This is a genomic window from Pseudomonas sp. EL_65y_Pfl2_R96 (assembly GCF_963970905.1).
GTDB lineage: Bacteria > Pseudomonadota > Gammaproteobacteria > Pseudomonadales > Pseudomonadaceae > Aquipseudomonas.
In genome coordinates, this window is sequence record NZ_CAXAQH010000008.1 from 55,647 (window position 1) to 113,038 (window position 57,392).

Consider the following 57,392-nt stretch of genomic DNA (forward strand, 5'->3'; position numbering starts at 1 on the left):
GTTCGCCGGCATCCGCAGCACCGCGATGGCCCGCTTGGGCAGCGACAATCTCGAAGGACTGCGCATCGCCATTCAAGGCCTGGGCAATGTCGGTTATGCCTTGGCCGAACAGTTGCACGCGGCTGGGGCCGAGTTGTTGGTCAGCGACATCGATCATGGCAAGGTGCAACTGGCCATGGAGCAGTTGGGCGCTCATCCAATTGCCAACGATGCGCTGCTCAGCACACCGTGCGACATACTCGCGCCCTGCGGCCTGGGTGGTGTGCTTAACAGCAATAGTGTGTCGCAATTGCGCTGCGCGGCGGTCGCAGGTTCGGCCAACAACCAGTTGATCCATCTGGAAATCGCCGATCAGCTGGAACGCCGGGGCATTTTGTATGCGCCGGATTACGTGATCAATGCCGGCGGGCTGATCTACGTGTCGCTCAAGCACCGCGGGGAAGAGCTGACAACCATCACCGCGCACCTGTCGAAAATCAGTTCACGACTGACCGAAGTCTTCGCCCATGCCCAGGCAGAAAAACGTTCCCCGGCCCGGGTGGCGGATGAGTTGGCGGAGAAAGTGCTGTACCGGTGATGCTGTACGGGTGAAAAGTATGAATCGACAAGGGAGTGAGCGCCTATCCGGCCCACTTGCTCCCCAAGCCCTGCGCCACAAGCGTCGGGCCTGATCATTGCACGCCGACCCCGCGTGCCAGGAGCCCTGTGATGCTTCACAAGGTTGAGCTGCCTTATACCCGTTTTTTATCCCCTGATGGCCAGTTGCTTGGCGATCTTCCCGCCTGGGCCGACGATTTCAATCTGCTGACGCGCCTGTATCGGCAGATGGTCCTGACCCGCCTTTTCGATCAGAAAGCTGTCGCCCTGCAACGCACCGGACGCATCGGCACCTATGCGCCGACCCTGGGCCAGGAAGCCATTGGCGTGGCGGTCGGCAGCCTGATGCACGCCGAAGATGTGCTGATCCCGTATTACCGTGACACCGCCGTGCAGTTGATGCGTGGCGTGCGTATGGAAGAAATCCTGCTGTATTGGGGCGGCGACGAGCGTGGCAGCGACTTTGTCGACCCGGCGGTGGCTCAGGATTTCCCGATCTGCGTACCGATCGCTACTCAGGCTCTGCATGCCTGCGGCGTGGCCAGCGCGTTTAAAATCCGTGGTGAGCATCGGGTCGCCGTCACCACCTGCGGCGATGGCGGCACCAGCAAAGGTGACTTCCTGGAAGCCCTCAATGTCGCAGGCGCCTGGCAGTTGCCGGTGGTGTTTATAGTCAACAACAACCAATGGGCGATTTCGGTACCGCGGCGAATTCAGTGCGGTGCCCCCACTTTGGCGCAGAAAGCCATTGGCGCGGGCTTCCACGGCGAGCAGGTCGACGGCAACGACATACTCGCCGTTTATGACCGCGTGCAAGCGGCCCTCGAACGGGCGCGTCATGGTAAAGGCCCGATGTTGCTCGAATGCCTGAGCTATCGCCTCGGCGATCACACCACGGCCGACGATGCCACGCGCTACCGCTCGGCGGACGAGGTCAAGCAGGCCTGGCTCGAAGAACCGATCAAACGCCTGCAACGGTTCATGGCCGGGCAAGGTGTATGGGACGAAGGCCGCGAACAGGCGCTGATCGGCGAATGCCAGGCGCTGGTGCAACGTGCTGTGGATAATTTTGACGCGGCGGGTTTGCAGGCGCCGGAATCGGTGATCGATCATGTTTACGCGCAGTGGCCGCAGGCTCTGGCCGAACAGCGCGAAGAGTTCCTCGAACGAGTGGCGCGCCGGACGGGAGGTTCGGTCCATGAGTAACGGTAAGGTGACGCTGCTGGAAGCAGTGAATCTGGCGTTGCATCGGGCCATGCGCGAAGACGAGAACGTCATCGTCCTGGGTGAAGACGTCGGGGTGAACGGTGGGGTATTTCGCGCCACGCTGGGCCTGCGCGACAGTTTTGGTTTCAAGCGGGTGATCGACTCGCCGCTGGCCGAAACCATGCTCGGCGGGCTGGCGGTGGGCATGGCGGCCCAAGGCCTGAAACCAGTGGTGGAAATCCAGTTCATGGGGTTCATCTACGCCACCATGGAACACCTGGTGTCCCACGCCAGCCGCATGCGCAATCGTACGCGCGGGCGGATCTCCTGCCCGATGGTGCTGCGCTCGCCGATGGGCGCCGGGATTCGCGCGCCGGAGCACCACAGTGAAAGCACCGAAGCACTGTTCGCGCACATTCCGGGGCTGCGGGTGGTGATCCCGTCCTCGCCGGCCCGGGCCTATGGCTTGTTGCTTGCGGCCATCGATGACCCGGATCCGGTGATCTTTCTCGAACCGACCCGACTCTATCGAATGAACCCGCAACCGCTGTTGGATGATGGCAAGCGCCTGCCGCTGGACAGCTGTTTCACCCTGCGCGAAGGCAGCGACCTTACCTTGATCAGTTGGGGCGCCAGTGTGATGGAAACCCTGCAGGCCGCGACGGTGTTGGCTGAACAGGGCGTTTCGGCGGAAGTGATCGATGTCGCCAGTATCAAGCCGCTGGACCTCGACACAATGGAGGCCTCGGTGCGCAAGACCGGTCGCTGCGTGATTGTGCATGAGGCGCCGCGCTCCTGCGGGGTCGGCGCGGAAATCGCCGCCAGTCTCTACGAACGGGTGTTGCTGGAGTTGCAGGCACCGATCCTGCGAGTCACCGCGCCAGACATTCCACCGCCGCTGTATCGGCTGGAATCGCTGTACATGCCCAGCGTCGAAGACATTCTGCACGCCTGCAACACCGTGCTGCATCACCCCTGAAGAGACGCCAGAGGCCAAGGAGGTTGTGATGAAATATTTCAAACTGCCGGATCTGGGCGAAGGCTTGCAGGAGGCGGAAATTGTCCGCTGGCACGTCAAGGTCGGCGATACCGTCAAGGCTGACCAATTGCTGGTGTCGGTGGAAACCGCCAAGGCGCTGGTGGACATTCCCGCGCCCTACGACGGCGTGGTGGCGAAAACCTTCGGCGGCGAGGGCGACATTCTGCACGTTGGAGAGCCGCTGCTCGGTTACGAAGGTGAAGCGGATGCGGGCACCGTGGTGGGACGCCTTGAGGGCGGCGGTACGAATCAGGAGGATGCATTTTTTATCGGCGCCGCGCCTTCGACCCGCGAACACCTGGCCAGCCGTGCCACGCCGGCAGTGCGTCAACTGGCTCGGCAGCTTGGCGTTGAACTGAGCGCATTGGTCGGCTCCGGTCAGGACGGCCAGATCACCCGCAGCGATGTGGAAAATGCGGCCCAGACGGAACGTGAGCGCTTCGGCGGTGAGAAGCTGCGCGGTGTGCGACGCAGCATGGCGCTGAACATGGCCAGGTCCCATGCCGAAGTGGTGCCGGTGACGATTTTCGGCGATGCCGATCTGCATCGCTGGGGGCTGGCGCGAGAACCACTGATTCGTCTGGCCAAGGCCATGGCGGCGGCCTGTGCGGTGGAGCCGGTACTCAACAGCGCCTTCGATGGCAAAACCCTGTCGCTCAAACAACACCAACGGCTCGATCTGGGCATTGCTGTGGATACGCCGGACGGTTTGTTCGTGCCGGTGTTGCGCGATGTCGGCAATCGCACGTCAGCAGACTTGAAAGAAGGCGTGATGCGCCTGCGGGCCGATGTGCAGGCGCGCTCGATCCCGCCCAAGGAGATGATGGGCGCGACGCTGACCCTGTCGAATTTCGGCACCTTGTTCGGCCGCTATGCCAACCCGGTGGTGGTGCCGCCGCAAGTGGCGATCCTCGCCGCCGGGGCGATCCGCGATGAACCGGTGGCGGTCGAGGGCGCGGTGGTGGTGCATCCGATCCTGCCGCTGTCCCTGACCTTCGATCACCGTGTAGTGACTGGCGGCGAGGCTGCGCGGTTCTTCAAGGCTCTGGTGACGGCGCTGGAACAACCCGAGGCCTGACGTTTTGCGGGCATGAAAAAGGCCCTGAGCCATTGGACTCAGGGCCTATTCAATTCGGGCATTGCTTACTTTGGCGTCTTGGCGGCTTTGGCTGGCTTGGTCGGCTCAGCGGGCGGCACTTCAACAGGTGCAGCGACTTCAACGGGTGCAGCCTTTTCAACGACTTCAGCCGGCACATTCAGCAGTTCGGACAGCGCGTCCGGCTGGCTCTTGAATGCCTTGGCGAACACATCACGGTTCTTCGCCATGTAGATCCCGGCTTCTTCCACTTGCTGTTCGGTCAGGGACGGAACGGCTTTTTGCAACACTTCAGCCAGCAATTCGGCCAGTTCGAGCATTTTGTCATGACGGTCAGCTTCGGCTTTATCCATGAACAAGCGCTCCAGATCTCGGCTGCTGCGGTATACCACTTCGACGGCCATTCACCACCTCACATGCCTTCACATTTAGTTGTCTTTGCGACTACTGTATCTATATACAGCGAAAAGGATAAGCGAATCCCTGCGCTTTGGGTAGTGGCTTTTTAATGTAGACCGTAATCGGCGTTTGTCAGGTGAACCGTGGCGCAGCCATCGCGAGCAGGCTCGCTCCGACAAGAGATCTGCGGCGTTCACAAAACCATTGTGGGAGCGAGCCTGCTCGCGATGGGGTCCGTCCAGACACCACAGAAGTGTCCAGTAGCAGCCCATCGCCATCTCACCCCACAGCCTCTGGCCTTTTTTCTGCATGCAGAACAACCGTCACGTCCAACCCGCATCATCCGCTCGAACCGAGCTAAGGAAAAATCATCGTGAAAATCAACTGGGCCGAGAACCTGCGGCAGAACGTGCACCAACTGGCCGAGTCCCTGGGCAACCTGTTCGTCGAGACCTTCCACTACCTGGCGCTGTTCGCCATCGGTGCGGTGACCGCTTGGGCTGCGGTCATGGAATTCCTCGGGATGCTGGAGAAGGGGAACATCAAGATCGATGACATCTTGCTGCTGTTCATCTACCTGGAACTGGGGGCGATGGTCGGGATTTACTTCAAGACCAACCACATGCCGGTGCGTTTCCTGATCTATGTGGCGATCACCGCGCTGACGCGGCTGCTGATCTCCAACGTCTCGCACCACAATCCGCCGGACCTGGGGATCATCTACCTGTGCGGCGGGATTCTGCTGCTGGCGTTTTCGATTCTGGTGGTGCGTTACGCCTCGTCGCAGTTCCCTTCGGTGAAGATCGAACACCCGCAGCGCAAGATCGGTGCGGGTTCCGGTGAACATCCTGAAGTGGAGAAGGGCGAGCTTTAAAGCCCCATGGCGGGCCAGGGCCGGGATTTGACCAAGGGCGGCGGCGGGTTGCGATTGTCGCCGTCGGTCATGGCTTCGAGGATGGCCACGGCGCTGTGGCCTTGTTCGATGGCGATGCCGAATTGAATGCTTTGCACCAGGCGTTTGAGGCGCTTGGGATCGTTACGCTGTTCGGCGCTGATCATCCGTTTGGCCGCCACGCGGCCACTTTTGGAGAGGGTCAGCATGATGCTGCCGTCCAGACCCTGAATGCTCAGGTTGATTTGATACTCCGGAGCAAAGGCATCGGTAATGATCTGAAAAGGGTTGTCCATAATGCGTCACCGCCTGATTGAACGTGCAGTTGTTGACGGCTGTGATCGGGATTAGTTCGCGACACCAGACCACCGGCCTTCCATGTTCATGTACTTCCATCCGTGCAACGTAGGAGGCAAAGCAAGGGGCATGCCGGGAAAACGATGGGGTAGTGAACACGGCAAAAAGAAGGCGGGCACTCTGGCCCGCCTTCTTTTTGCCTGCCCGTTTCAGGGCATGAACGAATAGATGATCGCAGACAGTGCAATCAAACCGATCAACACCACGAACACGTTCGAGGCCTGGCCCGAGTACTGGCGCAAGGCCGGCACGCGGCGGATGGCGTACATCGGCATCAGGAACAACAGGCACGCGATGATCGGCCCGCCGAGGGTTTCGATCATGCCCAGGATGCTCGGATTGAAAGTCGCCACGGCCCAGCAGCTGAGGATCATGAACAGCGCAGTGATGCGGTTCAGCCAACGGGCGGACATGACTCGACCACGGCCACGCAGGCTTTTCACGATCAGGCCCTGAAAGCCTTCGCTGGCGCCGATGTAATGGCCGAGGAAGGATTTGGTGATTGCCACCAGCGCAATCAGCGGCGCGGCGTAAGCGATGATGGGTGTCTGGAAATGGTTGGCCAGGTACGACAGGATCGAAATGTTCTGTGCCTTCGCAGCGGCCAGATCCGCCGGGGACAACGCCAGCACGCAGCTGAAGCAGAAGAACATCACCGTGACGACCATCATGGCGTGCGCGATCGCCAGAATTCCGCTGCTTTTGCGTTCGGCTTGCTCGCCGTAACGCTGTTTCTGATCGACGGCGAAGGCGGAGATGATCGGCGAATGGTTGAACGAGAACACCATTACCGGGATCGCCAGCCACAGCGTCTGGAAGAACAACGGCATGGGCATGCCTTCACTGGCGGTGGCGAAGAACGCGCCGTTCCAGTTTGGAATCAGGCTGATACCGAGCAGCAACAACGCTGCGACGAACGGGTAAACCAGCACGCTCATGCATTTGACGATGACGCCCTGACCGCAACGGACGATGGCCATCAGGCCGAGAATCAGCCCCAGCGATAGAATCGCCCGAGGCGGCGGCGTCATCTGCAACTGGTGCTCCATCAGGCTGCTCAGGGTGTTGGTCAGCGCCACGCTGTACACCAGCAGAATCGGGAAGATCGCGAAGAAATACAGCAGCGTGATCAGCTTGCCGGCGCCGATGCCGAAGTGTTCTTCCACCACTTCGGTGATGTCCCCGGAACGACCGGATAACACGAAACGCGTCAGGCCGCGGTGGGCAAAGAATGTCATCGGAAATGCCAGCACAGCCAGAATCAGCAGTGGCCAGAAACCACCCACGCCGGCGTTGATCGGCAGGAACAGCGTGCCGGCGCCAATCGCCGTGCCATAGAGGCCAAGCATCCAGGTGGTGTCGTGTTTGCTCCAGCCTTTGTGGGTTATTTCGCTATTACGTGTCAGGTCTACAGCAGGATTATCGGCGGCAGGTGTATGTATTTCGGTCATCGGTATCGCCTCGTTATTATTTTTGCTCGGGCTCACGCGAAACGGTCAGAAAATGCGCCTCAGCATTCCACCCAGCTCACCGCCAGGCCGCCCCGTGAAGTTTCTTTGTATTTGTCGTGCATGTCGGCGCCGGTATCGCGCATGGTGCGGATCACCCGGTCCAGGGAAATGAAGTGTTTGCCATCACCGCGCAGGGCCATTTGCGTGGCGTTGATCGCCTTGACGGCGGCAATCGCGTTGCGCTCGATGCACGGCACTTGCACCAGGCCGCCGACTGGGTCGCAGGTCAGGCCGAGGTTGTGTTCCAGGCCGATTTCGGCGGCGTTTTCCAGTTGCTCCGGGGTGGCGCCGAGCACATCCGCCAGACCGGCGGCGGCCATGGCGCATGCCGAGCCGACCTCACCCTGGCAGCCGACTTCGGCGCCGGAGATCGAAGCGTTTTTCTTACAGAGAATGCCTACAGCGGCGGCGCCCAAAAAGAACGCGACGACATCATCGTCCGATGCGTCCGGGTTGAATTTCATGTAGTAGTGCAGCACGGCGGGAATGATCCCCGCCGCCCCGTTTGTAGGCGCGGTGACCATGCGCCCGCCCGCCGCGTTTTCTTCGTTCACGGCAAGGGCGAACAGGTTGACCCACTCCATGGCCGACAGGGTGGAGCTGATGACATTCGGTTTGCCGATTTCCAACAGGCTGCGGTGCAATTTCGCGGCGCGGCGCGGAACATTCAGCCCGCCCGGCAGGATGCCTTCGTGACGCAACCCTTGCTCGACGCACTCGCGCATCACCGACCAGATGTGCAGCAGCCCCTGGCGGATCTCGGCGTCGCTGCGCCAGACCCGTTCATTGGCCATCATCAGCTCGGAAACCCGCAGGCCGTGCTGCTTGCACAGCATGAGCAATTCGGCGGCACTGGAGAAATCGTACGGCAGCACCACGTCGCTGGCCGGTGCCATGCCTGACTCGGCTTCGGCCGCTTCGATGATGAAACCGCCGCCCACCGAGTAATACGTCTGCTCGAACAGCTCACCGGTTTCACCGAAGGCTGTCAGGGACATGGCGTTGGGGTGGTAGGGCAGGCTCTCGTCGAGCAGCAGGAGATCGCTCTTCCAGTTGAAGGGGATGATCGATTGACCTGCCAGACTCAGTTCGCCGGTCTCACGCAAGGTTTGGATTCGGCTGTCGATGGACGTGGGATCGATGCTGTCCGGCCATTCGCCCATCAGGCCCATGACACAGGCACGGTCGGTGGCATGGCCGACGCCGGTGGCCGAAAGCGAACCATAGAGTCGGATTTCTACCCGCCGTACGTCGTCCAGCAAAGCTTGATCGATCAGGGCTTGGGCGAAGGTCGCGGCGGCGCGCATCGGGCCGACGGTGTGGGAACTGGACGGACCGATGCCGACTTTGAAGAGATCGAAAACACTGATAGCCATGCTAAAGCCTATACAAGCAATGGAAGAGAAATCGCTGCCATTTTTGTAGGACAAGCGCAATGTCGGCGATACTGCCTACCTCGGTCCTACGTGACCAACGAAACTTCCTAAGAAAGCCTTTAGCAGGACTAAACGATGAGTCGCCAATTGCATGCCCAGACTTACGTCTGGCTGCACGTGTTTTCCTGTGCCGCGCGGCACTTGTCCTTCACCCGCTGCGCCGAAGAACTGCACATCACGCCGGGGGCGGTCAGTCAGCAAATTCGGCAGCTGGAAGAGCGGCTGGGTTTTCGCCTGTTTCATCGGCGCGCCCGTGGCGTGGAATTGAGCGCTGAAGGCCAGCGACTGGCCATCACTGTCAACGAGGCCTACGGCAGCATCGACGCAGAATTGCGACGATTGGATGCGGGAATGATCAGCGGGATTCTGCGGGTGCGCTCGATCCCGTCGTTCCTGAGCAAATGGCTGACTCCGCGCCTGCCACGTTTGCAGCAGCGTTTTCCGGATATCCAACTGCGTTTGGTGGCTGAGGACAGCAGCGTCTCGTTGCACGAAGGCGACTTCGATCTGGCGATCGATCTGAACGACGGCAGTTATCCCGGATTGTTATCCACAGCCTTGTTGGACGAACAAATCTTTCCGGTGTGTGCCCCGAGCCTGTTGCGCGGGCGCCCGCCGCTGCACGGCCCGGCAGACCTGATGCATTTTCCGCTACTGCACGACATCACGGCCTGGCGTGGCAGCTACGAGTACGCGGAATGGGAGTTTTACCTCAACGCCATCGGCTTCGAGGGCGCGGACGTGCGGCGCGGGCATACCTTCAATCGCAATCACCTGACCATCGAAGCGGCAATTGCCGGGATGGGCGTGGCGATTGCGCGGCGCACGCTGCTCAATGACGAACTGGAACGCGGGACGTTGATCGTGCCGTTTGGCTTGGCGGTGCCGAATCACAAGCGTTACGTGCTGCTCTATGCACCGGGCGCGCTGAGCCATCCGAGCGTACGCGCGGTGCATGACTGGCTGGTGGAGGAGGCGGGGATATTTCGTAGTCTGCATCCGCTGGCGGAGCGGCAGATGTGAGCAGCTAAGACATCAAGCAGGGGCGACCGAACTCCCGACATTAACAGCGCTTTTGCCCGTTGTCCGGCTTTTTTTACGTATGAATATTTATCTTTTTTTAGGGGTTGAATTATCCAGCGTACACACCGATTGTGTAACCAAGAGGTCACGGTGATGACGCCCAAGGGCTAACTGACCGGCCTCTCGCGAGCTAGCTGAAATAAGGGATGAACTATGCAAATCCAAGTCAATAGCGATAACCATATTCAAAGCAGTAAACGACTGGAGGAGTGGGTACGTACTACCATTGAGAGCACGCTCGAACGTTATGAAGAGGACCTGACCCGCGTCGAGGTCCATCTGCGGGACGAGAACGGCGACAAGCCGGGCCCCCATGACATACGCTGCCAGCTGGAAGCGCGGCCAAAAGGCCACCAGCCGATTTCCGTTACCCATAAAGCCGACTCCCTGGAACTGGCGATCGACGGGGCGGCCGAAAAACTTGAACATGCGCTGGAGCATATGTTTGGCAAATTACGCGGCAAACCACGTGCCGCTGTCGTGCCGTTCGAGAGGGGCGCTCATGCTGACGTCCTGCTGGAAGAAGAATTTCTCGAGAACGAACAGGCTGCGCTCAACGGCTGAGGCTTGAGGCTGCTTTTACCCTTCCACTAAAAAAACGGGCCTGCATTGCAGGCCCGTTCTTGTTTCTGGATTTAGTGATTCCTGGGCGTGTTCCAATGCCAGTCAACAGGTACGGAACCTGTGGGAGCGGGCTTGCTCGCGAAGGCGGCTGTACAGGCACCGAAAAACCTCAGGACTGCTGCGCTACCGCAAAAACGCCTGCCGATATTCTCCCGGCGCTCCTCCCAAAGCCTGCCGAAACCGGTTGGTGAAATGACTCGCACTGGCAAACCCGCAGGCCAATGCAATCTCCCCCAATGGCCGCGACGTCCCGCGCAATAACTCCCGCGCCCGACTCAGTCGCCGCGCCAACACATACTGATGCGGCGGCAGCCCGAAGCTCACACGAAACATCCGCGCAAAATGATATTCCGACAGCGCACACAACGCCGCCAATTGTCCGAGGCTGATCGCTTCGGCCAACTGACTGTCGATGAACTCCACCAACTGCCGCCGCTGGTGCGCGGCCAATCCGCCCTTGAGGCGCAAGCCCTGACGCACGCCGACCTGGCTGAGCAACGTATGGCTGAGCATCTCGTGGGCCAGGCTGCTGGTGAGCAGGCGTTCGCCCGGTTCGTCCCAGTTGAGGGCGATCAACTGCCGAAAGCGCCGGGCCTGCTGCGGGTCTTCGAGGAACGTGCGCTCGTGCAACTGTAATTCCCGGGGTTCGCGATCCAGTAGCGTGACGCAACCAAGGGCATATTGTTCGGCGCTGAAATACAGGTGGGCCAGGCGAATGTCGCCGTTGATCACCCAGCCGGACTGATGGTCGGCCGGCAGAATGCACAGCTTGTCCGGGCCGCCCTTGTTGCCGGGCTGATCGCGGCGAAAGGTGCCGGTGCCGCCGGCGATGTAGCACGACAAGGTGTGATGGCTCGGCGCTTCGTAGTCCTGGGCGTCGTGGTGGTTGTTCCACAAGGCTGCAGCCATACCGTCACCGAGCTCGGCGCTGTGCTCCAGGCGAGCATTGGGCGAGCGGTTGAGGGCTTGAAAGACTTGCAGCGTTTCCAGTGCGGCCATGATCGGTTCTCTCCAACGCCTTGCATCCTACTCCGTAGACGTTGGCCTGCCAGCCCGGCGGCCGACAAAAGCGCAAGTTTATGCAAGTGCAAAAGGGGGGCACGTTGGACACTGAAGGCCTATTCAGGAGTCTGGTCATGAATCTCTCGTTATACCTGCTGACCGTGCTGATCTGGGGCACCACCTGGATCGCCTTGAAATGGCAACTGGGCGTTGTGGCCATTCCAGTATCGATCGTCTACCGCTTTGGCCTCGCCGCGCTGGTGCTGTTCGTGATGCTGTTGCTCAGCCGGCGCCTGCAAGTGATGAACCGTCGCGGGCATCTGATTTGCCTGGCGCAGGGTCTGTGCCTGTTCTGCATCAATTTCATGTGCTTCCTCACGGCCAGCCAGTGGATCCCCAGCGGTCTGGTCGCCGTGGTGTTTTCCACCGCCACGCTGTGGAACGCCTTTAATGCGCGGGTGTTCTTCGGTCAGAAAATTGCCCGTAACGTGCTGATGGGCGGCGCGTTGGGCTTGCTCGGACTTGGCCTGCTGTTCTGGCCAGAGCTGGCCGGCCATACCGCGAGCCCGGAAACCTTGCTCGGATTGGGTTTGGCGTTACTCGGAACCTTGTGCTTCTCGGCGGGCAACATGCTGTCGAGTCTGCAACAGAAAGCAGGCCTCAAACCCCTGACCACCAACGCCTGGGGCATGGCTTACGGCGCGGCGATGTTGTCGGTGTGGTGCCTGGTCAAAGGTGTCCCGTTCGATATGGAATGGAATGCCCGTTACATCGGCTCGTTGCTGTATCTGGTGATCCCGGGCTCGGTGATCGGCTTCACCGCCTACCTGACGCTGGTCGGACGCATGGGGCCGGAGCGGGCGGCGTATTGCACCGTGTTGTTCCCGGTGGTGGCGCTGAATGTGTCGGCGTTTGCCGAGGGTTATCAATGGACCGCGCCGGCACTGGTGGGGTTGGTGTTGGTGATGTTGGGTAACGTGTTGGTGTTTCGTAAACCCAAGGCCCCGATGGTGCAGGGGAACGGCAAGTTGGCTTGAGCTGAATAATGATCGAGCGCGGTCTGCCTCGGCGCTCGATCTTCAGTCGGGCAGGCGTTTAAAACGCCTGCCCGTTTTGATCAGCCTTTCCACACTTGCGGGTTCACCAGATCCTGCGGCCGCTCACCCAACAAGGCGCTGCGCAAGTTGGCCAGTGCGCGGTTGGCCATGGCCTCGCGGGTTTCGTGAGTCGCGGAGCCGATGTGCGGCAATGTCACCGCGTTTTTCAGTAGGAACAATGGCGACTCGGCCAGCGGTTCTTTCTCATAGACGTCCAGGCCGGCGCCGCGAATCCGGTTGTTTTGCAGGGCTTCGATCAGCGCCGGTTCGTCCACTACGGGGCCGCGGGCGATGTTCACCAGAATGGCGCTCGGTTTCATCAACGCCAGTTCACGGTGACTGATCAGGTGCCTGGTTTTTTCGCTGAGCGGCACCACCAGGCAGACGAAATCGGCTTCGGCCAGCAATTGGTCGAGGCTGCGCAACTGCGCGCCGAGCTCCTGTTCCAGTTCGGTCTTGCGGCTGTTACCGCTGTAAATAATCGGCATGTTGAAGCCCAGCCGACCACGCCGTGCGATGGCCGCGCCGATGTTGCCCATGCCGACGATCCCTAAGGTTTTGCCATGCACATCGCTGCCGAACAACGGTGCGCCGACGGTGGCCTGCCATTGGCCGGCCTTGGTCCAGGCGTCCAGTTCGGCGACACGGCGGGCACTGCTCATGAGCAAGGCGAAGGCCAGGTCGGCAGTGCTTTCGGTGAGTACGTCGGGTGTGTTGGTGAGCATGATCCCGCGTTCGTTGAAGTAAGCGAGGTCGTAATTGTCGTAGCCGACCGAGACGCTGGAGACCACTTCCAGTTTGCTGGCGTTTTCCAGTTGCGCACGACCGAGTTTGCGACCGACGCCGATCAGGCCGTGGGCGTGAGGCAGGGCTTCGTTGAATTGGGCGTTGATGTCGCCGTTTTTCGGGTTCGGCACGATCACGTCGAAGTCTTGTTGCAGACGTTCGATCATCGGTGGGGTGATGCGGCTGAAGGCGAGGACGGTTTTTTTCATTGGAGGCGGCTCGTCGGGCTTGGAGAATGCCAAGCACGCTAACATTCTTTTTCGCTGTTGTGCGTAGGAGCAGCCTTCGGCAGCTCCTACAGGTACGGGTCAGTCTTGTGGGTCGATGTTGTCCAGTACTCGATTCACCGCCAGTTCGCCCAGCATGATGACCTGCTGGATGCCCAGCATGGTGTTGCGATGAGTGCCTTCGAGAAACCCGGCGAAGTCACTGGCCATGACGCTGGCCGAGGCGAGGGATTCGCAGGCGTAGACCAATAAGGTTTCGGTGGTGGCGTCGGGGGCAACCTGGAACAAGTGGCTGGGTATGTGAGGGGGATTTGGCGTCGGCTTGAACATAAGTGCATTACTCCATGCTGGGATTGATGGAGCTGCCACTTTTTGTTTTCCAGACAAAAGGTGGCAGCCGTGCGCGGACTGGAAAAACCGGTCAATCCCAACCACAACCCGGCAGACCCGAAGGTCTCCCGCGCACAGCCGCCATAACATTGCGAGCAGAAAAAAGCGCCGCAGTATGCCATGTGCTGAGGTAAAGATTGATCCAGGTTTTCCAGACCTGATCGCTGATGCGTCAGCGACCCCCAAAGCCTACCCATCTCCCGTCCCACACACCAACCGTCAAAACACGTGGGAAGCATCCCCGAACATTGGCGATTTGTAGGACCGTCTGTAGCTCAATTCGCCAACCGAACCCCACCCAAACTCCCACTCAACTCATACGCCGCCAATTCCGCCTGATGCGCCGCCAATATCTCCGGCAACGACCCGCGCAAGTACTCCACCCACGTCTTGATCTTCGCATCCAGATACTGCCGCGACGGATAAATCGCGTACAGGTTCAATTCCTGCGAGCGGTACTTCGGCATCACCCGCACCAGCGTGCCGTTGCGCAGCCCTTCGATCGCCGCGTACACCGGCAACACCCCAACCCCCATGCCACTGGTGATCGCCGTCTTCATCGCATCAGCCGAGTTCACCAAAAACGGTGAGCTGTTGATGGTGACCATTTCCTGGCCTTCGGGGCCGTCGAAGGCCCACTTCTCCAGCGGGATCACCGGGCTCACCAGGCGCAGGCAGGCGTGGTTGAGCAAATCGCTGGGCTTTTGCGCACAGCCGTTGGCTTTTACATAGGCCGGCGATGCGCAAACGATGCTGTAGGTGATACCCAGGCGCTGGGAGACGAAGCCCGAGTCCGGCAGTTCGCTGGCGAGCACGATGGACACGTCGTAGCCCTCGTCGAGCAAATCCGGCACGCGGTTGGCCATGGTCAGGTCGAAGGTCACGTCCGGGTGGGTTTTGCGGTAGCGGGCGATGGCGTCGATCACGAAGTGCTGACCGATGCCGGTCATGGTGTGCACCTTGAGTTGCCCGGCCGGGCGCGCGTGGGCGTCGCTGGCTTCGGCTTCGGCTTCTTCGACGTAGGCCAGGATCTGCTCGCAGCGCAATAAGTAGCGCTTGCCGGCTTCGGTCAAAGCGATACGGCGGGTGGTGCGGTTGAGCAGACGGGTTTGCAGGTGGGCCTCCAGGTTGGAGACCGCGCGCGAGACGTTGGCCGTGGTGGTGTCGAGTTGCACGGCGGCGGCGGTGAAGCTGCCGGCCTCGGCCACGTAACTGAAGGCGCGCATGTTTTGCAAAGTGTCCATGGGGTGCTCTCTAGGCGAATGGCAAATTGTGACACGAAGTTTCTGCTTTTTTACAGGCGACTAAAGACGCGACCAAGGGATTATCGCGTTAACGGTAACAAAGATTCACAGGATTCCCGGCTTATCGCCAACAGAGCCCACCCCTAGAATTGCGCCCACCTACAGGGGATCTCCCTCATCTCAGGAAATCGCAGCAGTGCCGCGTCGCATCAACAGAGCGCTCAAGACGCTCAGTGTTTTGGCTTTAACCCTGGCAATCAGCGGCTGCATCGGAACCGGCGGCCTTGCCCCACAGGGCAAGGCACTGGAGGTTAATTCATTGGCCACCGACGAAGCCATCCAGAACGCCGCCCAGGACGCTCACTGGCCCACCGCCCAATGGTGGCAAGCCTACGGCGACCCACAACTGAACCGCTGGATCGACCTCGCCCTGCAAGGCAGCCCGAGCATGGCCATGGCCGCCGCGCGAGTGCGTCAGGCCCGGTCCATGGCTGGCGTTTCCGAGTCCGCCGAGTCGTTGCAGATCAACGGCCAATCCACCCTCAAGCGCCACAACTGGCCCACCGATCAGTTCTACGGCCCCGGCGAGTTGGCCAACACCACCACCTGGGACAACAACGCCGCACTGGGCTTCAGCTATGCCCTCGACCTGTGGGGTCGCGAAAGCAACGCCACCGAACGCGCCGTGGACATGGCCCACATGAGCGCCGCCGAGGCGCGGCAGGCCCGGCTCGAACTGCAGAACAACATCGTGCGCGCCTATATCGAACTCTCGTTGCATTACGCGCAACGGGACATCGTCGCCGCGACCTTGAAGCAGCAACAGCAAATCCTCGATCTGGCGCAAAAACGTCTGGACGGTGGCATCGGCACGCATTTCGAAGTCAGTCAGGCCGAAACGCCGCTACCGGAAACCCATCGCCAACTCGATGCGCTGGACGAAGAAATCGCCCTCAGCCGTAACCAGCTCGCGGCCTTGGCCGGTAAGGGCCCGGGGGAGGGCGCGCAGTTGCAACGGCCGACGCTGTCGTTGGGCGCGGCGCTGAAGTTGCCGTCGTCGCTGCCGGCGCAATTGCTCGGTCAACGCCCGGACGTGGTTGCCAGTCGCTGGCAAGTGGCGGCCCAGGCGCGGGGCATCGATGTCGCTCACGCCGGTTTCTACCCCAACGTCGATCTGGTCGGCAGCCTCGGCTACATGGCCACCGGCGGTGGGGCGCTGGAGTTCCTCACGGGCAAGAAGCTCAACTACAGCGTGGGACCTGCTATTTCATTGCCGATCTTCGACGGCGGCCGCTTGCGTTCAGAACTGGGCGAGGCCTCGGCCGGTTACGACATCGCCGTGGCCAGGTACAACCAGACCCTGGTCAACGCGCTGAAGAACATCTCCGACCAGTTGATCCGCCGCGAGTCGATGGACAAGCAACAGGCCTTCGCCGCCGAGTCGGTGGCCACGGCGCAGAAGACCTACGACATCGCGATGATCGCGTATCAGCGCGGGCTCACCGATTACCTCAACGTGCTCAATGCGCAGACCTTGCTGTTCAAGCAGCAACAGGTGCAGCAGCAGGTTCAGGCCGCACGCTTGAGTGCTCACGCGGAATTGGTGACTGCTTTGGGCGGAGGCCTCGGCGCTGGCAACGACGTCCCGAATGCCGAGAAAACCCAACCCCCGAAAACCCCGGTTCTTTTGCGTTGAACACAAAACCTGTGGGAGCGAGCCTGCTCGCGATAGCGGTGTGTCAGTCGACATCAATGTTGAATGTGAAATCGTCATCGCGAGCAGGCTCGCTCCCACAGGTTCCGCGACCTGACTGAATTTCAATGAGCAAAATTCCATGACTCCCTTGCCCGCACCTTTGCGCTGGCTGTATTCCCTTGAATGGCGCCGGGGTTTCTTCGACTGGGCGCGTAGCGACGGCGTGACCTGGGTCTACATTTTCAAAGTGCTGTTCGCAGCATTCCTCACGCTGTGGCTGGCCATGCGCCTGGAATTGCCGCAACCGCGCACCGCGATGATTACCGTGTTCATCGTCATGCAACCGCAAAGCGGCCAGGTGTTCGCCAAGAGTTTCTATCGCTTCCTCGGCACGTTGGCCGGGTCGGCGGTGATGGTCGCGCTGATTGCCTTATTTGCGCAGAACACCGAACTGTTCCTCGGCTCGCTGGCGATCTGGGTCGGCCTCTGCACGGCTGGCGCGGCGCGTTATCGCAACTTCCGCGCCTACGGATTTGTGCTCGCCGGTTATACGGCGGCGATGGTCGGACTGCCTGCCCTGGCGCATCCGGACGGCGCATTCATGGCGGCGGTCTGGCGCGTATTGGAAATCTCCCAGGGGATTCTCTGCTCGACGCTGGTCAGCGCCGCGATCCTGCCGCAAACAGCCAGCGCCGCGATGCGCAACGCCTTGTATCAGCGCTTCGGTGTGTTCGCCTTGTTTGTCACCGATGGCTTGCGCGGTCGCAGTCAGCGCGAGGCGTTTGAAGCGAGCAATGTGCGGTTCATTGCCGAGGCGGTGGGCCTTGAAGGGCTGCGCAGCGTCACCGTGTTCGAAGACCCGCACATGCGTCGGCGCAATGGGCGGCTCAGTCGCTTGAACAGCGAATTCATGGGCATCACCACGCGCTTCAATGCCCTGCATCAGTTGCTTGAACGCCTGCGCGGCAGCGGCACCGATCACGTGGTCGCGGCGATCAAACCGGGGTTGCAGGACCTGGCCGAAGTGCTCGACGGTTTCAGCGGTCGCGCCTTGACCAGCCCCGACGCGGCACGCCTGGCCACCGCGTTGGCGACCTATAAGGAAAACTTGCCGGCGCGCGTGCGCAGCCTGCGAGCGACCTTTCAGGAGAGCGGCCCGAGCGACGCCGAGCAGCTGGATTTTCACACGGCCTACGAACTGCTCTATCGCTTCGTCGACGACCTGCACAGTTATGCACAGACCCACGCGTCCCTGGCCGATCACAGCCACGAACGTGAACGTTGGGATGAGCCCTTCACCCCGCAAACCAACTGGCTGGCCTCGGCGGCATCGGGCATTCGCGCAGCGTTCATCCTCGTGGTGCTCGGCAGTTATTGGGTGGCCACCGCATGGCCGAGCGGGGCGACCATGACCCTGATCGCCGCCGCCACCGTCGGCCTTTCTGCGGCGACACCGAACCCCAAGCGCATGGCGTTTCAGATGGCCTGCGGGACGTTGCTCGGGGCGCTGATCGGTTTCGTCGAGATGTTTTTCATCTTCCCCTGGATCGACGGTTTTCCGTTGCTCTGCGTGATGCTCGCGCCAGTGATCGTGCTCGGGTCGTTCCTCACTTCACGGCCGCAATACGCCGGGGTTGGCCTGGGGTTGCTGATCTTCTTCAGCACAGGTTCCGTGCCGGACAACCTCACGGTCTACAACCCTTACGCCTTCATCAACGACTACATCGCCATGATCATGGGCATGCTGGTGTGCGCGGCGGCCGGCGCGATCATTCTGCCGCCCAACAGCCGCTGGTTGTGGCGGCGCCTGGAGCAGGATTTGCGCGGGCAAGTGGTGTATGCCATCAGCGGCAGACTCAAGGGTTTGGCGTCGAGTTTCGAAAGTCGCACACGGGACTTGCTGCATCAGGCCTATGGCCTCGCCGCAGGGCAGCCGCAGGTGCAGCGGGACTTGCTGCGCTGGATGTTGGTGGTGCTGGAAGTCGGCCACGCGATTATCGAACTGCGTAAGGAACAAGCGATTCTGCCGGTGCACCCGGCGTATGCCGAATCCCAACCGTGGCGCCAGTCCATCCGGGTGATGGGGCGTTCGTTGGTGCGACTGTTTCTGCAACCGAGCCAGAGCAATCTGGAGCGGGCGCTGGTCGCGGTCGACCACGCGATCGGCCGCGTGCAGGCCACCAACGAACCCTTCGCGCCACACTTCGATACCTCTGCATTGCGCCGGGTGAAGAGCTACCTGCATTTCATCCGTACCTCGTTGCTCGACCCGCAATCGCCTCTGGCCTCATACACCACTGCCAAGCCCCAAGGACTTGAACATGCCTCGTGAAATCGCCTTCCACGGCGTGTACATGCCGACCATGACCCTGATGTTTTTCATTGCGGCGGCGTTGGCCTGGGCCCTTGACCGGTTTTTGTCCGGGTTCGATCTGTACCGTTTCTTCTGGCACCCGGCGCTGTTGCGCCTGAGCCTGTTTACCTGTCTGTTCGGCGCCCTGGCGCTGACTGTTTACCGTTGACTCTCTATCACTGACTCTCTATTTCTGAAGAAGGCCCTGATGAAAAAGCTTTTCAGCCTGCTCGCGACCCTGCTGGTGCTGGCCCTCGCCCTGTGGACCGGCCGGACCCTGTGGGTGCATTACATGAACACCCCCTGGACCCGCGACGGCCGGGTGCGCGCCGACATCATCAACGTCGCCGCCGACGTTACCGGAGAGGTGGTGGAGGTGCCGGTGCGCGACAACCAGTTGGTGAAAAAGGGCGACTTGCTGATGCGCATCGACCCTGAGCACTACCGCATCGCGGTGAAACAGGCACAGAGCCTGGTAGCGTCGCGGAAGGCGACGTGGGAGATGCGCAAGGTCAACGCCCGTCGCCGCGCCGACCTCGACAACCTGGTGATCTCCAGGGAAAACCGTGATGACGCCAGCAACATCGCCGACTCGGCCCTGGCTGATTACCAACATGCCCAGGCACAACTGGACGCCGCCGAACTGAACCTCAAACGCACCGAAGTACGTGCAGCGGTGGACGGCTACGTGACCAACCTCAACGTCCATCGCGGTGACTACGCACGCATCGGCGAAGCGAAAATGGCCGTGGTCGACATGAACTCGTTCTGGGTTTATGGCTTCTTCGAAGAAACCAAACTGCCCCATGTACGCGTGGGCGATAAAGCCGACATGCAATTGATGAGTGGCGAAGTGCTCAAGGGGCATGTGGAAAGCATTTCTCGCGGAATCTACGACCGTGATAACCCGGAAAGCCGCGAGCTGATCGCCGATGTAAATCCGACCTTTAACTGGGTGCGCCTGGCACAGCGAGTGCCGGTGCGGATTCACATTGATGAAGTGCCGGACGGGGTGCTGTTGGCGGCGGGAATTACGTGCACGGTAGTGGTGAAGCAGGACGTTGTGGAGAACTAGGTAGACCGAGTCGCTGCCATCGCAGGCAAACCCACTTCCACAGGTTTTGTGTTTGCTGAGAAGAGGCCTGGTCTGAACCACGGGCTTCTTCGTCGGTAAGGCGTCTTACCGTCGCGCCTGGCTGAGGATGACTTCGGCCTTGTTCACTGCCTCAGCCACGTCCAGTTCTTTGTCACTGAGCAGCGCCATAACCTGCGGATTCTGCAGGACGTCGGCATTGGTGCCGTGCAACTGAGCCTGTCGTGAAATGATCACATACGCGTAAAACTGATTACGGGTGCTGAACTCGGGACGAGCACTCACCGTGGCCAGTGCGTTCTCCATAAAGGCATGGCGATCTTTCTGCGACAATCCCTTGAAGGTGTAGGGGAACTGCATATGGATGTTCGCCGAGTACACCGCAGTGTTTTCCTCTCGCGCTTCCTTGCGCACCTCGTCCTTGCTGATCACGTTCTTGCTCAGTTGCTCGTAACCTTTTTCTCCTTCGCTGAGTTGCTGCGGGTTCATTCGTTGTTTCAGCGAGTCGATCTGTGCCGTGTCGTCGAGGACTCTTGCCCAACTGTAAGCCACGGGCAGATTGGCTTTGTTGGTATGCATACGAATCAGGGTTTGCTGGGCGTCCGGATCGCCATGGCGTGCCGAGCGTTCCAGCCAACGTAAACCGAGGTCGGTGTCCGGCGTCTGTCCGCGCATGCCATAGGCAAAGTTCTGGAACATGCCGAACTCGGCGCACGAGTCATTTCTGACCGCGGAATACGCCATATAGCTGAAGGCTTCTCGGTCGCGCTGGGCGCTGTCCTTGCTCGTGTCCTGTTCCGCGATGCTTGCCAGATAACACAAGGCCCGGTCATGGGTGGGCGCGGCCATGATAAGGCAACTGCGGGCTTGCTCGGGCTTCTCGTCGTTGTACAACTGGTAGCCGATGCCGTAGAGCAGATCGCTGTCCATGTAGAGGTTGCAATACTCGTTGGCGACGGCTTGCGGTAACAGCTCCTTGAGGCTGAGCTTGGGCAGGGTGGCGTTCAGCGCCTCGTCTGGCGATGGCGTGCCGCAGCCGACAAGCGCGGTGGCCAATGCCAGCGGCAGCAGGTTTTTGCATCTCAATGGATACTCCTTGATCGCGGTTGAGGCATTACGTCCGTGGCGCAGGCACGTCGTGGGCCAAAGGCTGTTGTTGGCTCTTGCTGAGGAAGACCAGCGCCTCGGCTACGGTGTCCTCCACGCTCATTCTTCTATTGTTCAGCAAGGTGCGCAGCGTCGGATTCTGCCATAGATCCACGGGCGCATCGGTGAGGCCGGCACGTCGGGAAATCAGTACATAGGAGTACAGTTGGCGGTGTTCGGAGAAGTCGTCGGCCTGATGCAAAATGTCCACGACCTTCGACATGAAGGCATGCCGCTCAGCAACGGAAAGGCCTTCGAAGGCCTCTGGATGATGCATGTGAAGATCGGCTGAAAACTTGGCGATGTTTTCCTGTCGACCTTGGGCAATTACCACGTCTATCGGGATCATTTTGCCGAGCAGTTCGTTGTAGTGCTGATCGCCTGCGTTGATTTGCGCCGCAGCCATTGTGGCTTTCAATGCGCCAAGCTCTTCGGCATCTCCCTGGACTCTGGCCCAGGCATAAGCGACAGGCAGATTGTTCTGCGCACGATTGAGCTCGACCATGGCTGTCTGGGAATCCTGGTCGGCATCCAGCGCCGCACGTTCCAGCCAATACCGGGACAGCGCCTTGTTGGCAGGCTTGTCGAACGTGCCGACGTTATAGATGTGGTACAGGGCCCATTCTGCGCAGCGTTCATTTTTCGACGCGGCGTAAGCCAGGTAGTTGAAGGCTTCCCGATTGTTTTCGGGGCTTTGTCGCTGGCTTACGTTAACGGCCAGGTAGCAGAAAATTATCGGATAGTCGGGGGCGGCCATGATCATGCAATTTTTTGCTTCCAGTTGTTCCCCAATGTCATCCAGCAAGGTGCCGATGCCGTACAACAACTCCGTGTCCATTCTCTGATTGCAGTACCGGTTGGCGACTGCTTCAGGCAGGGCCTGTTCAATGGTCAACTGCGGCAGTCCGTGATTTAGCGTCTCCTCCGGTGAAGCCCCGCAGCCGACCAACAGGCTGGCCATGATCAATGGCAGTACGTTTAGCGATTTCAATGAAAATTTCCAGACTGCAATGAGGTAACAGCGAGCATGGAACGAGGGAGCAAGCTCCCTCGCCACCGCTGTATCGGTTTACCTGTAGAACTTGTTGACCACCAGCAAGCCATGCTTGATCGTTTCAGCCACCGACAACTCGTCATCTTCCATGAGGGCGACGATCTTCTGGTCATTCGCGATATTTGCGTCAGGTTTTTTCAGCTGTGCGGCGCGATTGATCACGATATAGCTCAGCACGTGGCCACGGCTCTTGGTGAACGGCAGGTCAATGGCTTTGTACATCGACTGCTTCACGTAGTCGTAGCGCTCGGCAGACGACAGGCCTTTGAAGGTGTCCGGATAGTCTTGGTAGATTTCGGCGGAGTAACGGCCGACGTCTTCTTCCCGCGCTTCGGCGTACATGGCTTTTTTGCTGGTGACCTGGCCAGCGAGCTCCGTGTAACGCTTTTCACCGTCGGTGATTTGCGCGGCGGTCATCTTCGTTTTTAGGGTATCGGCAGCTGACGAGCCATCGTCCTTGGCCATGATCTTTGTCCAGGCGTAGGCGGCGACCAGGTTGCCTTGCTCTTCGTACTGCTTGATCAGTTCCTTCTGAGCCTCGGGGTAACCATGCACCGAAGAACGCTCAAGCCAACGGCTGGCCATCGCAGGATCTTGCTTGGCTCCGCTGCTGCCGTATTGGTAGGCCTGATACAGACCGTATTCTGCGCACCAGTCATTCTGCATCGCCGAATAGGCCATGTAATTAAAGGCGTCGCTGTTGCGTTGATCCGGGGTTTTGCTTTCGTCCTGGCCGGCGATCATCGACAGATAGCAGAAGGCGCGAGGGTGTTTCGGCGCGGCCAGTTCCAGGCAGCTTTTGGCGGTGTCCCATTCCTGATCGCCGTATAGTTGAAAACCGAGGCCGAACAGAATGTCGCTGTCCATTTGCGCATTGCACTGTTCATTGCTGGACGGTGACGGCAGCACACTTTGCAAGGTCAGCTTGGGCAGCGTGTCGTTGAGGGAGGGCTCTTTGCTGGTGGTCTGTTCGGAGCCGACGCTGCAGCCGGCCAACAAGGCAACAAAGGCCAGTGGCAGCACGTTGAAAACGTTCAATGGATATTCCCTGATCTGCGATTGAATAAAGTTCGCATGGAACGGGCAGGGGAAGAGCGGGAAGGCAAAGCAATCCGTGCTTCAATTTTAATGCCAGCGATTCCATGCTGCTTGAGTCGGCGTAAACGCGTCGACTTGTCTCAAGTGCGCGCATTCTACTGAAAGCACCCGGACATACAAACCTGTGTGGATGCGGCACCGGCGGTGTGATCGAATTGTTGTTGTGATGTCCAGTCGCTATATTGCCGCCCCTTCAAAACCCGCAAGGAGCGCGTGGATGAAGTACATAGCAGGTTTGTTCTTCGGTCGGATGCTGCTGAGCACGGCCGGTGCCGTTTACAAGGGTACGATTTCTTTGATCTCAGAATCAGGGGAGTCAAGGCACACGCTGAAGTCGTGAGTACATCAAACTCTCGAATGATCGGCGTGCAGAGCGGTCACAGCTATACCTACGTCAGAAAAGTTGCCTTTGTCACGGCCTACGGCACACCGGTCATTCATGAGTTCAGAGACGAGTTTTCCGGCGTTGAGGCTGGGGACAAGGTGACCGTATTCCACAATCCGGCCGATCCTCGTGAAGTGATACCCGGCACTTTTTCACTCTGGGCCTGAGCCTCGCCATGGGCGCCATGGCACTGCTCAGTCTGATGATGATCGTGACGGTCTGGCGCGATTAGACCGGTTTGCCACGCTCAGAGTTGGCGATTCAAACCGAAGCGCTTCATCAAGGTCGACTCCAGCAAGCCCTTGGGCAGCAACGTTGTCAACAGCGGCAATGCCCAACTGCCATTGCCAATGCGGATCAGCCGTGGCGGTTTGCTCTGTTGCACTGCTTTGAGCAGCTCAGCGGCAAACTCCCCGGCCGGCGTCGGTTTGTCCTGTGAGGCCTTGGCCCGCGCACGAATACCTTCGCGCAGCGCAAACCACGGCGATTGCTCGGTGATCAACTGCTCCACCTCATACCCGGCATTCTTGGCGAAGCTGGACTCGATCGCGCCTGGCTGCACTTCCATCACATGGATACCGAACGGCGCCAGCTCCATGCGCAATGCATCGCTCAAGGCATGGACAGCGGCTTTCGAGGCGCAATACGCGCCGGCAAACGGTGTGACCAACACCCCGGAAACGCTGCCGATGTTTACCACGATCCCTTTGGCCCGACGCAACACCGGGAACAGCGCGCGGGTCACGCCAACAATCGCGAACACATTGGTTTCGAATTGGCGCTGCATCGCCGGCACACCACCGTCGAGCAGCGGCCCCATGGCGCCATAGCCGGCATTGTTGATCAGCACATCGAGGCCGCCGTGTTGCTGATTGATCCGCTCGCTCAGCTGTTCAAGTGCCGGGCCGTCGTTGACGTCCAGTTGTACGGCCGTGAAGCCGGCGGCGGTCAGGGCCGCCACGTCTTCAGCCTTGCGGGCGCTGGCCCAGACTTCGTATCCGGCCCCTTTGAACACATCGGCGAGGGCGCGGCCAATGCCGCTGGAACAACCGGTAATCAACGCAACGGGCATGGCGCGGTCCTTGTGCAAAAGAAGAGGGGGGAATCAGTCGGAGAAACTACCCTGCAAACGCTCGGCGCGAAACTCCAGGGTTTGTGGACGGTAACCAGGGCGCAGGGGCGGCATCGGCAAGCAGTCTTCCCAAGTGCCGCCGGCCTGCAATTCGCCGGGGCCGCGATAACGCGGTGCGGCGTATTGATTGTCGGCCAGGTTCACCGTATCGCCCGGCGCATACGCCGCGATGCGCCAGCGTAACTCGGTCAGCGGCACGTCGTTGCCGTTGTTCATTTTCAGCTGCAACGGCCGATCCGCCGGGCAGTGTTCGGGCGCGTAGGTGATGCGCAGCTCAAGACGTGCCAGTTGCTTGACCTCGCGGTTGTCCATCCAGAACACCCACGTCGCCACCAGGCCCAATCCGACAGCGGCGGCCATGGAAACCGGCACGGCCTTGGCCGGGTAGCGCAGCAGCAGGATCAGCCAGGTGATGACCAGCAGGACGCCGATGAACATGTTTGAACGCTCCTTTAACTCATGACCACCATCCTACCGAAGGGGCGCGGGAATGGACATTCGGCGAGCAAGGGATTGCACCGCTGGCCTGCACTGTAATTTCTGACAGTAGCCAGCCCTGCGCTTGAAGCGTTAGAAGACATTGGCCAACAGGGCAGTTATTCGATGGGCGGTAACAATGGGAATGCACCACAAGACACCCACGCTGACGGTCGTCGATCCGCGCGGTTTATCAATTCGTTCGGTTGATTATTGGCGGGCCGTCGACAACCTGCCCACCGAGGCCCGCATCAGCCGCACTGTTCACGATGGCGCAGGGCGGGCGGTGAAACAGTGGGATCCGCGATTGTGGGCGCTGCAGGTGGGCGATTCCCAGGCACCGGCCAATCTGACCACGGTGTACTCGCTGTCCGGGAACGCGCTACGCACGGACAGCGTCGACGCCGGAACGCAGATCAACCTGTATGGCTTGGCCGACGAAGTGTTGTTGGGCCGGGACAGCCGCGAAACCCGTCGCGAGGTTGAATATGACGATTTGCTGCGGCCAGTGGCAGTGTTCGAGCAGGGCGCTGCGCAGCCGCGTCGCTGTGTCGAACGTTTTGAGTATGGTTGTCCTGGCCAGGGTAATCAGGACCATAACCAATACGGCCAACTGATTCGCCACGATGACCCGGCGGGCAGTGTGCTGTTCGACGCGTTTGCGATCAGCGGCCAATGTGTCGAAAACACTCGGCACTACACTCTCGATCCGGTCACCCCCGACTGGCCGGAACTGATCAATGATCGCCAACGGCTGCTCGAACCCGGTTTGGGCGCGACATCCGCATGGCGGTTCGGCCCACTGGGTGATGGGTTGGAGCAGACCGATGCCAAGGGCAATCGTCAGGTCTTCAGTCTGACCCTTGATGGTCTGTTGCGTGAAACTCGTCTGCGACTCCATGGACTGACCGCCTGGCAAGTGCTGGTCAGCGATATCCAGTACAGCGCGCAGGGGCAGGTCGAGCACGAAACAACGGGCAACGCAGTGCAAACGACCCTCGTTTACCGTCCCGAAGATGGTCTGTTGATGGAACGTCGGGTACAGGATGCCGGCACCCGAATGTTGCAGCATCTGATCTACGACTATGACCCGATGGGCAATGTGTTGAGCATCGAGGATCAGGCGTTGCCCGTCCGCTACTTCGCCAACCAGCGTATCGACCCGATCAATCGCTTCAGCTACGACAGCCTGTACCAGCTGATCGAGGCCTCTGGCTGGGAGGCGGGCGGTCCCAATCAAGGGCCCGAGTCGGTCGGCCGCACCGCCCCGGCGGCTGTCGGCAACTACCGCCAGACCTACCGCTATGACGCAGGCGGCAATCTGTTGAAACTGACCCACGTCGGCGCGCAAGACCACGGGCGCGATTTGAAAGCCGCCCGCTACAGCAACCGCTGCCTGCCATATCGCAACGGCGTGCCACCGACTGAAGACGAAATCGCCGCCGCGTTCGACGCCAAGGGCAATTTGCTGGAGCTGGACCAGAGGCGCTTTCTGACGTGGGATCTGCGCAACCAGCTGCAATCGGTCAGCCCGGTGGAACGTGCTTCCGGGCGCAATGACAGGGAGTCGTATCTCTACGATGGCGGCGGCCAGCGCGTACGTAAAATCCGCTCGTTGCAGACCAACGCCCGGACTGTGGTCGCTGACGTGCGTTACTTGCCGGGGCTGGAGTGGCGCACCGATAACGGCACCGGCGAGGTGCTGCAGGTCATCACCGCCCAGGCCGGACTCAACAGCGTGCGGGTGTTGCACTGGGAGAGCACCCCGCCTTCGGGAACAAACGACCAGTATCGATATGGCTTCACCGATCATTTGGGTTCGATCAGCCTGGAGCTGGCCGCTGATGCACGGATCATCAGCCGGGAAACCTTTTACCCGTTCGGCGAGACGGCCTGCCTGGCCGGGGATGATGTGATCGAGGTCAGTTACAAAACCGTTCGTTACTCGGGCAAGGAGCGGGATGCAACGGGGCTTTATTACTATGGATATCGCTATTACATCCCGTGGTTGCAGCGGTGGTTGAAGCCGGATCCGGCAGGAACGGTTGATGGTTTGAACCTGTATCGGATGGTTCGAAACAACCCGGTAGGCCTGGTTGATGAAAACGGGCTTAATCCCGACAAGGCAAAGGGCAGTTTGGTTTCAAGCATGACAGGACTTTCTGATGGAGCCTATGCATCCGGGGCTCCGGCACCTGCACGTCCCCCGATCCCGCTGAGGCCGGGAGCACTTCCGTCTGCGCCTCCCCGCCCACCCGTGCCCACGCGATCCAGCCCGGTTCAGATGAATGTAGCTGCGCCAGCGAAAAAGGAAGCTCCCCAACGACCACCGGCGCCAATTGCGTTGCCCACGGCGTCTCCGTCTACGGGGGCGCTCCCTTCATACGCGACCGATTCAATGGTTGTCGGCTCGCATTCATTGTCGATTGGCCCACGAGGGGGGGTTGTGGCCATGAGGGGGGACAATCGTGACCCCGACCAGATCCGTACCGCGGGTGGTTTTTTCCCCAGGGATAACAGAGGGTCAAAAATCAAAGAGGAGTTCAGGCAGGCCGCTGTGACCAAAGGGATCAACACCCTGGCCCAGGAGCACGTTAGAAGCCCCGTTGCGGGTTACGTGTCCACCGGCATGGATGAAGACTCAGGAGGGTACGGTGACACAAGAGCTTTCCTGTACCGGATGGAAATTCCGGGTTTGAAAGAGCGAGCCATCAATGATCAAACGCTGGGGCTCGGGTCACCTTTCAAATTCATTCCCAAAGGAAAGTTGGGTACCAGAGTGTTGATGAGTGGCGACACACTGGATCAGTCCGAGTTCGTTGCAATGATTCCCCCCATGACTGTGGAAATGACCTTCATTACTCCGATTCCGAGCGCTCACATCGTCGCTTACAGGCCCGCGAAGAGCAATCAATGGATACCTTTTTAATCATGGTGACCCTGATGTAAAAAGCCCCCGCCCAACCCCCTGCGGATAGGGACGCAGCGGGCTGGACGGGGGCTTTTTGTTTTACCGGTCAATCACTGCGCGATGGTTTTCACCGATACGCCGCGTTCGATCGGGGTGGAACGACCGTAGATATCTTCGAACCGCTCGATATCGTCTTCGCCCAGGTAGCTACCCGATTGCACTTCGATGATCTCGAGTGGAATCTTGCCCGGGTTGCGCAGACGGTGGACCGAGGCGATCGGGATGTAGGTCGACTGGTTTTCAGTCAGCAGGAACACGTTTTCGTCGCAGGTCACTTCGGCGGTACCGCTGACCACGATCCAGTGTTCGGCGCGGTGGTGGTGCATCTGCAGCGACAGGCACGCGCCCGGCTTGACCGAGATACGCTTGACCTGGAAGCGGCCGCCCATGTCCACCGAGTCGTAGGAGCCCCACGGACGATAGACTTCGCAGTGGGTCTGGGTTTCGCTGCGGCCCTGCTCGTTGAGGGTGTTGACCATCTGCTTCACGCCTTGGACCTTGTCCTTGTGGACAATCATCATGGCGTCCTTGGTTTCGACGACCACGATGTTTTCCAGGCCGATCACCGACACCAGTTTGCCGTTGCCGTGGATCATGCAGTTCTTGCTGTCCTGGATGACCACGTCGCCTTTGGTGACGTTACCGTTGGCGTCTTTTTCATTGACTTCCCACAGCGACGACCAGCAACCGACATCGCTCCAGCCTGCGGTCAGCGGCACCACGCAGGCGCGCTGGGTTTTTTCCATCACCGAGTAGTCGATGGAATTGTCCGGGCAGCAAGCGAAGGTGGCGGGGTCGATGTCGACGGTGTCGGCGTCTTGTGCACTACGTTCGAGCGTCAGTACGCAGGTGTCGTAGATGTCCGGATCGTGTTTTTTCAGCTCTTCGAGGAAGCGGCTGGCGCGGAACAGGAACATGCCGCTGTTCCAGAAGTAACCACCGGACTGGACGAATTCGGTGGCACGTTTCACGTCGGGTTTTTCGACGAAGTGCGAGACACGGCTGACACCTTCCGGCAGCAGGGCGTCGTTGGTGGATTTGATGTAGCCGTAACCGGTTTCCGGTTTGGTCGCCGGCACGCCGAACAGCACCATCTCGCCACGCTCGGCCGCCACGGTGGCCAGGGCCAGGGCGCGTTGCAGGGCTTTCTGGTCTTCCAGCACGTGGTCGGCCGGCAGCACCAGCATCAGCTCGTCGCGACCTTCATTGACCAGCATCATCGCGGTCAGGGCCACGGCTGGTGCGGTGTTACGGCCGAAGGGTTCCATCAGCACGCGCTGCACGTCCAGGTTGCGGGCGCCCAGCTGCTCGTTGACGATGAAGCGATGGTCCTTGTTGCAGACCACGATCGGGGTGTCCATGCCTTCGAACACCAGGCGTTCCAGGGTTTGCTGGAACAACGTGTGTTCGCCGGTCAGGGCGAGGAATTGCTTGGGGAATTGCTTGCGCGAAAGCGGCCAAAGACGTGAGCCGCTACCACCTGACAAGATCACCGGAATCATGTTGTTACTCCTTTAAAATCGATTGGTTAGAGCCACGAACGTTCTGTCGTTTCACTCTTGTTCTTGTTCCGTGTCCGAATTGACGCCTGGGTCTCCTGTGGGAGCTGGCTTGCCTGCGATGGCATCACCTCGGAGTATCTGTTGCACCGAGTTGTCTGCATCGCGGGCAAGCCCGCTCCCACAGGGATATGGGTCAATCCGGCAAATGTGTTAGCGCGTCGACACCGGGCGTTTGACCCAGACTGGCGACAGGCTGCTGCCGTTGCCGGTGACGTACAGCACCGCGGCTTCACCACGCTCCAGGGCAACCGGTTTCACGTCGCCGACTTTGGTGGCGCCGTCGTACAGTGCCAGGCTGACTTTCACCGGGTTGATTTCACGCTCGCCACGGCTCTTGGCCGCCACGGACGGAATGACTTCGGTCTTGCCGTCGGCGGTTTTCAGGGTCAGGGCCTTGTCGCTCAGGTTCTGCACGCGTACCAGGGATTTCTGCTTGTTCTTGAACGGTGGCTCTTCGATCAGTTGCGGCGCGCCGCTGGCGTTGTTGACCAGGGTGTAATAGTGATCGCCGGCCAGTTTCACCGGCAGGGTCTGGCTGCCGACCTTGGCGCTGTAGTCGCCGCCCGGCATGAAGCTGAAGTCGGTGCTGGACAGCGGCGCGACTTCGTTCAGGTTGGTGGTACCGACGGTGGCGCTGACTTCAGCATTGCCGGCATTGTAGACCCGCACGAAGCTCGAGCCTTTTGGTGCGGTCGGGCCGTAGAGGGCGGCGTCGCCACCGGCGAACGCCTGCATCGACAGCACGCTCATGCCGGCGACGAGGGCGAAGGTCTTGGCGAGACGGCGAGGAGTAGTAGTGAAAGTCATGGTAGTACCTCTCTCTTTCAGTTTTGCGCCCGGTCGGGCGTCTCGGATTTAGTGTTTGCAGCTACGTTTTGTTGGCGTGCGCCGGCTTGTTTAAGCTCTGCGACCCACTGCGGGTCGGCGTCACCGATTTCGTTGTTCACAGGCAGATATCGTTCAGGAAACTCCCAGATCAGCACTTGTGGCGGGCTGTTCTTGAAGGCATCGCTTTTCAGGTAGCTGAGCATCGGCAGAATCGGACCGTGGCCGTCTTCGGCGTAGCTGACCACGTCGCTGTGCAACGCTTCTTTCAGCGCGCCGACGAAGTTCCAGTTCGGGTTGGCGCTGTAGCTGGTGCCGATCAGGGCCACCGGCACTTCAGTGTTGGCGAACAGGGCGTCATCACCGGCGGGCTGGTCCTGGGCCGCCACGGTGTTGCGCTTTTGCAAAGGTTCTGGCGCCGGCATCAGGTTTTCGAACAGCGGGTCCAGCGGCAGGAACAACCTCAGGTCACCCTTGTGCGTCACCTTCTCCGCAGGCTCGGTGATGAAGTTTTGCGGTTCGCCGCTGAGCGGAGCTTTGTCGGCAATGGTTTTGGCCAGGGTCTGGGCAGCGATTTGCGCGCCTTCCGGGGTCCAGTGGGTGTCGGTACGCAGGAACACTTGCTGACCGCCTTGCTTGGCCTTTTGCAGCGGGCCGAGCAGGTCAGGGGCGAGGATCTTGTCGGCTGCCACACGAGCGTGGAAGTCCTGGTACAAATTGGCGTGGATACTCGCCGGCTTCGCTTCACCCAGGTGTTCCGGGTACAGACGCGTCTTGGCCGGGACAATGGCCATCACCAGTTGCACGCCTTTCTCTTTCAGTTCCTGGCGCACGCCTTCGACCAGCGCGTAGTTGCCTTGCAGGTTCAACTCTTCGTTGACGATCGGGTGAAACTCTTCATCGCTGTAGAGCCACTGATCGCGACCGAGCACCACGCCCGGACGACCTTCGTTGAACAGTTTGAAGTCCAGCGCGGCCCAAAGGTTGGTGCCCAGGCGCTTGATCGGGAACTCGTCGTCGTAGTGCGTCTCGACGGCTTTGGTCCAGCGCCCGTTGAGCACGGTGGCATCGGCGTTGGTACTGAAGCCGAAGAAGCTGCGTACCGACCACACGCCCAAGGCCAACAAGGTCACCAGGAACAGGGCGATGTAGAAGATGCGTAATGAGCGGGTCATGGTCAGATCCCTCAGAACTGGAAGTAAAGGAACGGCGAGAAGCTTTGCGCCGAGAGTTTGAGAATCGAGGCGATGAACAGCAGCAGCACCAGCGTGCGCATCACATAACGCGGCCAGTCCGCGACCCAGTAGGCCGGTTGCACAGTCGCTTCAACGCCGACGGTGTAACCCGGTTCGTGGATGCTGGCCGGGTTGTCACCCGGTACGGCTTTGATCATTCCAGGTGTCGCTGCGGCAGGGCCATCGGCCTCGACGTTGACGGCAGGCCTGGTCTTGACCGGTGGCCGGTTGGTGTAGAAATCACGGATGCCGAAGAACGCCAGGGTGACGTAGGCCACCACCAGGGTCGCCACTTGCAGACCGGTGAGGCTGGCCTGGTTGAGTTCCGACAGCGACCATTCGCCGAAGCTGAACATCGCGCCGTACATGCGACCGGCGACGTGCAGGTTTTCCGAGCGGAAGATCACCCAGCCCATGACGACAAGCAGGAAGGTCAGGGCCCAACGGATCGGGTTGATGCTGCGCGGCGAGGTGTTCAGGCCGAGGGCTTTTTCGATCGCCAGCCACATGCCGTGCCAGGCGCCCCAGACGATGTAGGTGATGTTCGCGCCGTGCCACAGACCGCCAAGCAGCATGGTCAGGAACAGGTTGCGATAGGTCATCAGCGTGCCTTTACGGTTACCGCCGAGGGTGATGTAGAGGTAGTCACGCAGCCAAGTGGAGAGGCTGATGTGCCAGCGACGCCAGAACTCGGTGATCGACTGGCTGATGTAGGGCTGTTTGAAGTTTTCCATGAAGCGGAAACCCATCATCAAGCCCAGACCAATCGCCATGTCGCTGTAGCCGGAGAAGTCGAAGTACAGCTGCGCGGTATAGGCCAGGGCGCCGAGCCAGGCGTCGCCCGTGGTCGGGTTCTGCAAGGCGAAGCAATGGTCGGCCACCACCGCCAGGGTGTCGGCGATGAAGACCTTCTTGATGAAGCCCTGCATGAACCGCGTGGCACCTTCGGAGAACTTGTCGAGGGTGTGGGTGCGGTTGTTGAACTGGTCGGCCAGGTCGCGGAAACGCAACACGGGGCCCGCGATCAAGTGCGGGAAGATCGCCACGAAGGCGGCAAAGTCGATCAGGTTGCGGGTGGCCGGGGTATCGCCACGGTAGACGTCGATGATGTAGCTGATGGACTCGAAGATGTAGAACGAGATCCCGATCGGCAACAGTACGTGGGTCAGGATGAACGGCGACAGACCGACCGAGGTCATCATCGCGTTGATGCTGTCCACGCCGAAGTTGGCGTACTTGAAGTAGCCGAGGATGCACAGATCCACGGCAACGCCGAGCAGCAGCCAGCGCTGGGCCGGTTTGGTCCGAACGCCTGCGGCGCCGACTTTCAGGCCGATCCAGTAGTTCCACAGCGTGACGGCTGCGAACAGCGCAAGGAAGTCCACACGCCACCAGGCGTAGAACACGTAGCTGGCGATCAGCAGCAGCAGGTTGCGATAGCGTTGCCCGCTCAAGTAGTACAAGCCGAGAAAGATCGGCAAGAACAGAAACAGGAACACGTTGGATGAAAATACCATCCCGATCTCTCCATGTTTAACCAACAGTCAAGGGCCAACGGCCCCCCCAAACCCCCCACGAAAATCTGGAGAGTTACGATCGTTCCCACGCTCTGCGTGGGAATGCCTCACTGGACGCTCTGCGTCCGCTTCGGCATGTGACGCGGAGCGTCACGGGCTGCATTCCCACGCGGAGCGTGGGAACGATCAACCCTAAGAGCCTTTGTTGGCTTTTGCGCTGGCCGGGTCGTAGACCTTGGTCAAATCCCCACCGAGGCGGAAGGTCTTGAACGGCTGCATTCTGTGTTTCTGCGCCAGCACATCCGGCGTGCAGGTGTAGAGCGAGCAGAACGGCTCGAGCCAGGCAAATTTCGAGTCGACCTTGAGGTCGGTCATGTCCTGATCCTTGCCGTTCTTCTTCTCGAATTCATCCGGGTCTTTCACCCCTGCGAGCACGCGATCGCCCAGGCGTTTCAAGGCCCCGTTGTTTTCCTGACGCAAATCCACACCGTTGACCTGAGCGAAACTGGCGATCATCGCCAGCGGCGGCAGGGCATAGTTGTGATAGGAGAGGGCGCGTTGCTGACGCTTGAGTTCGTTGGGCAGGAAGCCTTGGGCGTCGACCTGATTGGCGCCGACTTTGTATTCCTTGACGGCCCAATCGAACAGGTCGCGGCGGTTGGTGGCGACCGACGTGGCCATCACCGACCAGGCGGCCCAGTACGAGTGGTTGTTGGTTTGCTCGAGCGGGAGGTTGTCCCAATCGCTGACCACTTGATCGGCCATTTTGCTGAACCAGGCTTCAATCACCTGCGCTTCTTCCTGGTGGGTGGCCAGTGGATGCGAGTCAGAGAATTTCAGGCGGACGTAGGACGAAGCCATGCTGCCCAAGGCCCATTTACGCATGGACTTGCCGGTGTGGTTGAAGTCCTTGGACATCAACGCATCCGCCCGAGCCCAAGTAGCCAGCCAGTTGAGCGTGCACTCCAGCTGTTCCGGGCGACCGTCACGCATGAACTGCATCACCCGCTTGCTGGTGCCGCGCTCGATCTTGGTGATGTCGGCGGTGGTCTCGCGGAAGGCTTTTTCCGATGCCTCGTTCAGGGTCGAACGGGCCTTGTCGGAGCCTTCGTACTTGCTGCGAAACTGCAGGGCGCCGGTGTAGGGCGTCGGCATCGCTTCGCAGCCTTCACTCTTGTCGCCGGTTTTGACTTTTTCAATCGGCGCGAAGTAACCCTGTGGCGGGCGCAGTGGCGCGGCGGCCTGGGTGGCGCCGGCGAACATCGCCAGCGTCAGCAGGGACGGCGCGAGTAACTTTTTCAGCGTTCGGGTTTGCATGCAGTTCATAAGAGGTAGCCTCATTGCCCGGCTTGAGCGGTACGCTGCTCGGCGCCGGAGAACACGTTGCGTTTGCAGATTTTCGCTTCGACTTTCTGCGGCGCGGTACCTGCTTTTTCAGGCCCCTGGACTTCGACGGCCAGCAGATTCTGCGAGGCCCAGTCTTCGTCCGTGCGCAACTCGAAGGCGAAACGCCCGTCGGTATCGGAGGTTTCCGGTTTGTCGATCTTGATGTCCTCGTGGCGCCCATTCATGTACCAGAGGGTGGCTTGCAAGGTTTTCACCGAGGTGTCGGCGAAGCGGATATCGACCTGGTGGCTGCTGTTGCGCAGGTCCAGGTTCTTGCTGTTGACCATCAATTCGTTTTTGCCCGGTTTCAGCGTGGCACTGGCGCTCATCTGTGCATCTTTGCCTTCGCAACCGTTGTCCAGCAGCGCCATCATCTGGCGGTAGATGGTTTCCTGGTCGAGGCGATAAAGCGGCGAGAATTCCCAGATGAGAATCTTCGGTGGTTTGGTCTGGAACTCTTCGCTGCCCAGGTACTGCAGCATCGAACCTTCCAGGCCGCCGCCGGGGAACGCTACGTTGAGGATGTCGGCGCCGATGGCCTCTTCGAGGAAACCGGCGAAGTTGTAGTTCTTGCCGCTGTGACTGGTGCCGACCAGGGTGATTTCCGGATTGCCGGAATCACTGAACAGATCGCCATCCGCCGCTTCGCCCTTGGGCTCGGTGGTGAACTGATCCATGTACTGGATCGCGTAGCTGGTGCCACAGAGTTGACCCGCCATGTTGTGTAACGTTCCGGTCTTGCCCATGCGACCCGACTTATGGGTCTCGAATTCACGCTTGGGAACGTCGGCGAAGGCCGGCAATTGCTTGACCTTCTCGGCGACGATTTTAGCCGTGCGCTGGGCGCCATACGGCGTCCAGTGCTGGTCGCCGCGGAAGTAGAAATCGTGGGCTGGCAGGGTGTCGGGCAGCGATTCGTTGGTCAGCGGCGACAGGTCCGGGACCACGTAGCCCATCTGCGCGAAACGCCCGAGCATGCTCTTGTAGTTGGTCAGTGCCTTGTCAAAATCGTATCTGGCTTTTTCTTCCGGGTTCAGCTTGTTGCGGTTCACCAGGCCACGGGTCGGCTGGTAAACGATGACCAGCTCCACACCTCTGCTCTTGAACGCTTCGTGCAGTTGTTTCAGGCGTTTGTAGCCGGCGGGCGTGGTGTCGAACTCGGTGCGCAAGTCTTCTTGCGTACGGAATAGCCAGTCGCCTTGCGCCTGCACCAGCGTGGTGAAGTTTTGCTGATAGCGGGTGGTGTAGTTCTTCGGGTCGTGGGCTGCCGGGCACAGGCTGCAGCACGGCTCGGCGTTGAAGCTCGGTGCTTTGGCGTCTTCGGCACGCACGCCAGTGCTGGCCGCGAGAATGCCCGCGGTCAGGGCCGACAGGCTGAGTAATTTGATCAAGTGTGGGTGCATAAAATTATCCTCAGTCCCGCATTTCGGTCTGGCGTTCGACAGGGTCGATCAGCACGGCTTTCTGCTGGCGCACCAGCAGGTCGAGAATTTCATCCTGGCGCTCGCCGAGAATCCCGGAGAAGCTGATGCCGCTGGATTTGGTCGGCGCGAGCATCGACACGCGATACAACTCCACGCTCAGCGGCGAGTCGATCGACAGCGGTCCGCTGCCATTGGCGGCCAGTTCACCGCCGACCACGATCAGCGACACCTCGGCGTCGAACGGGTCGAGCTCGATGTCCCGGTCGGTGTCGGTCAGGTCTTTGATGTGCCCGTAGACACCGGTCAGGCCGTTGGCCATCGAGACGTTTTCGTACAGGCGGATGTTCACGCTGTTACGAATACGGATGCCGTGGCGCCGGTTGCTGATCACCTTGTTGCCCCACAGCAGATTGTCGGCACTCTCGTAGAGGGTGATGCCGTCGGTGTGGTTCTTGTAGATCTCGTTGTAGGCGATCAGGTTGTTCACACTGTTACGGTCGATCACCAGGCCCGACAGCTTGTTGTCGTAGCTGCGGTTGTTGAAGATGAAGCTGTCGTTGACCTCACGGGAAATAATGATCCCGTGCTTCTTCTTGGTCCCGAACACCGTGTTGTCGGCGATGATCAGACCGTGGGAACGGTCATGGGGGTCGATGCCGTAGACGATGTTGTCTTTGTAGGTGTTGCCCTTGACCACGAAGTCGCGGGTTTCATAGCAGTAGAAGCCGTACCACATGTCCGAGAACTCGGAGCCGACGATCCAGCCGGTCGGTTCAGGGCGCTTGAGCACCTTGGCCATGTTCGGCGTGTATTGGGAAATACTCACGCCGTAGGACTTACTGTTGGCGTAACCGAAACTGGCGATCTTGCTGTTGGCGATGTAGGTCTCGGTGCCACCCCAGGACAGCAGGAATGGACGGAATTCCTTGGGCGACTTGAAGGCCGCCGGGCCGTTTGCCTTCTCGCTCCAGCCAGTGATTTTGGTATCACGCACGAACAACTGGCCGTCGTTGACCAGGAACGAACCGGCCTCTTGGGACAGGCGCAATTCCTGGGTCTGCTTGTCGATTTCCAGAATGCCCTTGTTACCCACCACGATCGGCAACTTCGCCAGGAACACGCCCGGCGAGGTTTCGCTGAAGTACTGCTTGGGCAGCTTCTTCGCCAAGTCCTTGAGGTTCATGTAGCCGTCGTCGACAAAGATCGCCTGCGGGATGCCATGCTGACGCACCACCCACTCGGCCATCTTGTTGTCACCGCCGATGAAGTCCTTCAAGGCGTCTTCCTGCATCATCCGGCGCACACTGATTTTGCCGGGCTTGGTGCGCACGATTTTCGCGGCGATGGCTTCGGCGGTGTAGCCAGAGGTGTCCGGCAGTTCTGGCTTGGCCAGGTCCAGCGGCGCGGTTGGCGCGCTGCTGACGGTGTAGGTCTTGGCCTGTTGCAGTCCCTTGGCCATGGTCGCCGATTTGCTCTGCTGTTCAGGCTGGTGCACAGACTTGGCCGGTTCAACGGTGGCGAAGGCCGCCGTGCTGGCCAGCAGCAGCGCGCCGGCCAGCAGGCTGATCGAGCCTTTCTTGGCACTGTTCATGTCGGGCACTCCCTTCGCGGTTTGCATCAGAAGCGCCAGATCACGTCGACAAACGCACGGTGCATGTACGAGTCGACGCCTTTGCCATACGCGTCACCGGGCTTGAACACACCGCCACGCACACGCACCAGGGCCGAAGGCTCATCGATTGATTGGCTCAAGGAGGCGGGCAGCAGGCCCTGCTTGAAGTACTTGGTGACGACCACGTCCATTTCCTGACCGAGGTCCTTGTTGCCATCTTCCAGCGGCAGGGAGGTGCTGGAGAGGATCGCGCCGGTCACGTCGTCGGTGTTGTTTTCGACGGCGTTGATGCCGTTGCTGCCCACCGGCTTGTTGCCGTCCACGCGCCAGAACTTGTGGTAGATCAGGCTGGCGTCGTATTCGTCGTTGAGCATCCACGAGCCGAACAGGGTAGCGGTCTGCATGTTGTTCATTTCGCCACGGAAGGCTTCGCCGAAACGGTGAACCCGCGAGCGCGTACCGGTGTAGTTCGAACGGTTGCTTTCCAGGCCGGTCTGTTCGTACTCGGCACTGGCGCGGGCATAGGCTGCGCCGACTTGCCACTGCGGATCGAGGCGCAGACGCACGCCCACGTCGGTGGCCCAGCCGTTCAGGTCTTCGCCACGCTTGGCTTCTGCCGGGCGGGTGCCGTCGGCATTCAACGGGTTGACCGTGTCACGGTCGCCGCTCATGCCGGTGATGCTGCCCCAGTAGTTGACGGTGTTGGTGTTGCGCCAGTTGTAGGCATCGCTGTCGGCGGTGAGGCCGAGCCAGCTGATGTCGCCGTTTTGTTTCTTGTCCAGAGAATCGCCGGCAACGCCCGGCTCCGGATAGTCGAGCTTGCCGTCATCGTGGGTGTGATGACCGCGAATGCCGACCCAGTTACCCGGCGACCATTGGGCGGCGACGTCGCCGAAAACGTGCAGGCGATCCTTGTCCTTGGGTGCCAGTTCTTTCAGGTCGGTGCGGTATTCGCTGAAGCGTTCGGCGACGCCGACGTTGGCGCGCAACAGGGTGGTGTCGAAGGTCCAGTTCAGGGCTTCGATGTTGGTGTCGCGCCATTGGCCGTCGTCGTTGCGCAGGCGTTGGCGACCGAGCTTGAGGATCTCGCCAGGGTAGGGCGTGAGGCCGCTGTAGCCGACCCAGAACTCGCGCATTGCCAGGTAGTTCTTCTTGGTTTTGCGATCACCGTTGTCGGTGGTCTGGGTACCGTCGCTGTCGGACTGTTGCAGGGTGTCCGTTTCGATGATATCGGTGGATGTCACGGCCTGGCCCATGGCGTAGGCGCTCCACGCGCCGCTCTCGCCGTATACCCACGGACGCAGGTCGAGGCCGACGCCGTTTACGTCACCGCCACTGGCAGTACCCAGGTCACGGTCGTCTTCGGACTGGCCGGTAACTTTGACTTCGAGGCCGAAATTCTTGTCTTCGGTCAGGGCCGCCAGGGTCGGGCACGACCACAGCAGGGCGAATGTCAGGCCAATACCGGCCTGCACGAATGGATTGAGCTTCATAGGGATTCCTCGCCGTCTTCTTCTTGCAGGGCGTGCAGTTCCAGCGTGTCCGGACTCACGGTGCTACGAATGGCTTGCTCTTGTTTGAGCAGGCGTTGGGCCTCGGCCAGCCGGTCAGGCGGCAGTTGCGCTTCGATTGTTTGCGCAAGCTCAGTGGCTTGCGGAGTGCCTTGAGCCTTGGCCAATTGGCTGAAGACGTAAGCGTTGACCGGGTCGGGCCGGGTGCCCTTGCCTTGGGAGAACAGTTGGGCGATGGCGAAATCGGCGCTGTTCTGGCCGTTGCGCGCAGCGGTCAGCAGGTGATCCAGGGCTTTCTGCGGATAGACCTTGCCCAGGTAACCACGGCGGTAAATCTGGCCGAGGTAGTAATCGGCGGCGACTTCCTTGCCGACGGCTTTCTGGAAGTGCTCTTCGGCGACCTTGGCGTCGGCCGGCACCATTTTGCCTTCGTAGTAGAGCTTGCCGAGCAACAGTTCGGCGCGCGGCTGGTCGGCGGCGCGGCCGTTGTCGAGGTACTTCATCATGGTGTCGACGTCGCCCAGTTCAGGGAAGTCGTAGAGCAGTTGCGCCAGGCTGACCCAGGACGCCGGGTAGCCAGGGGCGATGCCTTCGAGCAGCGACTGAGCGGTTTTTTCGTCGGTCTTGCCCAGACTTGCATCGCCCAGTACGCGGGCCACGCTGTCCACCCGTTGCGCAGAGACGGCGCCACGGCTGTGAGCGGCTTGCATCTGCTTGATCAGCTCGGCCGTTTGTTCTGGCTGGGCTTTTTTCTGATAGACCATGGCCAGTTCGACGTAGCAGATGTCGGTGGTGTTCAACGCCGCCTTGCAGATTTTTTCCACGTCATCCAGGTGCTGGTCGTAAGTGCCCTGGGTGCGATAGAGCAGCACCTGGGCCAGACCCGCTTCGGGCTTGCCTTCGGTGCGCCATTGGCTGATCTGCTGCTGTGCGTTCACGTTCGGGAAACTGTGCGGGTATTGCAGGTACAGCATTGCCAGCGGGATCAGGGTATTGCCTTCACCATTGGTCGCGGCTTTCTTCAACAGTGCTTCGGCTTCGTGGTGTTCGGCTTCGGTGGCGCCGGGTTTGGCCACCAGCAGGCGACCCAGGCGAGCCTGAGCCCGCGGCGAGACACTGGCTGCGGCGCGGTAAGTCGCCTCGGCCTTTTTGATTTGTGCCGGGTCGCGGCTGTCGACCTGCAGATCGGCCAGACCAACCTGGGCTTCGCTGTAGCCCAGGTCTGCCAGTTGCTGGTAATTCTGCGCCGCCAGCGCGGTGTCGCCGCGCTTGAGGGCTTCATTGGCCAGACGCTGGTCGGGCAGGCCGGCGCAACCGGCCAGGCTCACGGCCAAAGCCAGCGAGCACACCACATAACCACTGTGGGAGCGGGCTTGCCCGCGATTCAGGCGGCTCGGTGCTTCAGAAAGACCGCGTTTATCCAATCGCGGGCAAGCCCGCTCCCACAGGATTCGCGGCGTTTTCAGGAGACTGATGATCGTCACGGGCATGTCCTCTGTTTAAAGACCGGCGGCCATGGCTTTGTTGATCAGCCAGTTCAGGTTCGGGCCACGGGTGCTGTTCACTTCCACCGGGCGACCGGCGAAGGCGCTGTCCAGTGGCTCGTCAGGTTTGATCTGCACGCGGATGTCGGACGACAGGTCGGCGCTTTTCAGGCTGGTGCTGCTGACGATCTTGCCGGTACGGGTCTGGTCTTCGCCGGCGATCTGGAAGCTGACCGAAGTACCTGGGCGCACGTCGCCGAACTGGCGATAGGAGAAGCGTGCCTCAACGTTGGCTTCGGTGTTGCGCGGCACCAGCTGGAAGATCACATCGCCTTTGCTGGCGTATTGACCGTTAGCCACCAGTTGCTGAGCCACGGTGCAATCGCACGGCGACGTCAGGGTGCCGGTCATTTGCTTGCCGAACAGTTCTTCGACCTTGGACGGTTGCAGTTGATCTTCGTCCAGATGGCCCTTGAGTATGTCGAGCATGCTGGTGCTGAAGGTCGCCAGCGGTGCGCCTTTGGCGGCCACGCCGTCAGCCTTGATCAGGCTCTGCACGGTGCCGTCGCGCGGCATGGTGATGTTCATGCCTTGCACGCTGACCAGGCCGGCCTGCGCGTGGCTGACGAAGTACATGCCGTACACCGATTTGAAAATGAAACCGAACGCCACCAGGCCGACCACGAAGATACCGGCGCTGAAGGTCACCGCTTTCAGACGGCCGAGCGGCGTCATGCCGTGGCCGCCGTCCTTGACCTTGCGCGCCTTGGTGAAGTTGTCGCGCTGCAGGGTCGCGAGCATTTCACCCACGCTGACGATGTCGCCGGCCAGGTGCGAGGTGATCAGGTGGCGCAGGGTGGAAATGTCCCGGGGTTCCAGGTTCTGGAACTGGCAACCGGTGCGACCGGTCTGGCGATCGACGGAGCGGATTTGCAATTCCACGTCCATGGCCAGGCCGAGGTTATCGATGACGAATTGCAGGCGGGCCTTGTGCACATCGCCGACCTTCAGCGGCAGCTGACCGGCGTTGAACGCCAGGCCGCCAGCGGAAAGGTCGATGACGCGGGCTTCAACCGGAGTCCGATCAGGACCGAAGAAACGCAGCTTGGCCGGGATTTTCACGCGTGCGTGTTGGCGCTGGGCTTCGGATTCGTGCACTACGTTGCTGTTGACGGCGGTATTCATATGGGCGATTTCCTAGTTAATTCAGGCGAGTTCGGTCAGACCATCATCAGCAGCACGGCGACAAAAATGCTGCCGGCGGAGAAGGTCATGGTCCGAGACGACCAGGTGTTGAACCAACGTTGAAAGCTGGCGAGATCACGGGTCAATTTGGTGTCCTGGCGGGTCCAGGATTGTTGGTCGAGGCGGAAGAACACGTAGATCTTCACCAGCGCGCCGACGATCTGGTTGTAATAGAGAATCGCCGGGTAAGCCGGGCCGATCCGGTGACCGGAACAGGACAGCAGCACGGTCAGGATCAGACGGGTGATGCCGATCCACAGCAGGTAAACCAGGATGAACGCGGTGCCGTACTTGAAGGTGGCGATGAGCGCCACGGTCAGGCCCAGCAAGGACGTCCACATCGACACGCGCTGGTCGAACAGCACCACGGAGGTGAACAGACCGAGGCGTTTCATCCCCAGGCCAAGGGCGCGGGAGTTCTGCCGCAGGTTGTTGCCGTACCAGCGGAACATCAGTTTGCGACTGGCCTTGATGAAGCTCTTTTCCGGTGGGTGTTCCACGGTATGGATCGCGGCGTCGGGCACGTAGAACGTGTCGTAGCCCAGGCGCATCAGGCTGAACCAGCTCGACTTGTCGTCACCGGTCAGGAACTTGAAGCGGCCCAGGCGCCAGTGTTGCAGCGAGTCACTTTCCACGTCGGCGATGAAGTCCGGGTCGGTCACCACGGAGGCGCGGAACACCGACATCCGGCCGGTCATGGTCAGCACGCGCTTGGACAGGGCCATGGAGCACATGTTGATGTGACGCTGGGCGAATCGCAGTTTGTGCCATTCGCTCATGATGTAGCCGCCGCGCACTTCGCAGAACTCGTTGGTGGTCAGGCCGCCGACATTGCCGAACAGCTGGAACCACGGCACGGTCTTGAGCACGACGCCTTCGGCCAGCACGGTGTCGCCATCGATCACTGCAACCACGGCGCGGTCGTCCGGCAGGTGGCGGGAGATGGCGCGGAAACCGTAGGCCAGGCCATCGCGCTTGCCGGTGCCGGGAATGCGCACGAAGTCGAGCTTGACGCTCGCGGGTGGGTTCATGCGCTTCCAGAGGCTCTTGACCAGCAGCTCATCGGACATTTCGACGATGGAACACACCACGGTGGTCGGCAGGCCGCAGTCGATGGCCTCGCGGATCACCGAGCTGTAGACCTGCGCGGTGGTCAGCGCGTCGATACGGAAGCTGGTGACCATCAGAAATACATGGGACGGGTCTGCCGCTTTACCCAGCTTGCGCACTTTGCGCCGCAGGTGCGGGTAGACCACGTATAGAAACAGCATGCCGCGCAGAAAGTGCGTGGCACCCATCGAGTAGCGCCAGATACCGACGATACCGATCAGGAAGATGAAGTCCTTCGACTCGGAGTCGAACGTGGACACAGGCAGCGCCATGGCGATGCCCATCAGTAAACTTAGGTAAAACAGCCAACCGGCGGCCTGAAGTAGGCCGTGCTTTAGCCTGTGCATAATCTGCATCCGTCTCGATCTCGGGCGAGCCTGTGGGGTGGCCCGATGGGGTTAAGGCAGGCCTGTGAAAACTGGCGACACCCGCTCTGGATGACGCCAGAAATCCCGGTAGGAGCTGCCGCAGGCTGCGATCTTTTGATCTTTGTCTTTGGGTTCACTCAGGACTCAAGTGCCCTAGGAAAGATCGCAGCCTCGTTTCACTCGACAGCTCCTACAGGCGTGTTACCAGCAGATACCTTCGGTGCGCTTGCTGACGCTGGTGGCTTGAGACATGAAGCCGACCAGGTCGATCACTTGCTTGCCGTGTGGAGCTTGCTGCGCCAGGGCACGGAATTTCTCGTCACGGTTGCCGAGGATGATCACGTCGGAGTTGTTGATCACCTCGTCGAAGTCCGAGTTGAGCAAGGACGAGACGTGAGGGATCTTCGACTCGATGTAATCCTTGTTCGCACCGTGGACACGGGCGTACTCGACGTTGCTGTCGTAGATGCTCAGGTCGTAGCCTTTGCCGATCAGCATTTCGGCCAGATCAACCAGTGGGCTTTCGCGCAGGTCGTCGGTGCCGGCCTTGAAGCTCAGACCCAGCAGGGCGACTTTGCGTTTGTCGTGGCTGGAGACGATGTCGAACGCGTTCTGCACCTGGGATTCGTTGCTGCGCATCAGCGAGTTCAGCAGCGGTGCTTCCACGTCCAGGGAACCGGCGCGATAGGTCAGGGCGCGCACGTCTTTTGGCAGGCAAGAGCCGCCGAATGCGAAGCCCGGGCGCATGTAGTACTGGGACAGGTTCAGCGTCTTGTCCTGGCAGACCACTTCCATCACTTCACGACCATCGACACCGACGGCCTTGGCGATGTTGCCGATCTCGTTGGCGAAGGTCACTTTGGTGGCGTGCCACACGTTGCAGGTGTACTTGATCATCTCGGCGACAGCGATGTCCTTGCGGATGATCGGAGCGTCGAGTTCTTCGTACAGCGATTGCAGAACGTCGCCCGAAGCCTTGTCGAACTCGCCGATGACGGTCATTGGCGGCTGGTCGTAGTCGGCGATCGCGGTGCTTTCACGCAGGAACTCAGGGTTCACTGCAACGCCGAAGTCGACGCCTGCCTTCTTGCCGGAGCAATCTTCGAGGATCGGGATTACCACGTTTGCCACGGTGCCCGGCAACACGGTGCTGCGAACCACAATGGTGTGGCGGGTGGTTTTGTCACGCAGGACAAAACCGATCTCACGGCACACGGCTTCGATGTAGTTCAGTTCCAGGTCGCCGTTCTTCTTGCTCGGCGTACCGACGCAGATCATCGACAGGTCGGTGTCGCGAATCGCTTCGGCGAAGTTGGTCGTGCCGCGCAATTTGCCCGTCTCGATACCCTGCTGCAGAAGTTCGCCCAGACCCGGTTCAACGATCGGCGATTTACCAGCGTTGATCATATCGATTTTGTCTTTGGCGACATCGACGCCAACGACGTCATGGCCCCGTGCAGACAGGCAACCGGCACAGACTGCGCCGACGTAACCCAAACCAAATATGCTGATGCGCATCGCAATTACCTCTCAGTTAATCAAGACTGTGTTCAACAAGCCATTACATGGCCGGAGTTAATGGTGTTCAGCGGTCATAGTGCACTCGCAAGTGCGCCTTACAGGCGCTACAGTGTCGTGTGCAGGCATACTAAGTTCCGAGTGTCTAAATAAGTGCACTCAAGATGTGCGCAATCAGGCCTTGTTATTATGATGTGCCCTGTTATGCAGCCGACCCTCTGATCAGAGGACGTTCGTGCAAAGGCCTTGCGCGCTCAATGCCAGGCCAGAAGCCCGTAAATCAAGCGGTTGGGTGCTCGGGTGAGCACGTTTATAGGGGCGTGGCCGTGGCCTTGTAGGGGATAGTATTGATACGTTATCTCCTGTCCTTCATGTGTTGCCAAAATTAGGGATTAGTAAGCAGAAGTTCGTGTGACAACTTCGCTATGTAAATCTCTTCTCTGCGTAAGTTATCTCGTACAAGCGCCGAGAGAATCGTTACCGGTGGTATGAGCGGCGCATTTAGACATAGTTCCAGTCCGCCCATCGCGAATTCTGAAATTTCTTGAAATATGGAAAAAGATGGCACTGCTCTCATATTGATAGCACTTGCCGTTTCGCCCTTTATATATAGGGTGATTGTTGTATTGGGTACTTTTTTGCCACTACAGATAAAAATTTTAAGTGCCACTACTGAAAAAAAATGATCAATGTCGAGTGAAACTAAAGTTAGAAATTCGAGTGCTTGATTTTTGGCGCCAATAAAACGGCGAAAAGGCGGGAGTTATTCGAGTATCAACGGAGCGGCGCACGACGAAGTAACCAATGTCGTGCGCCGACCTGGTGCAGGTTTCCATTACTCCGGCGCGTGATCGCGCAGGAACACCAGATTGTCCGGTTTAGACTGCTCGCTGCTGTAGCGATAACCCTGAACGTCGAACTGCTTGAGGGCAGCCGGGTCATTGATGCGTTCTTCGATGACGAAGCGACTCATCATGCCGCGGGCTTTTTTCGCGTAGAAACTGATGATCTTGTATTGGCCGTTCTTCAGGTCCTTGAATTCGGTATTGATGATGCGCGCGTTCAAGGCACTGCGTTTGACTGCCGAGAAGTACTCATTGGAGGCCAGGTTCAGCAGCACATCGTCGCCCTGATCGGCTAACGCTTCGTTCAACCATTCGCTGATTCGCGTGCCCCAGAAGGCATACAGGTCCTTGCCCCGGGCATTGGCCAGTTTGGTGCCCATCTCCAGCCGATAGGGCTGCATCAGGTCCAGAGGGCGCAGCAGGCCGTACAGGCCGGAGAGCATGCGCAAGTGTTGCTGGGCGTAGTCGAAGTCAGCATCGCTGAAGGTTTGTGCGTTCAGGCCGGTATAAACGTCGCCCTTGAACGCCAGCAAGGCTTGCTTGGCGTTGGCTGGGGTGAAGGCCGGGGTCCAGCTGCCGAAGCGCGCGGCATTGAGGCCGCCAATTTTGTCGGAGACATGCATCAGCTCGCTGATCTGCGCCGGCGTCAGGTCGCGCAGTTGCAGGATCAGCTCCTGGGAATGGTCGAGGTATTGTGGTTGAGTGAAACGCGGGGTCGCCGGCGGTGTTTCGTAGTCGAGGGTCTTGGCGGGGGAAATCACCATCAGCATGAAGTCGTCTCCTTTAATCGTGGGGGCGATTCTAGGGGGTTGTCCTTGTTGACTCCAGCTATCAAGGTCATAGGTGATGATCGGTGGCAACTGTAAACCCCTGTGGGATCGTCGTTACTTCGGGGAAGGGTGTTGGATCGGATATAGTGCCGCGCGGGTTTTGTTATGGAGGCGTCCCATTGCGTATCGTTTTTCTATTCTTTGCCTGGCTGTTGAGCTTTGGCGCCCTGGCGGCGCCGGGCGATGTGGCGACGCTGGATCGCAGCACCTGGCCTGAGCAGCTCAGCAGCCCGACGCTGTTCGACGTCGCCTCGCGGGCCGAAATCCTCATGTTCGCCCGCGTCCTGCTGGCCAGTGAATCGCTGGACGAAGCGAGCCTGGCTCAACGTCTGGGCCTGCGCACCCTCAATCTGGCGTCGGTCAACCAGCTGCGTCAGCACCTGTGGCAGCGTTTGCTGACCAACTACAACTTCGCCCAGCGCAGTTGCGATCAGGATGCCTCCTTCTGTTTTCTGGTCGAGGACATGGACACCTTGCGTGAGCAAGCGGCCAAGTTTCAGGTCAGCGACGACAGCTATTACATCAAGTGGGCCGAGCCGAGCCGGTTGTTCCACGCGCAGTACCTGGACGAGCAGTTGCGCAAGGCCGCGCTGTTCCCGCAGACCAGCAGCGAAGTCGATCGTTTTGGCGACTATGAACGCAATGGCGATGCCATGAATGACCGCCTGTTCCTGCTGACCTTCGACAGTGCCGCCAATGCCACGCCCGATAACACGGCCTGGGTCACCGAGTACCTGCGCAAATCGAACATGAGCGCTACGTTCTTCGTCCTCGGCAAGGACATTCAGGCCCGTCTGGCCGAGCGTTCGGTGACCAGCCTGCAAGGCACTTATTCGCAGCAATGCGTGGGTGTACAGGGTTGGGAGTTCCGCTCTCACAGCCACTGGCAAGACTGGCAGGATTCGGTACGGCGCAGCGTCGAGCTGGTCAAAGGCAAGCTGCCGGAGAATTACGTACCGCTGTTTCGTCCACCCGATGGCCAGCGTCGGTCCGATGCTGAAGGCTTCTTCACGTCTCAGGGTTTGCAAGTGGCGTTGTGGGACATCGACGCCCAGGACGGCGCCGGCAAGCTCAAGGGCAACCAGAGTGCACAACGGGTGTTGACCCTGATGCTGCTGTGGCGGCACGGGGTGATCAACTTCAATGTGAAGCAGGATGCGCTGAAAACGGCGATGCCCTGGCTCATTACACAAACGGCGCCAAGCGGGATCGGTTGGGAGCATTGTCAGGACGCGTTTCGCTGAAACGGAGAAAGCCCGTAAACATTGAGCCGGGGGCGTTTTTGAGAGAGATTTCGATGCAGGCGGACTTCCGACTTTAGCGGGGTGGTGGCAGTCCGCCAAGTGCTATTGGTCATTCTGCAAAATAAACTTCAAAAAAGCGTCAAAGTGCTTTTTTCTGTCACAGGTTTTGGAGTATTACGAAGACAGACCGCCGAAACCTGCAACACAGGTGGCGTCTTCCAAGACCCAGCTTGTGTGCAGTTCACTTGAGTCCCCGCAGGTGAATTCGGTGGCCACTTCGAGGCGCAGCACTGTAACGGTATTGCGTCGACTGGCTCCCACATAAGGTGACCGAGTATGGATGACCACGGACGTAGCCCTTCTTCCAACCAGCCAATCCTTTATGTACTCGATACCAACGTATTGATTCACGATCCAAACGCGCTGCTTAATTTCGAAGAACACCACGTCGCCATCCCGATGACCGTGCTTGAAGAGCTGGACAAGCTCAAGAGCGGGCATCACAGCGTGGCCGCCGAATGCCGTCAGGCCATCCGGCTGATCGATAAGACCCTGGGTGATGCTTCACCGGAGGACGTTGAACAGGGCGTGCCGATTCAGCGCGGCAAGAGCGGGCCGAAGGGCTTGCTGTCAATTCTGATGAGCAAGCGTGCCGAGCCGAACATCATTCTGCCCGAGCACCTGAACGACAACATCATCATCAACCAGTTGATCGACCTGCACGCGCGCGATCCGAAACTGCCCGTGGTGCTGGTCACCAAAGACATCAACATGCGCCTCAAGGCGCGGGCCTGCGGGATTGCGGCCGAGGACTACAGCACCGACCAACTGGTCGACGACGTATCCCTGCTGCCCAATGGCTACCACAACATGACCGGCTCCTTCTGGGACCGGGTGAGCAAAGTCGAAACCCGGCAGGATCATGGCCGCACCTGGCATCAGGTACAGCTGATCGACAACCTGCCCGCCGTACACGTCAATGAGTTCATCATCGACGAACAGGGCTTTGTTGGCTGGATCAAGGAAATCCAGGTCGACAAGTTGCTGATTCTCGACCTGCATCAGGAACCTCTGTTGCACCAGGAAGCCTGGGGCCTGAAACCGCGTGATATCTATCAAAGCCTGGCGCTGTACGCCTTGCTCGATCCGGATATTCATCTGGTCAACCTGTCCGGCGCGGCCGGTTCCGGTAAAACCATCCTGGCCCTGGCGGCGGCCATCGAACAGACCATGGTCAGCAAACGCTACCGGCGCATCATCGCCACCCGCAGCGTGCAGGGCCTGGACCAGGAAATCGGCTTCCTGCCCGGCACCGAAGCGGAAAAAATGGAGCCTTGGCTTGGCGCCATCACCGACAACCTCGAAGCCTTGCACATGGATGACGAAAACACCCATGGCAGCGTCGACTACATCCTCAGCAAAGTGCCGTTGCAGTTCAAATCCCTCAACTACATTCGAGGCCGCAGCTTCCAGCAGAGCCTGATCCTGATCGATGAATGCCAGAACCTCACGCCGCACCAGATGAAAACCATCATCACCCGTGCCGGCGCCGGTTCCAAAGTGGTGTGCCTGGGCAACCTGGCGCAGATCGACACCCCTTACCTGTCCGCGACCAGCTCCGGGCTGACGTACCTGACCGAACGCTTCAAAGACTTCCCCAACGGTGTACACATCACCCTGCAAGGGGTGCCACGTTCGATTCTGGCCGAATACGCCGAATCGCATCTGTAATCGCTTCAATAGAACCGGGCGGCCCAAAGCCGCCCGGTTTTTTATGCCCGACGAATAACCTGTGGGAGCGGGCTTGCCCGCGATGGCATCACCGAGGTGTCCCTGTTGAACCGCAGCGTCTGCATCGCGGGCAAGCCTCGCTCCCACAGGGTTCGGTGTAAACGCATAATCAAGCGTGCGGAAAATTGACCCGCAGGTTTACAATCGATGCTCCTGATCAGGAGTAACCCTGTGCTGACTCATCTCGATTCCCAAGGTCGCGCCAATATGGTCGACGTCACCGAAAAAGCCGTGACGTTCCGTGAAGCGACGGCCCAAGCGCTGGTGCGCATGCTGCCCGAAACCCTGCAGATGATCGTCAGCGGCGGCCATCCCAAGGGTGACGTGTTCGCCGTGGCGCGGATCGCCGGCATCCAGGCGGCGAAGAAAACCAGCGATCTGATTCCTCTGTGCCACCCGTTGATGCTCACTGGCGTCAAGGTCGAACTCAGTGCCGAAGGCGACGACACCGTGCGTATCGTGGCGCGCTGCAAGTTGTCCGGGCAGACCGGCGTCGAGATGGAAGCGCTGACTGCCGCCAGCGTGGCGGCGCTGACTATCTATGACATGTGCAAGGCCGTGGATCGTGGCATGACCATCGAGAGCGTGCGGCTGCTGGAAAAACTCGGCGGCAAGAGCGGCCATTTCCAGGCGGATCAACCATGAACGTTACCGTGAAGTTTTTCGCCCGTTACCGTGAGGCGCTCGGCGTGGATTCGGTGACGGTTGAAGGTGATTTCGCCACGCTCGATGATGTGCGCGTGCTGCTGGCCCAACGTGACGGCGCCGAGGTGCTGAGCGAGCAGAACCTGATGTGCGCCCGCAACGAAGACCTCTGCCAGCTCGACGAACCGGTGAGCGATGGCGATGAAGTGGCGTTTTTCCCGACCGTGACCGGAGGCTGAGCCATGGCGATTCGCGTGCAGTCCACCGCGTTCGACCCCGGCGCGGAAGTCAACGCCATGCACGCAGCGAACGTGGGCGTCGGTGCGGTGGTGAGTTTTGTCGGCTACGTGCGCGACTTCAATGACGGCCTCGACGTCGCCGGGATGTTTCTGGAGCACTACCCGGGCATGACCGAAAAAGCCCTGGGCAAGATTGCCACGGAGGCCGAGGAGCGCTGGCCGCTGTTGAAGCTGGAAGTGCTGCACCGTATTGGCGCCCTGGAGCCGGGCGAGCCGATCGTCTTTGTCGGTGCCGCCAGCGCCCACCGCCAGGCGGCGTTCGATGCCTGCGCCTTTGTCATGGACTACCTGAAAACCCGCGCACCGTTCTGGAAGAAGGAAAACACCCGAGATGGCCCGCGCTGGGTTGAAGGGCGCGACAGCGATCATGCGGCGGCGGATCGCTGGAACAAGTAAGCAGTCTGTTGTTGCTTTGTTGTTCTTTAGGCCGTCTTCGCGGGCAAGCCCGCTCCCACAGGGTTATGCGCACACAGATCTATTGTGGGAGCGGGCTTGCCCGCGAAGAGGTCTTCCGCTTCAGCCGATAACTCCCTGACTCACCACCCGACCATCGGCCAGGCCCAACCCTGTTCGTTTGATTGACGGAAAATACATAAAAGTCCAGTATGGAATTATAAGTACAAAAAAGGCGTTTCCCCGTTTCAGCTCTTTCTTCTGTCTTGCCAAACCAACAACAACCCGCGAGAGAACGAACATGAAGAAATTCCCCCTCATTACCGGTCTGGCCCTGAGCCTGTTGGCGTGCAGTAGCCTGTTCGCCGCCGAGAAGAGCCTGCGCATCGGTATTGAAGCGGCTTATCCGCCGTTCGCGTCCAAAACCGATAAAGGCGAAATTGTCGGTTTCGACTACGACATCGGCAATGCCCTGTGCGCGCAGATGAAGGTCAAGTGTGTGTGGGTTGAAGGCGAATTCGACGGTCTGATTCCTTCCCTGAAAGTGAAGAAAATCGACATGGCGCTGTCGTCCATGACGATCAACGAAGACCGCAAGAAGTCGGTGGACTTCACCCACAAGTACTACTTCACCTCATCGCGTTTGGTGATGAAGGAAGGCGCGATCGTGGATGACCAGTACGCCAGCCTCAAGGGCAAGACGATCGGCGTGCAGCGCGCAACCACCACCGACCGTTATGCCACCGAGGTTTTCGAGCCGAAGGGCATCAACGTCAAGCGCTACGGCAACAACGAAGAAATCTACATGGATCTGGCGGCCGGTCGCCTCGATGCCATTTTTGCCGACACCATTCCACTGAATGACTTCCTGTTGATGCCGCGAGGCAAAGGCTACGCGTTTGTCGGGCCGGAGCTCAAGGATCCGAAATACGTGGGCGAGGGCGCCGGGATTGCGGTGCGCAAGGGCAACACCGAATTGGTCAGTGAACTGAACGCGGCCATCGACGGCATTCGCGCCAGTGGCGAGTACCAGAAGATTTCAGAGAAGTACTTCAAGTCCGACATCTACGGCGATTGATCGATCGCCCTCGCGAGCAGGCTCGCTCCCACATTAGTCTTGCGCATGCAGGTCCATTGTGGGAGCGGGCCTGCTCGCGAGGGGGCCCTGGCAGACAACACGCATCCCAGCGCTCAGCCCTTCAATTCCTTCAAATGCTTGTACACCGTCGCCCGGCCCATGTTCAGCACATTGGCCACATAGTTGGAGGCGCTTTTGCCTTTGAAGGCGCCTTCGGCGTGCAGGGCCAGCACCAGTTCACGTTTGTGGTCGCGGGTCAGCACATTCAGGCTCAACTGACGCTCGCGCAGCCAGGCGTGCAGGAAGGTGTTGATACGCTCTTGCCAGTCATCGCGAAACAGTGAGTCCGGTTGCGGAATCAGCTTGGTCGGCGACAGGAACAAATCCAGCGCCGCTTTCGCGTTTTCGAACAACGAGATATTCAGGTTGATGCACAGCACCGCCAGCGGATGACCTTCGCTGTCGCGCAGCACGCTGCTGAGGCTGCGAATCTTCTGGCCGTCCCAGTTGAGCTTTTCGTACGGCCCGATGTTTCGTTCAGTGACATCTTCGCTGAGCATGTCTTCCAGCGACGAGTCGTCGCCAATTTCCCGTTTGGACAGGTTGTTGGCAATGTAATCGACCTTTTGCGTGCGCAGGTCATGCAGCACCACCTCGGCGTGAGGGAAGAACAACGTGGCGATTGCATCGGCAATCGTGCGGAAGTTGTCCATGGAGACGTTGTCCAGGGCCGAGTCTTTTTCAGGTGCATTCATACAGTGGAGCTCCAGGCAGCGTCAGCGCCCCGTAAAAAAGGGGCGCTGGAAGTTTGCCGCAATCGTGTGGGCACGTCACCTGAGGGGCAGGATCAGGATCAACCCAGGCGGGCGGGGGAGAGCATCTCAGCGTCCAGACCGAAACGGGTCAGCTGCTCGGGCAAGGCTTCACCGCGTACCAGTGCAGCACTGGCCTGGCCCATGGCTGGAGACGTCTGGATGCCATAGCCACCTTGCGCCGCGACCCAGAACAGTCCCGGCACCTGCTGATCGAAGCCGGACAGCAAATCCCCGTCGTGCACGAAACTGCGCAGGCCGGCCCAGGTACGGGTCGGGCGGCGGATAGTCAGGGTGGTGGCTTCTTCGATCTGGTAGATGCCCATGGCGATGTCCAGCTCTTCCGGCTGCACGTCATGAGGTTCTACCGGGTCGGCGTTGGCCGGTGAGCCGAGGAACATGCCGGCGTCGGGCTTCATATAGAAGGATTCGTCAAGGCTGACCAGCATTGGCCAGTCATGAATATCCAGGCCCTCGGGGCCGGCGAAGATAAAGGCTGCCCGGCGTTTGGGTTGCAGGCCCAGAGGTCGGGCGCCGGCCAGTTCGCCAACCTTGTCGGCCCAGGCGCCGGCGGCGTTGATGATGATCGGGGCGCTGAAGGTCTGACCCTTGGTTTGAACCTGCCACAGCCCTTCGGCATCCCGGGTCAGGCTCAGCACTTCGCTGTCGGCATGAACCTCGCCTTTATTACGCCGGATACCGCGCAGATAGCCCTGATGCAGGGCATCGGTATCGATGTCACTGGCGGTCGGATCGTAGATCGCGCCGTGGACTTTTTCCCGACGCAGGATCGGCAGGCGCGCACAGGCTTCGTCGGCGCTGAGCAATTGCATTTCCGGCACCGTGGCTTTGGCGCTCAGGTATTGATTGTTCAGCTCGGCCGGATCGCCCGTGAAGTCGACGGTCATCTCGCCGCGCGGGGTCAGCAGCGGGTGCTCGCAGAAACCGGCTGGCGGGGCATCGAAGAAATCCCGGCTGGCCTGGGTCAATGCCCGAACCTGTGGGGTGCCGTAGGCGGCGGTGTACAGCGCAGCCGAGCGTCCGGTGGAGTGATAAGCCGGATGGGATTCGCGTTCGAGCACAATCACCCGCCCGTGCTGCGACAGCCAGAAACCGGTGGAAGCGCCGGCAATCCCGCCGCCGATGATGATGAAGTCTGCCTGGCTCATGAACGTCTCCTGAAGGGGCGCGATGCCATTGATATAGAGGGACCCTGTGGGAGCCGGGCTTGCCCGCGATGGCATCACCGCGGTTTAGCAGACCGACCGCGGCGTCTGCATCGCGGGCAAGCCCGCTCCCACAGGATCGAGGTGCTAGCGCTGTAATTGATAAAGGGCATTGGCCAGTGCGATGTCTTCCAGACCCAGGCCGATGGAGCGGAAGAACACCGAGCGGTCGTACTCGGGGCGCTGTACTTTTTCGCTGAGCAAGTCGGGCAGGTCGCCGATAATCAAGCGCTTGTCCCAGCCATGCTGTTCACCGGCGATCAGCATCTCACCGGCCGAGCCCGGGGTGGTCTGACGATAGTCACAGAACACCTGCATGTCATGGAGGCTCTGCGGCGGCACTTCATGGGCGCGCGGGGCGTTGGTGCTGATGGAGGTGATAAGCGCCGGTTTGCTCAAGATGGACGGGTCGATCACCGGGCCTGCCGACGAGGTGCAGAGCATGATCACGTCGGCGTCTTGAATCGCGGCTTCGCGACTGTCGGCGATGGTCAAGCGTGGATCGAGGTTTTTGAGCTGTGCCAGGGGTTCGGCGTTTTTGCCGCTCAGGCTCGGTGAATAGAGGCTGATGCTTTGCCAGTCCCGCAGGTCCTTGACGTAGTGCAGGTGCGCCTGGGCCACTTTGCCGCTGCCGATGATCGCCAGGCGCCGGGCCTTCAGCGGCGCGAGGGCATCGACCGCCACCGCCGTTGTCGCTGCGGTGCGTGCCGTGGTCAGTTCACCGGCATCGCAGAGCAGCAGCGGCTGGCCGGTCTGCATCGACATCAACAGCGTCCAGGCGGTCACCAATGGGCCTTGTTCACGCACGATGTAAGGCGATGTCTTGACGCCATACACCCCGTCTTCGGCCAGCACCCCCAGGTAGTTGATGAAGTCCCCGGCACCTTTCGGGAATTCCACTAACTGCTGCGCCGGTTGCACGGCTTGCCCGGCGGCCAGGTCACGGAACAGCTTGCGCAGGATCTGCGGCACGTCGACTTGCGCCAGCAGTTCGCGGGCCTGAGGTTGGGTGATCACGTAAGGCGTGCTGGACATGGTCGGCTCCGGGCGCTGAATGTAAACTAATTTGTCCATTATGGACTTTTAGTTGTCTCGAGCAAGCTCCTGTTGAAAAAACCGGACGAAAAAAAAGCGCAGTCCGTTTCCGGCTGCGCCTTTTGTCCTGCGGCCCGGGTTACGGGCGCTTGCGCTCAACCGCCCGCAACAGATGCGTCGGTGGCGTTTCACAACTGATCTTGCGACCCAGCAACGCCTCGATGGACGGTAGCTGGTAGGAGTCGTCTTCACCGGCAAAGCTGATGGACACACCATCGGCGCCGGCACGGCCGGTACGGCCGATGCGGTGCACGTAGTCGTCCGGGACTTCCGGCAGGGTGAAGTTGATCACATGGCTGATGCCGTCGATGTGAATGCCGCGACCGGCCACATCGGTGGCCACCAGCACGCGGATCTTGCCTTCGCGGAAACCTTCCAGGGTCTTGATGCGCTTGTGCTGCGGCACATCGCCAGACAGTTGCGCCGCATTGACGCCATCGCGCACCAGGCGTTCTTCGATGCGCCGCACTTCGTCCTTGCGGTTGGCAAAGACCATCACCCGTTCCCAGCCGTTATCGTTGACCAGGTTATAGAGCAGTTTGTATTTGTCGGCGCCGGCCACCGCGTAGATGTGTTGCTCGACGTTTTCGCTGGCCACGTTCTGCGCTTCGATCTCGACGATCGACGGGTCGGTGGTCCATTGCTTGGCCAGGTTCATCACGTCGTCGGTGAAGGTCGCGGAGAACAGCAGCGTCTGACGCTCGTTCTTCGGTGGGGTCTGGCGAATGATCTGGCGCACTTGCGGGATGAAACCCATGTCGAGCATCCGGTCGGCTTCGTCCAGCACCATGACTTCGACCATGTCCAGATGCACGTCGCCGCGCTGGTTGAAGTCGAGCAAGCGGCCCGGAGTGGCCACGAGGATGTCGCAGTGACGGGCTTCGAGGTGCTTGAGTTGCTTGTCGAAGTCCATGCCGCCGACAAACGTCATGACGTTGAGGCCGGTGTATTTGGTCAGGTCGGCTGCGTCCTTGGCGATCTGCACCACCAGCTCCCGGGTCGGGGCGATGATCAGTGCCCGCGGTTCACCCATGTAGCGCTCTTTGGGCGGCGGGGTTTGCAGCAGCTGGGTGATGATCGAAATCAGGAAGGCGGCGGTTTTGCCAGTGCCGGTCTGGGCGCGACCGATGGCGTCTTTGCCCGCGAGGGTGAAGCCAAGCACCTGCGCCTGGATCGGCGTGCAATACGGAAAGCCCAGGTCCTGAATGGCGTGCATCAGTTCGGGGGCGAGCTTGAAATCGTGGAAGCGGGTTTTGCCTTCCTGGGGCTCGACGACGAAGTCTTCGAGTTTCCACGGGATAGCCGGTGCCTTTGGCTTCGGTTCGCGACGCGGTTTTGCCGGTTTCGGGGCTTCGCTGCGCGGCTGTTCAGAGGAAATGGCCGGGGCAGAGGGGGCGGTTGGTGTGGTCACCGGCTCGTGCTTCGGTGCCGCTACGGTTGCGGTCCTGCCAGGCTGATTACCGTCGGTGCGGTGGCTGGGCGTATGAGAAGGAGCGCTGGAGCCTGGCGCGAGCTGCTCAGCCTCGCTTTTACCGAACATTTTCTTGAGTGCTTTGAGCACGGTCATCTCATCAATTGGTTAAGGAATGTACGCCGGCCAGTGTAATGCAAGAATCGGGCGCGGCGTAGTGGGATGGATCAATGGGTAGCTTTTAACGCAAACGCTCGGCGAGCCAGACGCCGATGTCACGAATTTCTTCGGGTAACACTTCGTGGCCCATTGGGTATTCCTGCCATGTCACGGTGACACCGCGCTGCTTTAAATACTCGTAGGCGGTCCGGCCCATGGAGTTTTGAACCACGTCATCGTACTGGCCGTGCAATGAAAGCACCGGAATGCGCTGCTGGCTGGCGGAAAGCTCCAGTTCATCGCTGAAAGTCGGCGCATAAGTAGAGAGGGCAAGTACGCCACCCAGCGGTCCCTGCCATTTCACAAAGGCCGTGTG

At 60.0% G+C, this 57,392-nt stretch carries 51 protein-coding genes and 1 pseudogene (2 of these 52 cut by a window edge); 20 read left to right on the forward strand and 32 right to left on the reverse strand.

What is annotated here, in order from left to right; genetic code table 11:
• The 4 genes from AACY49_RS11120 to AACY49_RS11135 form a co-directional block, all read left to right on the forward strand.
• Positions 1-577, forward strand: the 3' portion of a protein-coding gene (locus tag AACY49_RS11120) for a Leu/Phe/Val dehydrogenase (protein ID WP_258697497.1). 443 nt of this gene lie to the left of the window's left edge; only the last 577 of its 1,020 coding nucleotides appear in the window; its start codon lies beyond the left edge, outside the window; the stop codon is at positions 575-577.
• 131 nt (positions 578-708) lie between these two features.
• Positions 709-1,803 carry a pyruvate dehydrogenase (acetyl-transferring) E1 component subunit alpha gene (gene pdhA / locus AACY49_RS11125; protein WP_339523692.1) on the forward strand — a complete coding sequence of 365 codons (1,095 nt, stop codon included), beginning with the start codon at positions 709-711 and terminating at the stop codon, positions 1,801-1,803.
• On the forward strand, positions 1,796-2,782 hold the full coding sequence (locus AACY49_RS11130) for an alpha-ketoacid dehydrogenase subunit beta (RefSeq protein ID WP_339523693.1): 987 nt from the start codon (positions 1,796-1,798) through the stop codon (positions 2,780-2,782). The genes pdhA and AACY49_RS11130 overlap by 8 nt, the downstream gene beginning before the upstream one ends.
• Before the next feature lie 28 nt (positions 2,783-2,810).
• Entirely contained in the window at positions 2,811-3,920 is a 1,110-nt protein-coding gene (locus AACY49_RS11135; protein WP_320392191.1) for a dihydrolipoamide acetyltransferase family protein, read from the forward strand.
• Between the two features lie 182 nt (positions 3,921-4,102).
• Here the strand turns inward: AACY49_RS11135 and AACY49_RS11140 are convergent.
• Positions 4,103-4,342 (reverse strand): annotated as a pseudogene (locus AACY49_RS11140) (YebG family protein); the annotation flags it as partial.
• A 368-nt stretch (positions 4,343-4,710) separates the two neighbouring features.
• On the opposite strand from AACY49_RS11140, the gene AACY49_RS11145 reads away from it, so the two are divergent.
• The gene (locus AACY49_RS11145) at positions 4,711-5,211 is read left to right on the forward strand and encodes a phosphate-starvation-inducible protein PsiE (RefSeq protein WP_258697493.1); all 501 of its coding nucleotides are present in this window, start codon (positions 4,711-4,713) and stop codon (positions 5,209-5,211) included.
• Here AACY49_RS11145 and AACY49_RS11150 read toward each other — a convergent pair.
• The 3 genes from AACY49_RS11150 to AACY49_RS11160 all read right to left on the reverse strand — a co-directional run bounded on the left by AACY49_RS11150 (position 5,208) and on the right by AACY49_RS11160 (position 8,473).
• Complete coding sequence (locus tag AACY49_RS11150; RefSeq protein ID WP_258697492.1) at positions 5,208-5,525, reverse strand: DUF3509 domain-containing protein; 318 nt, start codon at positions 5,523-5,525, stop codon at positions 5,208-5,210. The two genes, AACY49_RS11145 and AACY49_RS11150, sit on opposite strands and share 4 nt — an antisense overlap.
• A gap of 210 nt (positions 5,526-5,735) precedes the next feature.
• Positions 5,736-7,037 carry a serine/threonine transporter gene (locus tag AACY49_RS11155; RefSeq protein WP_339523697.1) on the reverse strand — a complete coding sequence of 434 codons (1,302 nt, stop codon included), beginning with the start codon at positions 7,035-7,037 and terminating at the stop codon, positions 5,736-5,738.
• 59 nt (positions 7,038-7,096) lie between these two features.
• Positions 7,097-8,473 carry an L-serine ammonia-lyase gene (locus AACY49_RS11160; protein WP_320392188.1) on the reverse strand — a complete coding sequence of 459 codons (1,377 nt, stop codon included), beginning with the start codon at positions 8,471-8,473 and terminating at the stop codon, positions 7,097-7,099.
• A 135-nt stretch (positions 8,474-8,608) separates the two neighbouring features.
• Here AACY49_RS11160 and AACY49_RS11165 point away from each other — a divergent pair, with 135 nt between their 5' ends.
• Positions 8,609-9,556: a LysR substrate-binding domain-containing protein gene (locus AACY49_RS11165; protein WP_258697489.1), complete on the forward strand. Its 948-nt coding sequence runs from the start codon at positions 8,609-8,611 to the stop codon at positions 9,554-9,556.
• Between the two features lie 213 nt (positions 9,557-9,769).
• On the forward strand, positions 9,770-10,180 hold the full coding sequence (locus tag AACY49_RS11170; protein WP_258697488.1) for an HPF/RaiA family ribosome-associated protein: 411 nt from the start codon (positions 9,770-9,772) through the stop codon (positions 10,178-10,180).
• Between the two features lie 183 nt (positions 10,181-10,363).
• Here the strand turns inward: AACY49_RS11170 and AACY49_RS11175 are convergent, their stop codons facing one another.
• A complete protein-coding gene (locus AACY49_RS11175; protein WP_339523701.1) occupies positions 10,364-11,239 on the reverse strand; it encodes an AraC family transcriptional regulator in 876 nt (291 codons plus the stop codon).
• Positions 11,240-11,376: 137 nt separating this feature from the next.
• On the opposite strand from AACY49_RS11175, the gene AACY49_RS11180 reads away from it, so the two are divergent.
• Positions 11,377-12,279 (forward strand): DMT family transporter, encoded by a 903-nt coding sequence (locus AACY49_RS11180; RefSeq protein WP_258697486.1) that lies wholly within the window; start codon positions 11,377-11,379, stop codon positions 12,277-12,279.
• A gap of 80 nt (positions 12,280-12,359) precedes the next feature.
• Here AACY49_RS11180 and AACY49_RS11185 read toward each other — a convergent pair whose 3' ends face one another.
• From AACY49_RS11185 to AACY49_RS11195, 3 genes are all read right to left on the reverse strand, one after another.
• Entirely contained in the window at positions 12,360-13,334 is a 975-nt protein-coding gene (locus AACY49_RS11185; RefSeq protein ID WP_258697485.1) for a 2-hydroxyacid dehydrogenase, read from the reverse strand.
• 99 nt (positions 13,335-13,433) lie between these two features.
• Complete coding sequence (locus tag AACY49_RS11190; RefSeq protein ID WP_052966667.1) at positions 13,434-13,682, reverse strand: DUF6124 family protein; 249 nt, start codon at positions 13,680-13,682, stop codon at positions 13,434-13,436.
• A 335-nt stretch (positions 13,683-14,017) separates the two neighbouring features.
• On the reverse strand, positions 14,018-14,986 hold the full coding sequence (locus AACY49_RS11195; RefSeq protein ID WP_339523706.1) for a LysR family transcriptional regulator: 969 nt from the start codon (positions 14,984-14,986) through the stop codon (positions 14,018-14,020).
• A gap of 196 nt (positions 14,987-15,182) precedes the next feature.
• Here AACY49_RS11195 and AACY49_RS11200 point away from each other — a divergent pair, with 196 nt between their 5' ends.
• The 4 genes from AACY49_RS11200 to AACY49_RS11215 all read left to right on the forward strand — a co-directional run bounded on the left by AACY49_RS11200 (position 15,183) and on the right by AACY49_RS11215 (position 20,110).
• The gene (locus AACY49_RS11200) at positions 15,183-16,682 is read left to right on the forward strand and encodes an efflux transporter outer membrane subunit (RefSeq protein WP_339523708.1); all 1,500 of its coding nucleotides are present in this window, start codon (positions 15,183-15,185) and stop codon (positions 16,680-16,682) included.
• Positions 16,683-16,821: 139 nt separating this feature from the next.
• Positions 16,822-19,014: an FUSC family protein gene (locus AACY49_RS11205; RefSeq protein ID WP_339523710.1), complete on the forward strand. Its 2,193-nt coding sequence runs from the start codon at positions 16,822-16,824 to the stop codon at positions 19,012-19,014.
• The gene (locus tag AACY49_RS11210; RefSeq protein ID WP_007896379.1) at positions 19,004-19,204 is read left to right on the forward strand and encodes a DUF1656 domain-containing protein; all 201 of its coding nucleotides are present in this window, start codon (positions 19,004-19,006) and stop codon (positions 19,202-19,204) included. The genes AACY49_RS11205 and AACY49_RS11210 overlap by 11 nt, the downstream gene beginning before the upstream one ends.
• A gap of 39 nt (positions 19,205-19,243) precedes the next feature.
• Positions 19,244-20,110: an efflux RND transporter periplasmic adaptor subunit gene (locus AACY49_RS11215; RefSeq protein ID WP_258697481.1), complete on the forward strand. Its 867-nt coding sequence runs from the start codon at positions 19,244-19,246 to the stop codon at positions 20,108-20,110.
• Positions 20,111-20,215: 105 nt separating this feature from the next.
• Here AACY49_RS11215 and AACY49_RS11220 read toward each other — a convergent pair whose 3' ends face one another.
• From AACY49_RS11220 to AACY49_RS11230, 3 genes are all read right to left on the reverse strand, one after another.
• The gene (locus tag AACY49_RS11220; RefSeq protein WP_339523713.1) at positions 20,216-21,214 is read right to left on the reverse strand and encodes a hypothetical protein; all 999 of its coding nucleotides are present in this window, start codon (positions 21,212-21,214) and stop codon (positions 20,216-20,218) included.
• Between the two features lie 28 nt (positions 21,215-21,242).
• Positions 21,243-22,265 carry a sel1 repeat family protein gene (locus AACY49_RS11225; protein WP_258697479.1) on the reverse strand — a complete coding sequence of 341 codons (1,023 nt, stop codon included), beginning with the start codon at positions 22,263-22,265 and terminating at the stop codon, positions 21,243-21,245.
• A gap of 78 nt (positions 22,266-22,343) precedes the next feature.
• The gene (locus tag AACY49_RS11230) at positions 22,344-23,366 is read right to left on the reverse strand and encodes a sel1 repeat family protein (protein WP_258697478.1); all 1,023 of its coding nucleotides are present in this window, start codon (positions 23,364-23,366) and stop codon (positions 22,344-22,346) included.
• Positions 23,367-23,639: 273 nt separating this feature from the next.
• Between AACY49_RS11230 and AACY49_RS11235 the strand changes: the two genes are divergently transcribed.
• Positions 23,640-23,978, forward strand: a complete 339-nt coding sequence (locus AACY49_RS11235; protein WP_339523715.1) for a DUF3592 domain-containing protein — start codon at positions 23,640-23,642, stop codon at positions 23,976-23,978.
• A gap of 80 nt (positions 23,979-24,058) precedes the next feature.
• On the opposite strand, the gene AACY49_RS11240 is transcribed toward AACY49_RS11235, so the two are convergent.
• Both AACY49_RS11240 and AACY49_RS11245 read right to left on the reverse strand, forming a co-directional pair.
• A complete protein-coding gene (locus tag AACY49_RS11240; RefSeq protein WP_339523717.1) occupies positions 24,059-24,883 on the reverse strand; it encodes an SDR family oxidoreductase in 825 nt (274 codons plus the stop codon).
• 33 nt (positions 24,884-24,916) lie between these two features.
• On the reverse strand, positions 24,917-25,381 hold the full coding sequence (locus AACY49_RS11245; protein WP_258697475.1) for a multidrug transporter: 465 nt from the start codon (positions 25,379-25,381) through the stop codon (positions 24,917-24,919).
• Positions 25,382-25,559: 178 nt separating this feature from the next.
• Between AACY49_RS11245 and AACY49_RS11250 the strand changes: the two genes are divergently transcribed.
• Positions 25,560-28,349 (forward strand): RHS repeat domain-containing protein, encoded by a 2,790-nt coding sequence (locus tag AACY49_RS11250; RefSeq protein WP_339523719.1) that lies wholly within the window; start codon positions 25,560-25,562, stop codon positions 28,347-28,349.
• Between the two features lie 92 nt (positions 28,350-28,441).
• Here AACY49_RS11250 and AACY49_RS11255 read toward each other — a convergent pair whose 3' ends face one another.
• The 13 genes from AACY49_RS11255 to yaaA form a co-directional block, all read right to left on the reverse strand.
• Positions 28,442-29,893: a mannose-1-phosphate guanylyltransferase/mannose-6-phosphate isomerase gene (locus AACY49_RS11255; protein ID WP_339523721.1), complete on the reverse strand. Its 1,452-nt coding sequence runs from the start codon at positions 29,891-29,893 to the stop codon at positions 28,442-28,444.
• A gap of 210 nt (positions 29,894-30,103) precedes the next feature.
• The gene (locus tag AACY49_RS11260; RefSeq protein ID WP_339523723.1) at positions 30,104-30,760 is read right to left on the reverse strand and encodes an alginate O-acetyltransferase AlgF; all 657 of its coding nucleotides are present in this window, start codon (positions 30,758-30,760) and stop codon (positions 30,104-30,106) included.
• Between the two features lie 17 nt (positions 30,761-30,777).
• Positions 30,778-31,953 carry an alginate O-acetyltransferase gene (locus AACY49_RS11265; protein ID WP_339523725.1) on the reverse strand — a complete coding sequence of 392 codons (1,176 nt, stop codon included), beginning with the start codon at positions 31,951-31,953 and terminating at the stop codon, positions 30,778-30,780.
• Between the two features lie 11 nt (positions 31,954-31,964).
• Entirely contained in the window at positions 31,965-33,530 is a 1,566-nt protein-coding gene (locus tag AACY49_RS11270; protein WP_339523727.1) for an MBOAT family O-acyltransferase, read from the reverse strand.
• Positions 33,531-33,722: 192 nt separating this feature from the next.
• A complete protein-coding gene (locus AACY49_RS11275) occupies positions 33,723-34,856 on the reverse strand; it encodes a mannuronate-specific alginate lyase (RefSeq protein ID WP_339523728.1) in 1,134 nt (377 codons plus the stop codon).
• 11 nt (positions 34,857-34,867) lie between these two features.
• The gene (locus AACY49_RS11280) at positions 34,868-36,319 is read right to left on the reverse strand and encodes an alginate O-acetyltransferase (protein ID WP_258697468.1); all 1,452 of its coding nucleotides are present in this window, start codon (positions 36,317-36,319) and stop codon (positions 34,868-34,870) included.
• A 10-nt stretch (positions 36,320-36,329) separates the two neighbouring features.
• Complete coding sequence (gene algG / locus AACY49_RS11285) at positions 36,330-37,931, reverse strand: mannuronan 5-epimerase AlgG (RefSeq protein ID WP_339523729.1); 1,602 nt, start codon at positions 37,929-37,931, stop codon at positions 36,330-36,332.
• A gap of 26 nt (positions 37,932-37,957) precedes the next feature.
• Positions 37,958-39,445, reverse strand: a complete 1,488-nt coding sequence (locus AACY49_RS11290; RefSeq protein WP_320392169.1) for an alginate export family protein — start codon at positions 39,443-39,445, stop codon at positions 37,958-37,960.
• Positions 39,442-40,947, reverse strand: coding sequence for an alginate biosynthesis TPR repeat lipoprotein AlgK (gene algK, locus AACY49_RS11295; RefSeq protein WP_339523732.1), 1,506 nt, complete (start codon positions 40,945-40,947; stop codon positions 39,442-39,444). Before algK ends, AACY49_RS11290 begins: the two co-directional genes overlap by 4 nt.
• Positions 40,948-40,962: 15 nt before the next feature.
• On the reverse strand, positions 40,963-42,132 hold the full coding sequence (locus AACY49_RS11300) for an alginate biosynthesis protein Alg44 (protein WP_339523735.1): 1,170 nt from the start codon (positions 42,130-42,132) through the stop codon (positions 40,963-40,965).
• A 35-nt stretch (positions 42,133-42,167) separates the two neighbouring features.
• Positions 42,168-43,649, reverse strand: a complete 1,482-nt coding sequence (gene alg8, locus AACY49_RS11305) for a mannuronan synthase (RefSeq protein ID WP_408980541.1) — start codon at positions 43,647-43,649, stop codon at positions 42,168-42,170.
• 222 nt (positions 43,650-43,871) lie between these two features.
• Positions 43,872-45,188, reverse strand: a complete 1,317-nt coding sequence (locus AACY49_RS11310; protein ID WP_339523737.1) for a nucleotide sugar dehydrogenase — start codon at positions 45,186-45,188, stop codon at positions 43,872-43,874.
• Between the two features lie 835 nt (positions 45,189-46,023).
• Positions 46,024-46,803 (reverse strand): peroxide stress protein YaaA, encoded by a 780-nt coding sequence (yaaA, locus tag AACY49_RS11315; RefSeq protein WP_258697462.1) that lies wholly within the window; start codon positions 46,801-46,803, stop codon positions 46,024-46,026.
• 179 nt (positions 46,804-46,982) lie between these two features.
• Between yaaA and AACY49_RS11320 the strand changes: the two genes are divergently transcribed.
• The 5 genes from AACY49_RS11320 (at position 46,983) to moaE (ending at position 51,238) form a co-directional block, all read left to right on the forward strand.
• The gene (locus AACY49_RS11320) at positions 46,983-48,107 is read left to right on the forward strand and encodes a polysaccharide deacetylase family protein (protein ID WP_258697461.1); all 1,125 of its coding nucleotides are present in this window, start codon (positions 46,983-46,985) and stop codon (positions 48,105-48,107) included.
• Between the two features lie 336 nt (positions 48,108-48,443).
• The gene (locus tag AACY49_RS11325; RefSeq protein WP_258697460.1) at positions 48,444-49,838 is read left to right on the forward strand and encodes a PhoH family protein; all 1,395 of its coding nucleotides are present in this window, start codon (positions 48,444-48,446) and stop codon (positions 49,836-49,838) included.
• Between the two features lie 231 nt (positions 49,839-50,069).
• Positions 50,070-50,543, forward strand: a complete 474-nt coding sequence (gene moaC / locus AACY49_RS11330; RefSeq protein ID WP_059406245.1) for a cyclic pyranopterin monophosphate synthase MoaC — start codon at positions 50,070-50,072, stop codon at positions 50,541-50,543.
• On the forward strand, positions 50,540-50,782 hold the full coding sequence (locus tag AACY49_RS11335) for a MoaD/ThiS family protein (protein WP_339523746.1): 243 nt from the start codon (positions 50,540-50,542) through the stop codon (positions 50,780-50,782). Before moaC ends, AACY49_RS11335 begins: the two co-directional genes overlap by 4 nt.
• A 3-nt stretch (positions 50,783-50,785) precedes the next feature.
• Positions 50,786-51,238, forward strand: a complete 453-nt coding sequence (gene moaE, locus AACY49_RS11340) for a molybdopterin synthase catalytic subunit MoaE (protein WP_339523748.1) — start codon at positions 50,786-50,788, stop codon at positions 51,236-51,238.
• A gap of 120 nt (positions 51,239-51,358) precedes the next feature.
• Here the strand turns inward: moaE and AACY49_RS11345 are convergent, their stop codons facing one another.
• Complete coding sequence (locus AACY49_RS11345) at positions 51,359-51,538, reverse strand: hypothetical protein (protein ID WP_339523750.1); 180 nt, start codon at positions 51,536-51,538, stop codon at positions 51,359-51,361.
• Here AACY49_RS11345 and AACY49_RS11350 point away from each other — a divergent pair.
• The gene (locus AACY49_RS11350) at positions 51,537-52,313 is read left to right on the forward strand and encodes an ABC transporter substrate-binding protein (RefSeq protein WP_258697457.1); all 777 of its coding nucleotides are present in this window, start codon (positions 51,537-51,539) and stop codon (positions 52,311-52,313) included. The two genes, AACY49_RS11345 and AACY49_RS11350, sit on opposite strands and share 2 nt — an antisense overlap.
• Positions 52,314-52,426: 113 nt before the next feature.
• On the opposite strand, the gene AACY49_RS11355 is transcribed toward AACY49_RS11350, so the two are convergent.
• The 5 genes from AACY49_RS11355 to AACY49_RS11375 form a co-directional block, all read right to left on the reverse strand.
• Positions 52,427-53,068, reverse strand: coding sequence for a helix-turn-helix transcriptional regulator (locus AACY49_RS11355; protein WP_339523751.1), 642 nt, complete (start codon positions 53,066-53,068; stop codon positions 52,427-52,429).
• Between the two features lie 98 nt (positions 53,069-53,166).
• Positions 53,167-54,294, reverse strand: coding sequence for an NAD(P)/FAD-dependent oxidoreductase (locus AACY49_RS11360; protein WP_258697455.1), 1,128 nt, complete (start codon positions 54,292-54,294; stop codon positions 53,167-53,169).
• A gap of 144 nt (positions 54,295-54,438) precedes the next feature.
• The gene (locus AACY49_RS11365) at positions 54,439-55,386 is read right to left on the reverse strand and encodes an ornithine cyclodeaminase family protein (RefSeq protein WP_258697454.1); all 948 of its coding nucleotides are present in this window, start codon (positions 55,384-55,386) and stop codon (positions 54,439-54,441) included.
• Between the two features lie 139 nt (positions 55,387-55,525).
• A complete protein-coding gene (gene rhlB, locus AACY49_RS11370) occupies positions 55,526-57,013 on the reverse strand; it encodes an ATP-dependent RNA helicase RhlB (protein WP_339523755.1) in 1,488 nt (495 codons plus the stop codon).
• Positions 57,014-57,098: 85 nt separating this feature from the next.
• On the reverse strand, positions 57,099-57,392 hold the 3' end of the coding sequence (locus AACY49_RS11375) for an alpha/beta hydrolase (protein ID WP_258697452.1). 363 nt of this gene lie beyond the right edge of the window; 294 of the gene's 657 nt are visible here — the last part of the coding sequence; its start codon lies off the right edge, out of view; it ends in the stop codon at positions 57,099-57,101.

Bases quoted from the DNA above. Each gene is read 5' to 3' on its own strand.
- pdhA (WP_339523692.1), top strand. From the start codon at position 709: ATGCTTCACAAGGTTGAGCTGCCTTATACCCGTTTTTTATCCCCTGAT.
- AACY49_RS11130 (WP_339523693.1), top strand. From the start codon at position 1,796: ATGAGTAACGGTAAGGTGACGCTGCTGGAAGCAGTGAATCTGGCGTTG.
- AACY49_RS11135 (WP_320392191.1), top strand. From the start codon at position 2,811: ATGAAATATTTCAAACTGCCGGATCTGGGCGAAGGCTTGCAGGAGGCG.
- AACY49_RS11150 (WP_258697492.1), bottom strand. From the start codon at position 5,525: ATGGACAACCCTTTTCAGATCATTACCGATGCCTTTGCTCCGGAGTAT.
- AACY49_RS11155 (WP_339523697.1), bottom strand. From the start codon at position 7,037: ATGACCGAAATACATACACCTGCCGCCGATAATCCTGCTGTAGACCTG.
- AACY49_RS11160 (WP_320392188.1), bottom strand. From the start codon at position 8,473: ATGGCTATCAGTGTTTTCGATCTCTTCAAAGTCGGCATCGGTCCGTCC.
- AACY49_RS11165 (WP_258697489.1), top strand. From the start codon at position 8,609: ATGAGTCGCCAATTGCATGCCCAGACTTACGTCTGGCTGCACGTGTTT.
- AACY49_RS11170 (WP_258697488.1), top strand. From the start codon at position 9,770: ATGCAAATCCAAGTCAATAGCGATAACCATATTCAAAGCAGTAAACGA.
- AACY49_RS11175 (WP_339523701.1), bottom strand. From the start codon at position 11,239: ATGGCCGCACTGGAAACGCTGCAAGTCTTTCAAGCCCTCAACCGCTCG.
- AACY49_RS11180 (WP_258697486.1), top strand. From the start codon at position 11,377: ATGAATCTCTCGTTATACCTGCTGACCGTGCTGATCTGGGGCACCACC.
- AACY49_RS11185 (WP_258697485.1), bottom strand. From the start codon at position 13,334: ATGAAAAAAACCGTCCTCGCCTTCAGCCGCATCACCCCACCGATGATC.
- AACY49_RS11190 (WP_052966667.1), bottom strand. From the start codon at position 13,682: ATGTTCAAGCCGACGCCAAATCCCCCTCACATACCCAGCCACTTGTTC.
- AACY49_RS11195 (WP_339523706.1), bottom strand. From the start codon at position 14,986: ATGGACACTTTGCAAAACATGCGCGCCTTCAGTTACGTGGCCGAGGCC.
- AACY49_RS11205 (WP_339523710.1), top strand. From the start codon at position 16,822: ATGACTCCCTTGCCCGCACCTTTGCGCTGGCTGTATTCCCTTGAATGG.
- AACY49_RS11210 (WP_007896379.1), top strand. From the start codon at position 19,004: ATGCCTCGTGAAATCGCCTTCCACGGCGTGTACATGCCGACCATGACC.
- AACY49_RS11215 (WP_258697481.1), top strand. From the start codon at position 19,244: ATGAAAAAGCTTTTCAGCCTGCTCGCGACCCTGCTGGTGCTGGCCCTC.
- AACY49_RS11240 (WP_339523717.1), bottom strand. From the start codon at position 24,883: ATGCCCGTTGCGTTGATTACCGGTTGTTCCAGCGGCATTGGCCGCGCC.
- AACY49_RS11245 (WP_258697475.1), bottom strand. From the start codon at position 25,381: ATGTTCATCGGCGTCCTGCTGGTCATCACCTGGCTGATCCTGCTGCTG.
- AACY49_RS11250 (WP_339523719.1), top strand. From the start codon at position 25,560: ATGGGAATGCACCACAAGACACCCACGCTGACGGTCGTCGATCCGCGC.
- AACY49_RS11255 (WP_339523721.1), bottom strand. From the start codon at position 29,893: ATGATTCCGGTGATCTTGTCAGGTGGTAGCGGCTCACGTCTTTGGCCG.
- AACY49_RS11260 (WP_339523723.1), bottom strand. From the start codon at position 30,760: ATGACTTTCACTACTACTCCTCGCCGTCTCGCCAAGACCTTCGCCCTC.
- AACY49_RS11265 (WP_339523725.1), bottom strand. From the start codon at position 31,953: ATGACCCGCTCATTACGCATCTTCTACATCGCCCTGTTCCTGGTGACC.
- AACY49_RS11270 (WP_339523727.1), bottom strand. From the start codon at position 33,530: ATGGTATTTTCATCCAACGTGTTCCTGTTTCTGTTCTTGCCGATCTTT.
- AACY49_RS11275 (WP_339523728.1), bottom strand. From the start codon at position 34,856: ATGAACTGCATGCAAACCCGAACGCTGAAAAAGTTACTCGCGCCGTCC.
- AACY49_RS11280 (WP_258697468.1), bottom strand. From the start codon at position 36,319: ATGCACCCACACTTGATCAAATTACTCAGCCTGTCGGCCCTGACCGCG.
- algG (WP_339523729.1), bottom strand. From the start codon at position 37,931: ATGAACAGTGCCAAGAAAGGCTCGATCAGCCTGCTGGCCGGCGCGCTG.
- AACY49_RS11290 (WP_320392169.1), bottom strand. From the start codon at position 39,445: ATGAAGCTCAATCCATTCGTGCAGGCCGGTATTGGCCTGACATTCGCC.
- AACY49_RS11300 (WP_339523735.1), bottom strand. From the start codon at position 42,132: ATGAATACCGCCGTCAACAGCAACGTAGTGCACGAATCCGAAGCCCAG.
- alg8 (WP_408980541.1), bottom strand. From the start codon at position 43,649: ATGCACAGGCTAAAGCACGGCCTACTTCAGGCCGCCGGTTGGCTGTTT.
- AACY49_RS11310 (WP_339523737.1), bottom strand. From the start codon at position 45,188: ATGCGCATCAGCATATTTGGTTTGGGTTACGTCGGCGCAGTCTGTGCC.
- yaaA (WP_258697462.1), bottom strand. From the start codon at position 46,803: ATGCTGATGGTGATTTCCCCCGCCAAGACCCTCGACTACGAAACACCG.
- AACY49_RS11325 (WP_258697460.1), top strand. From the start codon at position 48,444: ATGGATGACCACGGACGTAGCCCTTCTTCCAACCAGCCAATCCTTTAT.
- AACY49_RS11335 (WP_339523746.1), top strand. From the start codon at position 50,540: ATGAACGTTACCGTGAAGTTTTTCGCCCGTTACCGTGAGGCGCTCGGC.
- moaE (WP_339523748.1), top strand. From the start codon at position 50,786: ATGGCGATTCGCGTGCAGTCCACCGCGTTCGACCCCGGCGCGGAAGTC.
- AACY49_RS11350 (WP_258697457.1), top strand. From the start codon at position 51,537: ATGAAGAAATTCCCCCTCATTACCGGTCTGGCCCTGAGCCTGTTGGCG.
- AACY49_RS11345 (WP_339523750.1), bottom strand. From the start codon at position 51,538: ATGTTCGTTCTCTCGCGGGTTGTTGTTGGTTTGGCAAGACAGAAGAAA.
- AACY49_RS11355 (WP_339523751.1), bottom strand. From the start codon at position 53,068: ATGAATGCACCTGAAAAAGACTCGGCCCTGGACAACGTCTCCATGGAC.
- AACY49_RS11360 (WP_258697455.1), bottom strand. From the start codon at position 54,294: ATGAGCCAGGCAGACTTCATCATCATCGGCGGCGGGATTGCCGGCGCT.
- AACY49_RS11365 (WP_258697454.1), bottom strand. From the start codon at position 55,386: ATGTCCAGCACGCCTTACGTGATCACCCAACCTCAGGCCCGCGAACTG.
- rhlB (WP_339523755.1), bottom strand. From the start codon at position 57,013: ATGACCGTGCTCAAAGCACTCAAGAAAATGTTCGGTAAAAGCGAGGCT.